The following is a 57,671-nucleotide window of genomic DNA, read 5'->3' on the forward strand; positions in this document are numbered from 1 at the left end:
AACCACCGCTGTCTGGAGCCATAAAGTAACTTCTTTCAAAAAATATAGGATCAATCTCTTCAAGTTTGACAAAATCAATTATTTCAACGGCTTTATCCTCATTTTCTTTACGTAGTTTTTCAAGTTCCTCTTCATCCAGTACTACAAATTTATTTTTAGAGTATTCATAAGCCTTCACAATGTCATCACTCTTCACTTCTTCACTGCAGCCCTCGCAAACTTTCTTATAGGAAATGGGCTTCATGCATTCCTTATGAAGCTGGCGAAGTTTAATGTCTTTATTTTCAGTTGCAGCATGAAGCTTAATAGGAATATTGACTAGACCAAAGCTAATGCTTCCTTTCCAAACTGTATGCATATATTTCCACCTGCTTTTCCTTTTCCCTTACTATGTAATCTTTTGACTCGTTTTATGTATTAGGAAGATAAAATAATCAAAAGCTAACAAAAAAGGAAAGTAGGGGAATCATATTAAACCGATGCTTTTAACTGCAAGTGAGAATATTCCTTTGGATAAGGATTGGCTTTATGAAACTAAATATGATGGATTTCGCTGTATTTTAGAATGGGAGGTTGAGCCTATTTTAAAAAGTAGAAATGAAAACATCCTCAATAAAATGTTTCCGGAAATTATACAATTTTGTTATACCATTGAAGAGCAAGTAAAACCCCATTTACCTTTAGTTCTGGATGGAGAAATCGTACATTTGATTAATAGTTACAAAAGCCATTTTACAATCGTGCAAACAAGAGGAAGAATGAGAAAAAAAGAGGCAATTGAAAGCCATCTATTACATTTCCCTTGTCATCTTGCTATTTTTGATCTTTTAATATATAAAGGCAAGGACATTACTAACAAAACACTTGCTGAACGTAAGGAGAAGCTCTCTCTTTTATTCAAAAATCTTAAACTGCCATTAAACATAAATAGCGAGGATAATAATCGTTTACAAATGATTGAGTTACATAAGGATAGTAAGCCACTATGGGAGAAAATTGTAGCTCACAATGGAGAAGGAATGGTGGCAAAGAAAGAAAAAAGCAGATGGACAAGTGACAAGCGTTCCACTGATTGGCTAAAGATAAAAAACTGGAAGATTACAACCATCATCTTAACAGTTTTTGATAAGAGTAATAATTATTTTTTTGGTGCGATTTATGATGAAGGACAATTAGTAGATGTGGTCAATTTTAGTCATGGTTTAATGGAAGAAGAGCTAGTTACTCTTCAAAAGTTTTTTTATAGCAATGGTCAAAAAATTGGGAGAAATAAGTGGCAAATTGAACCTTCTATATGTGTGGATATTGCCTCTATAGATTTTGACGGAAAAAGCTTAAGAGAGCCTAGATTCCATCGATTTAATCTTGAATGTGATCCGTTAAACTGTACGAGAAGAAAATTTTATTTACAATTATATTCACTTCCTGAAAATGTGAAGGTTACCCATCCTGATAAGCCATTATGGATTTCAAATGATATAAAAAAAGAAGACTACCTATACTATCTTCAGCGGGTTTCGTCCTATATGCTTCCTTTTTTACGAGACCGTTTACTTACTGTCATTCGTTATCCTCATGGTGCAATTTCAGATGAACTTTTTTATCAAAAGAACTGGGAGGATAACGTTCCCAATTATGTGAAGACTAAGTTCTTTGAAGATAATAGGTATGTCCTTTGTAATAATATCGAAACACTTCTATGGTTAGGGAATCAGATAGCTTTAGAATTCCATATACCATTTCAAACTATTCATTCAGAATTGCCAACAGAAATTGTGTTTGACTTAGACCCACCATCAGTGGATTATTTTTGGATGGCAGTGGATGCAGCTCTTAAAATGAAAGCTATATTTGATAATTTTTCTCTTATTTCATTTGTCAAAACATCTGGAGGCAAGGGATTACAAATATATATACCTTTACCTAAAAATTTATTTTCTTATGAAGAAACTAGGATTTTCACAAAGTTTGTCTGCGATTTCTTATGTGAACAAAATCCTGATATTTTTACTACGGAACGAATGAAAAAGAATAGAAATAACAAGTTGTACTTGGATTATGTGCAACATCATGAAGGAAAAACAATAATTGCTCCATATTCTACTAGAGGAAACGACGGTGGTTTTGTCGCTACACCCTTAAAGTGGGAGGAGGTTAACAAACAACTAAGTCCGACTTTTTTTTCGATACCAATTGTTTTGGAAAGAATTGAAAAGCACGGAAATCTATTTAACAACTTTTGGCATGTAGAAAACGGAGAAGCATTCAAAAAAGTACTAGAACAGTTAAAAAACATATTAAATATTCATAAGAGCTAAGAGAAACCTCCTATTTTTGCTTTTAAATGTTTTAGCTATTTTCAGATGGGAATATGAATAGTGAGCTCGAATCAATAGCTCAAAACATGAATGAGGAGGAATTGTTATATGGCTAACAACAACCAAAACAAACGTGGACGAAGCATGTCAGTAGAGGAAGCGGGACGTAAGGGCGGAGAAGCAACCTCTAATAATCATGATCGAGAGTTCTACGAGGAGATTGGCCGTAAAGGCGGAGAAGCAAGCAACGGCTCCGGCAACAACGGTAATAATGGAAGTAATGGCAAAATGAGTCGAGAAGAAGCAGGTCGCAAAGGCGGCGAAGCGAGTCGTCGAGGCTCCAACAACTAAATTAGAATATTAAACCTTTGAAACAGATGAACCTTAGAAGAAGTCTTTAAAAATAACTAAAATGATCACACTATAGGAGGATGATTGAAATGGCTAACAACAACCAAAACAAACGTGGACGAAGCATGTCAGTAGAGGAAGCGGGACGTAAGGGCGGAGAAGCTACCTCCAATAATCATGATCGCGGGTTTTATGAAGAGATTGGTCAAAAGGGTGGAGAAGCAACCTCTCAAAACCATGGCCAAGATTTCTACGAGGAGATTGGCCGTAAAGGCGGAGAAGCAAGCAGCGGCTCCGGCAACAATGGTAATAATGGAAGTAATGGCAAAATGAGTCGAGAAGAAGCAGGTCGCAAAGGCGGCGAAGCGAGTCGACGGGGCTCAAACAATTAACTTTCCATTTAAAATTAATAATTTACAACAAAATTAATTATGTTATACCCAAGTCTTAAATGACTTGGGTATTTTTTTAGTTATGCCTATAACAGGAACTTTATATTATGGATAGGAGCTATTTTCCTCCTTGCATTAGTAAAATCATGCATTGGAGTCTTCTTATTATTTCCTTGGAAATGATATCAGGATAACGACACATACTTGAAATATCGATGCAAACTAATTGTAAAAATGCATTTATCATTATATAGTATAAGTCGTTGGTCAACTTGTCCTTGGAAAAATTCAAGTAAGGGGAAAAGATAACTAAATGAACGATTTTCAAATAAACTATGGAATTGAAGAACTGATCAAATCTACTGTAAAAGCGGTAGATATGGAGATAGAAATTAGAAAAGATAATTCTGGAATTAATATGAGCTACAACTTTATAGGAAACTATATTGGAGTAGATATGAATAGGCTACTTATAGCCAAAAGTGAAATGCCGGCATTAATTTCTTTGGAATTATATGTGAAAATATTGACGATTCATGAATTAGGTCATGCTATTGATCGCAATGCATTAATGAGTACTTTAGACCGTACAATTGAAATATATAACATAAAGCAAACTCATACTCTAAAAGAGCTCTATAATGATGTAAATCTATTAGAGATACTTCTGGAAGAACATGAAATGAATCTCTCATTTGAGCAAACTGCTTGGTCGAATGCGGAGAAACTCAATCAAATATACAATATAGTAGAACCTATGTATTTTGAAAAAGTAAAGAAACATAGCTTGTCTACCTATACAGATTCATACCAAGCAGATCAATCCCTGTATAACCTTCTTATAGAAGAAACAAGTGAACAAATTGCATAATTATTGATGGCCATCTGTATAGTAGTTTAGCAGATGGCTTTTATTAGTATAAGAAACTGATTAGTTTCATAATAGTACATAGTTTATTTTAAATCGTCCTATCTTGCGTGCTGGTAGGTCCAAAAGGAAAACAATTATATTTTATTTCTCCCAAATTATACATTACTCAAAAAAGGTCAGGTTTCACACTGGTATTAAAGGGAATATATATAATAAATCCATATAGAAAAGAGGGAGATTTAAATGGACAAACAAGTGAAGAAAGACATGAGACAGCCGAATAGCTTTCAGGAGCAGGATCCAAGTAACTCAAACTCAGATAAACAAAGCGAAGATAAAGATATGAGACAACCAAATAGCTTTCAAGAGCAGGGTCCAAGTAACTCAAACTCAGCTGGACAAAGCGAAGATAAAGATATGAGACAACCGAATAGCTTTCAGGAGCAGGATCCAAGTAACTCAAACACAGATAAATAAAGCGAAGATATGGATATGAGGCAGCCGAATAGCTTTCAAGAGAACAGGATTTAAATCATACAATTCCTGAAAAATCTCTTCCTAAAGATAGCAAATAAAAAAAATCTCGATGAATGATACAATTAGCAGACAAAAAGACAGCAAAACAAATTAGATTTTAAAGGATATTCCATAAAAAAAATTAGGAATATCCTTTTTAATTTAGTTAATTTCATCACTAGCACTTTACCAGTAAAACACGAACTTTTGTCCATGGATGATTGGAGCGGCAGGCGGCGACTCCAGTGGGGTGAGTGAGAAAGATAAGGTATCACAAACGTGCGCGTAGAGGGCGGTGGTGGCTTATCACTCACGCCATGGAAAGCGTCCGCCTAAAGTGCAAATCAATAACATTTTACTCGTTGAAAGCATTTAGATTTCATTATTCTCTTCTCAATTGTTCGTGTTTCTATATAATAATAGGAATTATGAAATTAACGCAATTATGCATAGAAGATTGAATGTAATTACTGATTTTACAAATAATTCATCTTGTAATTAGAACATAAGTAAGAGTTAGTATAAAATAAAACATATACATAGAATACAAAAGGCGGCTGAACATAGTGAAAAAGAAAAAACATAACCTCCAGACAAATGAGAATCTGATCGTGTTTCCGGGAATGGTGGAAACCTTAATAAGTGACGGCCTTGCATTTGCTGAAGAGAATAATTATATGAAAGCAGCAGCTTGCTTCGATGAGGCTAAGAAATATGTAGAGCTGGACGACATAATTTTAAGTGTATATGTACTTACCTTGCTAGAAACTAGAAGAGCAATTGAAGCGAAGGAAATATGCGAAGGTTTGTTAGAAGAGAAATCTCCCGTATTTGAACAAATTGTTGAACTCTATTTGACAATCCTGTTAGATTTGAAGGAGTACGGAGAGTTAAATAGAGTGATAAACAGAATATTAAAGGAATATAATTTTTCAGAGGAACGGAAGATAAATTTTCATCAGCTGAGAGATTTAAGCAATAGACTTTCAAACGAAACGAATATTTTAGAAGAGGAGGATGAAGCTCCTCTTGACCCTATCGAAAAGGACAAACTTGAGTTAAAGTCATTCACACAGTTAAGTTTCACGGAACAAGAACAGATTTTGCAACAAGCTTTTTACAAAAATATTTTACAAGCAATTCCTGAGATTAAAGCTATTACAGAATGTACAGACATATCTCCAACAGTCCAAACCTTAGCTCTATTGCTATTAGGTAGTGCAGGTGTGACGGAAGAAGTTTCTATTAGCAAGTTTGGTTTATCACAAAAGGTTATTCCTTCTTCACCACCTCCACATACTGGTGTTGATCGAATGGAAGAGATAAACCAGCATATCCAAGAATATCTTCAAAAAGACCCTACTAAGCTAATGCTTACGACTGAACTTGTTCATCGTCATGCATATGCTTTATTTCCATTTGATTGGCAAGGCTATAAAGATGAAGAGATTGCTACGGCTTACATTCAGTTTGTACAAATAATGTTTGGGGAAGAAAATCTGAACACTAATCCTTTATTGGATTTTATACAGACAGTAGAAAGTTCGATTGAAAAATAAATTCTTTTTCAAATCCTTTTTTTAGTTATTCAAAATATCTTTTCATAAGAATAGGAAAACTCATTAGTTATTACTGGAATTCAGTAGTAATTAATGAGTTTTTTTTGAAAGAATTTGAAATTACATTTTATTAAGGACAAAAATTACATTGACTTTTATTACCGATTAAAATAACATACAAATTATTGCTAATATTTAATAAAATGCAATAATTTTACATATTTAAATTTAGTTTTATGGCAATTTTCTTCTGGTTTCAAACTATTAACTTAGTATTATATAAAGTTTAACTCAAAGGGAGGTCTTAAATCATAGGTTAAGTTAAAAAAAGAAAAAAGGAAGTATAAAAAAGGAGGAAAAGAATGAATAAGGGGTATATTAAAACCTTTTTTGCTGTGTTGCTTATGTTCACCCTAGTCTTTACAAGTATAGAAACAGGAAGTGCGGTGGGAACAATTTCTCCTAAAGTGGAAATGAGGGCTTCTTGGATATCTACCGTCGCAAATATTGATTTGAAGCCAGGGATGGATGAAGCTGCTTATACATCATGGGCTCGCTCTACAATAAAAGAGTTGGAGCGAAAAAATTTTAATACAATTGTTTTTCAGGTAAAGCCGTCAGCAGATGCTCTATATCCATCTGAGCTGGCGCCTTGGTCTCGTTATATAACTGGGTCTAAACAAGGGACAAACCCTGGCTATGATCCTCTGCAAATAATGCTAGATACAGCACATGAACATGGTATGGAATTACATGCTTGGATTAATCCTTATCGCGTTACAATGGCAAATCAAAAACTAGACGAATTAGCATCAAATAACATTGCTTCTCTTCATCCTGAATGGGTGGTGAAAAATGGAACTCAATATTATTTGGATCCGGGCATTCCAGGTGTTCAAAGCTACTTAATAGACGCTGTAAAAGAACTAGTTACTAAATACGATGTAGACGCTGTTCACATGGATGATTATTTCTATCCAGGCGTAAATTTTGATGATGCAGCAACTTATTTACAATATGGCGGTAATTTTGATGATATTGGCGACTGGAGACGTAATAATGTAAACGAGCTTGTTCAGAATATCAATATTAACATCAAAAATATTAAGCCGTGGGTACAGTTTGGTATTTCTCCATCAGGAATTTGGAGAAATAGCAAGGATGATCCGGAAGGTAGCGATACCAATGGGTCTGCTCACTATGATTCACTTTTTGCTGATAGTAGAGAGTGGATACAATCAGGATATATCGATTATATTACCCCACAGGTATACTGGTCTCGACAGTTAGCTATAGCGAATTATTCTGTACTTTTGGATTGGTGGAGCAGCCAGACAGAGGGCTATCCAATCAACCTTTACATTGGAATGGCAGATTATAAGGTAAATGCTAATTTTGATACTGCATGGAATAATCCATATGAATTGCCAGAGCAGATTTTGGACAACCGAGCAAACGGAAAGACGAAAGGCCAGATGCATTTTACTCTCAGAGATATTCTGGCAAACAAGATTGGATACGCTGATATAGTTGAAAATGAAATTTATCAAACGAAGTCCTTGACCCCTTCTACGGCGTGGAATGGTCCCGCAGAGCCTAAAAAACCTATATTAGTAACTGCCAAAAAACAAGGAAAATCTATACAAGTTACGATAGACAACAAAAAACGTATTGATGCTAGAAAATATGTGATCTATCGCTTTGAAGGTAATAAAGCAGGTGATTATAGTAATCCAAAGAATATAGTTGGTGTTGTATATGACAAAAATGGTTTTGCAACATTCACCGATCAAAAGATAGATACGAATAAGCAATACACTTATGGCGTAACAACTATTTCATACACCGGTGTTGAAAGTAAAAATGCCGAAGAAACAAAGATTAAAAAGTAAGCGATTAAACAAAAACCTAAAGCCTTGAAAAAGGACTTTAGGTTTTTGTTGTTTAACGAGCTAAAAGTCATTCTAATTTAGTGAAAGTGGATTAACAATAAAATATAGGAGTTAGTACTTGAAACAGACTCCTATGGTAATTGGAGTGGGTGGAGGCTTATTGGTCCTTTCTCGCACTAGCGTTCACCTAAAGAGTAATCAATCTTGTTTTATTTGAAATATTAAAACGAAAAAAATATATAAATTCAAAAATTATGTTTCATTTTAAAAATAAATATGTTATGTTATTAAATATTCAGATTTTATCGATAAAATGATATTTCATTAGATTATGAACAATTAAATTTCTTTATTATGAAAAAGAAGGTGTTTATTTGGGGAAAAGTGATATATCTACTCAGGTCGGGCAATTAATGATCGTCGGATTTAAAGGTAAGACAGTACCAGAAAGTATTATTCAACTTATACATGAGAATCGTATTGGTGGAATTATATTGTTTAGTCACAATATTGGTTCACCTAATGAACTTTTAGATTTAACCTCTACTCTTCAACTAGAGGCAAAAAAAGCAGGATACCTATATCCTCTTCTTATATGCTTGGATCAAGAGAATGGGGTAGTTCGTCGGTTGGGAAATGGTACTACAGCATTTCCGGGGGCCATGGCTATTGGGGCTACAAGAAATATTGAAAACGCTTTCAACGTTAGCTTTGCAACAGGACAAGAACTGAAGGAATTAGGGGTAAATTGGAATTTAGCGCCTGTATTAGACGTTAATAATAATCCAGATAATCCTGTTATTGGAGTTCGCTCTTTTGGTGAGGATCCTCGCTTAGTTGCTGAATTTGGGAAAAAATCGATGAAAGGATTGCAAAGAGCGGGAATAATAACGACTCTTAAGCATTTCCCTGGACATGGAGATTCGAATGTTGATTCTCATCTAGCGCTACCTGTTATCAGTCATAACAGAAAAAGGTTAAATGAAGTAGAACTAGTACCATTTATAGAATGTATTAACGAAGGAGCAGATACTATTATGTCTGCCCATGTCTATTTTCCGGCAATAGAAGATAGAGAGAATGTTCCTGCTACCTTATCCAAAAAAGTTATTAATGGTTTGCTGAGAGAGGAACTAGGATTTGATGGGGTGGTAACAACAGATTGTATGGAAATGAAGGCTATTTCAGAAACTATCGGGACTGAAAAAGGTGCCGTGGAGGCTCTTAACGCAGGTGTAGACTTGGTAATGGTCTCTCATACACTTGATGTCCAGATAAGTACGATAAAAGAAATAAAAAGAGCGTTAGCTGAAGGTGTGTTGAAAGAAGAAACTATTAAAGCTTCCCTTGACCGACTCAATAAGCTTAAGGAAAAGTATTTGTCATGGGAAACTACTCCCTTCCATGCTACATTTGCGACTTTAGGGAGCGAAAAACATAGACAGCTAGCCGAGAAAGTATTTCAAGAGAGCGTTACGATTGTAAAAAATGAAAGCTTATTACCTTTGAAAACGAATCAAAAGATATTAGTTATTAATCCTGTAAATCATTATATATACGGGGTAGAGGATACGAAAGAAATAAAAGCAACACTTAGTGATGCGATGAAGGAAATTAGTGATCATGTAGAGGGTTATGATATTTCTGAGACATTTAATATAACAGAAATGAAATTGCTCATTGAAAGGGCAAAGAAATTTGAAGTGATAGTTATTGGCACATTATCAGTTTCATCTAAGAGTTACGAAATAGATTTATATGAAAAGCTTTTAAAATTAGGCATACCAGTGGTAGGGGTAGCAATGAGAAATCCTTATGATCTTAGGTACTTTCCAAAAGTAGCAGCATACTTAGCAACCTATGAATTTACTTATCTCGCTTTGAGAACCGCTGCTAAAGCAATATTTGGAAAATCCTTGGTTAGTGGAGACCTTCCAGTTACCTTAACGGTAAATGGGACTCTTTAAGGGGGTGAGGGATACATAGTGTAAGGAGGGAAGAGTGTTTACAAAATAGTTGGTCATGTAGTAACAAAACTATTTCAAAAAAACTAGGGGGTATCACAAATGAGAGGTAAGAAAATAGTATCGTTAGCTCTAATCGCAGCTTTAGCCTTAGCAGCTTGTTCGGATGATGAAGCGAAAGGTAAAGTTGAACCAGACAGTAAAAACTTTAACAAAACAGGAATGCCAATAGTCAACGAAACTATTAAACTGGATATTTTTGCTGGTAAGTCAGCGACTACAGCTGATGATTGGAATGACGTTTTAATATTGAATGAATATGAAAAAATGACAAATATGGACATAACATGGCAACAAGTCCCTGCTGATGGGTTAGAAGAAAAGCGTAATCTCGCCTTAGCAAGTGGAACATTGCCAGATGTTTTTTATGCAGCGACGATACCCGTAGGGGATTTACAAAAATACGGTCAGCAAGGAACGTTTATCCCATTAAATGATTTAATCGAGGAGTATGCACCAAACCTAAACAAGGTATTGGAAGCCAATCCTGAAATTAAAAAAGGACTTACTTTCCCAGACGGTAAAATCTATTCCTTCCCTACTATTTATTCTCCTGAGTTTACATCTCTATTAATAGGAGCTAAACCATGGATAAAAAAAGATTGGCTTGATCAATTAGGGATGAAAAATCCTGAAACGACAGATGAACTATATGCTTATTTGAAAGCTGTAAAAGAAACAGATTTAAATGGAAATGGTAAAAACGATGAGATTCCTTTAAGTAGTGTCTCTATGACCCGTATCCTACATTGGATTTCAGGGGCGTTCGGAATACAAAACAAAGGACAACTTCATACATTGGTAGATACAGACTCAGCTGGTGAACTACGTTTCTTCTCTACTGCTCCAGAATATAAAGAAATGTTAGAGTATATGCATAAATTGTACTCAGAAGGTTTGATTGATCAAGGCATCTATTCCATTGACGTACCTAAATATTTGGCTGGTGCAGCAGAGGAATTATACGGAGCTACTCAATTCTATAATCCTGTAGAATTGTTTGGTGAGGAAATTGGTAAGGACTACGTGGTAGGTAACGCATTGGTTGGACCAGATGGAGAAAAGCTATATACAGGAGTTACGTCGCCACTAAGAGACTTAGGGAACTTTGCTATTACGAGTGAGAACAAGTATCCTGCTGAAACGGTTAGATGGTTAGATCATTTCTATAGCGATGAAGGAGCATTGATGTTCTTTATGGGTATCGAAGGAGAGACCTATGAAGAGACTGCAGATGGACCGAAGCTATTAGAAAAAATTACAAACAGTAAAGATGGCTTAACGATGACACAGGAGCTTGCAAAATATTTAATCAATCCAGGTGGAAATCACCCTGTAATGATTACAGATGACTATTTCACTGGTTCTGAAAATGCACCAGGAGATATCGAGGCTACTAAAGAGCTTGAGCCATATCTAATTGATGAAGTTTGGCCTAATTTTACTTACACAGCTGAAGAAAACGATCAAGTAAATGTCCTGAAAGCTGATATCAATAAATATGTACAGGAAATGCAGGCAAAATTCATTACTGGTGAAACTTCTCTAGATGAGTGGGATTCTTATGTGAAAACTATTGAAAAAATGGGACTAAAGGAATTCATGGAGATTCAACAAAAAGCATATGAAAGATACAAAAAGTAATAAGAATATGCAGCCTTCTAAAGTTGTCGAGGAATGTTTTTCCTCGGCAATTCTAGAACAACGGAGTGGAGAAGGGGGTAAATAAATGCAATTAAATGAAACAAAATTACAGGAGCATGTGGTGATTCCAAAAGTTAGCCGTTTTGCTAAATTCAAAAGAAATTTTATGAAAAGCTGGCAACTCTATGTTTTCTTACTTCCTGCCCTTTTATATTTTTTAATCTTTCATTATGTTCCGATGTATGGATTGCAAATAGCCTTTAAAAATTTTATGGCCAATCAAGGGATTTGGGGAAGTCCATGGGTTGGATTTGATCACTTTACAAGATTCTTTAATTCGTACTATTTTTGGAGATTAATCAAAAATACTATATTACTTAGCTTATATCAATTGCTACTTTTTCCTTTGCCAATTATTTTAGCTCTTTCGTTAAATGAACTAAAAAATGGAGCGTTTAAAAAATGGGCTCAAACACTTACATATGCTCCTCACTTTATATCTGTAGTGGTAGTAGTAGGAATGATCGTTATATTCTTAGACCCAGTAAATGGTTTAGTGAATCAAATAATAACACTATTTGGTGGAGACCAAATTCGTTTTTTAGATGATGCAGGTTGGTTTCGACATATATTTGTTTGGTCAGGAGTATGGCAAACTTTAGGTTGGAGCTCGATAATCTATTTAGCAGCCTTGGCGGGGATTAACCCTGAGCTACATGAGGCAGCGGAAGTCGACGGAGCATCTAAATTTCAACGCATATTACATATCAACTTACCAGGCATTTTCCCAACAATCATTGTATTGCTTATTTTAAATATTGGTAGCTTTATGTCAGTAGGATTTGAAAAAGTCTTACTATTGCAGAATAGCTTAAACTCTGCAACATCAGATGTCATACAGACCTATGTATATCAAGCAGGGTTATTAGAAGGTCAATATAGCTTTGCTGCAGCTATTGGTTTATTTGACTCCTTAATCAATATCGCTTTACTAATTACCTTCAATTATGTTGCAAGAAAAACTAGTAATAATAGCTTATGGTAAGGAGGGGTTCCTATGAATAAATTTAGTTTGTCAGACAAGGGTTTTGATGTGCTAAACAAAATTTTCTTAGCAGTTATTGTAATCCTAATTGTGTATCCACTTGTTTTTGTAATTAGTGCTTCTATAAGCGACCCCTTAGCGGTTAGCTCAGGGAAAATGTGGCTATGGCCGGTAGATATCACGTTCGAAGGATATCGGAAAATATTACAAAATGATTCTATTTGGCTAGGATATAGAAATACAATTTTATACACAGCAGTAGGGACTCTCCTACATTTGTTTGTACTATTACCATGTGCATACGCGCTTTCTCGAAAAGAATTAATGGGAAGCAAATATATTTTATGGTTAGTGCTATTCACTATGATGTTCAGCGGTGGCTTAATCCCGACCTATTTAGTGATTAAAACATTAGGAATGCTAGACACAATGTGGGCATTAGTAATCCCGGGAGTAGTTGGTGCTTGGTCTATTCTAGTTGCTAGAACATTCTTTCAGAGCAGTATACCTGACCAATTAGTAGAGGCTGCAAAAATAGACGGTGCCTCAGATTTTTATATGTTTATCAAGATAGTATTACCACTTTCTATGCCGATTATTGCGGTTATGGCATTATTCCATGCAGTTGGTTTATGGAACCAATATTTTAATGCATTAATATACTTGTCAGACCGTGACAAATACCCACTTCAGCTCATACTGCGGGAAATTTTAGTAGTGAATCAGGCCCAATTAGGGGAAGGTTCAGGAGAGCAAACTGAGTCTCTCATCCAGCAAGTGAGAACAGGCGGATTAATAAAATACGCCGTTATTATTATTTCCTCGTTACCACTTTTAATCGTGTATCCGTTTTTACAAAGATTCTTTGTTCAAGGTGTATTAATCGGTTCTATTAAAGAATAATAGATTGTCTTAACTTAAGTAACTTCAAACCATCCATGAAGGGAGAGAGACTACTATGAATGGTTTTGTAAATGGATACTATCAGTTTTCCTTGTGGGCGATGAGATTAGCTTACGTTAACATATTATGGTTTGTCTTCACATTAGTAGGTTTGTTCTTTTTTGGGCTGATGCCTGCTACAGCTGGCATGTTTGCAGTTGTGAGAAAATGGGTTTCGGGAGATACAGATATTAAAATATTTCAAACCTTCTGGAAATCGTATAGCAAGGAATTTTTTAAAGCAAATTTGCTTGGCTACCTCCTTGCTGGAGTAGGCTATCTCTTATATATTGAGCTCCAAATATTAAGAGCACAGGAAAATATGGTTTATTTTGTTGCAAGCTATGGGGTTATTGCGCTCTATATAGTGTTGTTGATAGTGTTGTTATATTCTTTTCCAATTTTTGTTCATTTTAATGTTAATGCTTTACAAAATATTAAATGGGCATTCGTAATAGGCGTTATTCATCCAGTACTTACAATTGCAATGATTGCTATATTGGGCTTTGTTCACTATGTAGCTTTCATGACCATCCCTGCACTACTTTTTTTCTTTGGAGGAAGTGTTACTGCCTATATCCTCACGTGGGGTGCATCTAAAACCTTTACAAAATATGAGCCCTCAAATGTCTAAATAGTGGAGGAAACAAATGAAGCTAGGATTAGAAGTCTTTTTAGACAGAGAATATAAACGCTTTACTGGAAAAAGTATTGGTCTTGTTACGAATATGACGGGAGTGAATCAAAAGCTTACTCCTACGATTGATTTGTTTTATGAACATCCGGGCATTTCTCTCAAAGCCTTATATGGTCCAGAGCACGGTATACGTGGGGATGCCAAGGAGGGGGAAGAGGTACAGTCTTCGTTCGATCCATATACTAATCTTCCTGTATACAGTCTGTACGGTAAAACCAGAAAGCCGACGAAGGAAATGCTGGAATCTATCGATGTAATAGTTTTTGACTTGCAGGATATTGGTTCGAGGTACTATACATACATTTATACAATGGCCTATGTGATGGAAGCCTGTGCAGAGCAAGGAAAACAATTTGTCGTTTTGGATCGACCAAATCCTATTTCTGGGGAGCGTTTGGAAGGAAATTTAGTAGAAGAAGATGTCCGTTCCTTTGTTGGACTATTACCGATTCCGAACAGACATGGCATGACAGTTGGAGAACTTGCACAGCTGTTTAAATACAAATTTGGCTATGATTGTGAATTAACTGTTGTACCAATGGAGGGCTGGAAGAGATCGATGTACTTCGATGATACACCTTTGTTCTGGGTCCCTCCATCTCCAAATACAACTAACATTGATATGAATATTTTATACGCTGGAACTTGTTTAATAGAAGGTACCAATTTATCTGAAGGCCGTGGAACTACGAGACCATTTGAATGGATTGGCGCTCCTTATGTTGACGGTAATAGTCTTTCAAAAGCTTTTAATGATAGAGGGGTAGAAGGAGTTATAGCAAGGCCAGTTTCTTTTAAGCCGACGTATCAAAAGTATAAGGATGTAATCTGTAGTGGCATACAGTTACATGTAGTAAATCGTAATACATTGAATTCCTGGAAAACTGGGCTATTGCTTTTAGAAACAATAGCGGAAATGTACCCAACTGACTTCTCATTCATAAAAAATGAGCAAAAGAAGTACTTTTTCGATTTATTGGCTGGAACTAAAGGTCTGAGGGACAGAGTGTGGGGAGGAACCACCGAGGTATATATAGAGAACTGTCTAGCTCTTATCGAAGGATTTCAGAAGGAAAAGAAAATATACGACTTATATAACTAGGATGATTAAAATGAAGGATTTGGCTAATTTAACTAAGCTGTCAACAGAACAGAGAAATGATAGGTCGACTAATATTGATAATATGTCTACCAAAGGCATTTTAACCTTGATTAATGATGAGGATTTAAATGTCGCTAAATGTGTTCAGGAAGTCTTGGAGGAAATTGAAAAGGCAGTAGATGTTGTATATGAATCCATGAAGTCTGGTGGAAGATTATTTTATGTTGGTGCAGGAACCAGTGGAAGGCTAGGAATATTAGATGCTGTGGAATGTCCTCCTACCTTTGGAACATCACCAAATTTAGTACAAGCTATTATGGCTGGCGGATTGAACGCTTTTGAAAAAGCTGTAGAGGGCGCTGAGGATAGCCCGGTAATGGGTAAAGAAGATTTAATAGAAAGAAACTTAGCTAGTTGTGATGTAGTAGTGGGAATAGCAGCGAGTGGCAGAACACCATATGTGATAGGAGCATTAGAGTATGCTAGTCAGATTGGAGCACAAACCATCAGTCTAACTGCAAACAAAAATTCCATTATAAGTGAATATGCAGCTATAAAAATTGAAGTAGAAACAGGACCAGAGGTAATTACTGGCTCTACTAGAATGAAGGCAGCAACTGCTCATAAGTTAATCCTAAATATGATCTCCTCTACCGTAATGATCAAGCTAGGAAAGGTTTATGAAAATTTAATGGTGGACGTTTCAGTTAGTAATGAAAAGCTAGAAGAGCGAGCGAAGGGAATCATCCAAACTATTACTCAACAGTCTTATGAAGAGACAGAGAAATATTTAGGACTAACAAATAAGGAAGTAAAACCTGCGATAGTAATGATGAAAGCGAATGTAGATTATAAAGCGGCTAAGGATTATATTGAACAAGCAAATGGATTTGTTCGAAAGGCAATTGAATTGGCCGGAACGAAATCATAAGAGGAGGGAGCATGATGAAGGAACTAAAGAAGCTAATCTTGGATGATTTTGACTGTGCCAAACTTAGTGACTATGACACTAACCGTTCTTTTGTCTCCTCCTATGATTTATCTCTAAGTAAGGATTACGTAAAACATGGTAATCATAGTTTGCAAATTAACTTTAACTTCGGAGGCTGGGTTACAGGGAATGGAGCCATGTATATTAAGTTTAAGAAGGAATTACTGACAGAGCAGAGACCTAAAAAGATAGCTATGTGGGTACATAGTGATGGGAAAACACCATGGCTCCGAGCAACTATTATAGATGGGGACAATGAGCGAAAAGTAGTAAACCTAACAGACGGTAACATTAGCTGGAGAGGTTGGAAGTACTTAGACGCAGAGATAGAGCAAAACTGGAAGCTTCCATTAAGGTTGGAGCAAATATATGCGGTAGAAACAAATATGATTTACCAAAAAGACTCCAGTATTAATGGAAAGTTCTATTTAGATCAAATTCTTTTTGTGTATGTGGATGATCAGGATCTTTCTGGACCCGTATTTAGTGACATATTACCTGAAAAAGAAAAGGTCTATTCAAATTCGTTTGTTTTTTCTGCCGTAGTGAGTGATTTTATGTCAGGAGTAGACCTGAATTCTATTATAATGAAGGTAAACAATGAATTAGTTATTCATTCCATTCAAAAGAACAAGATTTCTTATCTTTTACAAGATCTTCCTGAAGGGAACTATACTATAAGTGTTCATGCAAAGGATCTGGCAGGTAATTGGTCAGTACCACATCTAGAGAAAACTTATAGAGTAGATTTAAGTCAAGATCTTGAAAAACCTATATTATCAAATGTAACGCCAACCAATTCAGCCGTGGTGTACACAGCCACACCCCGGATAAATTTTCGACTGTTAGATGATCAAAGTGGGATTGAAGGAAAAGAAATTATCATCACTATTAACAATAGACAGCAACAAGTTATATATGATGAAGAAACTGGCTGGGGTTACGCAATTGCTAACGTTAGATTAGAAGATGGGAACCATCATTTCTCAATTTATGCAAGGGATCGAGCTGGGAATGAAATGGACCTCTTTCAGCAAGAGTTTTTTATCCAAACTCTCAATTCACCAAAGGTTGAAGACTGCTATTCAATAGCAATTATTCCCGATACACATTCACTTGAATACGGGAAGGCTGCGCTAGGACATTCTATGGAAGTCTCCTCGGACTTTGTGATACATATGGGTGACTTTGTAGATCAAGGAACAGAAGAGGAATACATACTTTTTAAAGAGTTTCTGCTGGCTAACGCAAAGAAGCCGATATTGACTCTAGCAGGCAATCATGAGGCGTTTCAAGGCAATTTAAAACTATATCGGAACTTCATGGGTTCCCCAGCCTATCATTTCAATTATGGGAATGTACTATTTATTATATTAAACAGTGCGATAGAGCAAAGTATTACACAATCTGATTCGTCCCAGTTTACTTATTTAAAGGAAGTTTTAGCATCTAACAATGAAAAGCGAATTGTCATTCTTACACATGTTCCAACTAAGGATCGATTTGGAACTGCCCATGAAATGGATAGGAAAGATACAAAGAAATTAGAAGAAATTCTAATTGAATATAAGAGACAAGTGCCCTCAAGTGACATTGTAGTTTTGTTTGGACATTTACATACGCTTGATCAGTGGGAGTATGGAGGAGTTCGTTTTATTATTACAGGTAATTCTGCGCCAAAAGGATATGTAAGTAAAAACCAAGGAAATACAATCGGTTATGGGTTGCTTCATATTAGAGCGGAAGGTTTATGTTATGAATACAAACCATATTCTTGAAGTCCTTCATCAGTAAGAAAGATGCTGTAGTGCCTTAGCTAAAAAGCCATATTTTATAAAGAAATGAGTTGATTATTATGTCATCTGCCAACGGTGGACTAGTTATGCTAAACGAAATGGTGAACACATTGCCGCCCTCTGAAAGAAAAATTGCAAAGTACATATTAAATCATCCTCAAGAGGCAATTTCTTTAACGGCAATCGAATTAGGTAAAAGAAGCTCTACAAGTGGAGCCGCAGTCATTAGGCTATGTAAATCATTAGACTTAAAAGGTTTACAAGACCTAAAGCTACGTATTGCAGGAGATTTGCAAAAGACGACAGAGCACGGGTTTAGAGATATTGAGCCCAATGAACCTATTTTATCCATTATTGACAAGATGACAAATAATAGTATCAAAACGATACGTGAAACTGCAGAAATGTTAAATACAGAAGAACTAGAAAAGGCTATTCAACTTCTTAAAGTTGCAAATACAGTGCATTTTGTTGGAGTAGGAGCCTCTAATATAATTGCGCAAGATGCCCAACAAAAGTTTTTGCGGATTAACAAGAATGCTTATGCCTTTCCAGATATTCATTTGGCGATGACCTTAGTAGCAACAGCGGAGGAAGGAGACGTTGTAGTAGCTGTTTCATTTTCTGGAGAAACAGCAGAAGTAGCTAAAGTATTGGAGCTAGCTAAACAAAAAGGCATTTCTATTATTAGTATAACCAAATATGGAAACTCAGTTATTTCTAAGATAGCGGATATAAAGCTTTATACGTCAGCAACAAGAGAGTCAACATTTCGTAGTGGCGCTACTTCCTCTCGAATTGGACAGCTTCAGGTGGTGGATATTCTATTTATGGGAGTTGCATCTCTACAATACGAGGAAACTGTTAAGTATCTTGATGCCACACGAGATGCGGTCAATTTTCTGTCGAAGGATTCCAAAAAATAATTTATTACATAGCTAACTCTCCTAGGAGTTGGCTTGTTTATTGTCAAAAAGGGGTGGAGACAAAATGTATGTAATAGGAATTGATGGTGGAGGAACGAAAACAACCGGAATTATTGCTACATATAAGGGGGAAGTAGTAGCAAAAGCAACAGTTGGTGGAACCAATATAAATAGCACAGGAAAGAAAGCTGTCCAAGCAGAATTAGTAAAGCTTGTAACTAATTTAAAAGAATCTGCACCAGATGATTTCAAACAGGTAAAACGAGTATTTGCTGGCATGGCAGGAGCAGGCAATACCTCCAATCAAGAAGCCTTGAAAATAATGCTCCTTTCCCTCTTTCCATCAGGAGTAAATATTACTATAGATCATGATGCTATTACAGCACTGTACTCCGGAACTATAGGTAGACCTGGAATAGTACAAATTGCAGGGACAGGAGCAATTACATATGGTGTTAACCAAATATTCGAAAGAGCGCGTGTAGGAGGCTGGGGCCACCTATTTGGGGATCAGGGAAGCGGCTATGCAATTGGTAGAGATGCTTTAGAGGAAGCATTTAAAGCAAGAGATGGTATTACTAAACCAACGCTCTTGTGCGAACTCCTTACGAAGCATTTTGGCAAAGATGAATTACCAGATATTATTCCAAATATTTATCAGTCTGAAAACCCTAAAAAGCTAATATCTTCGTTAACCATGTTAGTTATGGAGGCAGTACAGCAAGATGACATAACAGCCAAAAAGATTATACAAAAAAATGGAGCAGAGCTTGGTATAGCAATTTCTACAGTTGTAAGTCAATTATTCACTCAAGGAGACAAGGCCATTTCAGTTGTTTTAGTAGGAGGCTTGTTTAGTAGATATGACATTTTGAAGGAATCCATTGGGCAAACCATTAAAGAAAAAGGTGTCAGGGTGGAAATGATTTTCCCTAAAATATTGCCGGCTGGTGGAGCTGTGGTCGCTGCTCTCTTAGAAGAAAAAGTGGACATCGATGAGTTTTTTTTAGAAACATTTAATAGAACAAACTAAGTAGAAGAGGTGAAATAATGAAACTTATAGCGTGGCATGTGGAAAGGCTAGATGAACTGGTGAATTTATGGAATATAGAGCTAGGTAGTGAGTTTCCTATGCGTAAGGAGCTATTTGAACAAAATAGTTTTCATGATGAAAATGTCTGTCATGAGGCTTCGCGAATTGCTGTCGATGAGCAGGATAGAGTAATCGGATTTATTGTAGGCAAAAGGTGGCAGGAAGAATTGTCAGTCCCGATGAAAGACAAAACGGGATGGATACAAGTAATTCTTGTTCATCATGAATACCGTAACCAGGGGGTCGGATCTGCTCTATTGAGACATGCAGAGGAAGCTCTACACACAGCTGGTATGCATGAGATATTGTTAGGTAAAGATCCGTGGCATTATTTCCCTGGTGTACCTTCTCAAAGTAAGGAGACTTGGTTTGAAAAGAGGGGATATCAAGCATTCGGAAAGGAGTACGACATGCTTTGTAGGTATGAGGATGAGGACACAAAAGTATTGCCTTCCTTCGACAACGTAGAATTCTCTCTATTAAATCTTGAGGATAGAGAGCATTTCCTTGCATTTCTTCATCGTTGTTTCCCAGGTAGATGGGAGTACGAGGCTCTTCATTATTTCCAAAGAGGAGGTACTGGTCGAGAGTTTATCGTTCTCAAAAAAGAAAACAAAATTATTGGTTTTTCAAGAATAAATGATGCTTCTTCACCTATGATTGCACAAAACGTTTATTGGGCTCCTCTATTTAACCGAGAATTAGGAGGAATCGGTCCATTAGGAGTTGATTCTAGGGAACGAGGCAGTGGATATGGCATTGCGATTGTTGAGGCTGCTATAGCTTTTCTACGAAGCAGAAATATTAAAAATATTGTCATAGATTGGACTGGGCTTGTCGATTTTTATCGTAAATTAGATTATGAGGTATGGAAAGGATATACCTCATATCGAAAGCTGCTTTAATATGTTTTGATGGGCACATAAATCTCATATGGGGAGAGAGGCAATTGGAAGGACAAACAAGCTATGTAGTAGGTCTTATGTCGGGAACATCCTTGGATGGAGTAGATGCAGCACTCGTTAAAATATCGGATGCTCAGGACTATTTACAAATAGATCTAGTGAATTATTTGTCTGTCCCATACTCTAGAGAGCTAAAAGAACAGCTTGGAGAGCTTTGTATACCTGAACTGGCTAGGATAGAGAACATTAGTGCAATGAATATGTATTTAGCAGAAGTTTTTTCTGAAGTTACCTTAACTGTTATTCAACAGGCAGGATTAACGCCCAGTGATATATTACTTGTAAGTTCACATGGCCAAACGATCTTCCATCAACCTGATCCTATTAAAATTGAAGGAACGGATATAATATCTACCTTACAAATAGGTGATATAGCAGTCTTGGCCGAGCGTACGGGAATAACTGCAGTTGGGGATTTTAGAACACGTGATATGGCTGTAGGAGGAAGTGGTGCTCCATTGGTACCATACGCAGACCACATGCTTTATGCAAAAGAAAATTATGGAAGAGTCCTCGTTAATATTGGAGGCATATCTAATATAACCGTCTTATCTAAGGGTGCTATAGCAGCAAATGTTATCGCGTATGATACTGGTCCTGGAAATATGATTATTGATGCTTTCGTGTCATGGGCAACTGCAGGTAGGGAATCCTTTGACCGAGATGGAGATATTGCACGTAGGGGTATGGTGGATGAAAGGTGGCTAGATAAGCTACTTGATCACCCTTATTTCGAACAGAATTACCCTAAAAGTACGGGTAGAGAGATGTTCGGAGTGGGTTTTGCTAGGAAACTTTGGCAGGAAGCGGAGAGTTTATATATTAATCAAGTAGATAGAATAGCTACTGTCACCGCGTTAACTGCAAAAACTATAGCTAAAGAAATCTTAACTCATGGAAAAACTGCATATGTAAAAGAAGTTTTAATCAGCGGTGGAGGAAGAAATAATCAAACACTATTTAATAGTATTCAAGAATATCTTCCAAAGGATATCTCTGTAGTTGGAATTGAAGAGTATGGAATGGTTGCCGATGCTAAAGAAGCTGTCATTTTTGCTCTGTTGGGTTACCAATGCTTTAAGAAAAGAACGAACAATCTTCCATCTGCAACTGGTGCTTCAAAAGAAGTTGTGATGGGAAAAATTGCATGGTGAAAAAAGAAAAGAAGCTTTTTTCACGAAATTAGCGAATGATTTTTTCTTTGTTTATAGTTGACATACCTATCCGATTTAAAGGATTATAAAGTATGAAGGAAATAAGATAACCTTTCTTTTTTCGAAAGGTAATCGGACGAACATACTTGTATATCAATAATGTTGAAAGTCTAGTCAATTATGCTATAATATACAGGTTGTCAATATAATTAGTGAAAAACTGTCCTGTTAAGTTTCAAACTTTTAATATACAGGCTACTAAATTATTGTAATTTATTTATTGGAGGTAGAATAAATGTCAGTTAAATGGGAAAAACAAGAAGGAAATAATGGTCTTTTAACAGTTGAAGTTGCTGCTGATGTAGTAAACAACGGTTTAGATCAAGCTTTCAAAAAAGTGGTAAAGCAAATTAATGCACCTGGTTTCCGTAAAGGGAAAATGCCACGTCAAATTTTCGAAAAAATGTACGGAGTTGAATCTTTATTCCAAGATGCATTAGATTTCATTCTTCCACATGCATATGCTTCAGCAGTTGAAGAAGCTGGTATTGACCCAGTTGATCGTCCAGAAATCGACATCGTATCAATGGAAAAAGGTCAACCTTTAGTATTCACTGCTAATGTAGTAGTAAAACCAGAGGTAACACTTGGTGAATACAAAGGACTTGAAGTAACTAAAGTAGATGAAACAGTTACAGACGAAGAAATTGAAGAGCAATTAAAAGCTCAACAAGCTCGTTTAGCTGAATTAGTAGTAAAAGAAGATGCAATCGTTGAAGGCGATACTGCTGTAATCGACTTTGAAGGATTTGTAGACGGAGAAGCGTTTGAAGGTGGAGCTGGTCAAGACTACCCATTAGAAATCGGTTCTAACTCTTTCATCCCTGGCTTTGAAGGTCAACTTGTAGGAGTTAAATCTGGCGATTCAAAAGATGTAGAAGTTACATTCCCAGAAGAGTACCATGCAGCTGAATTAGCAGGGAAAGCAGCAACTTTCAAAGTTACAGTTAAAGAAGTAAAAGGAAAAGAACTTCCTGAGCTTAATGACGACCTAGCTAAAGAAATTGATGCTGAAGTAGAAGGCATTGATGCTTTACGTGCTAAACTTAAAGAAACTACTGCTGAAGAGAAAAAACAAATGTCAGCACAAAACCTACGTGATGATTTAGTAGAAGCTGCTGCAGCAAACGCTACTATCGATATCCCAGAAGCAATGATTGAAACAGAAACTGATCGTATGCTACAAGAATTTGGTCAACGTTTAGAGCAACAAGGCATGAATTTAGATCTTTACTTCCAGTTCTCTGGTCAAGACGAGGCTGCTTTACGCGGACAAATGGCAGAAGATGCTAAAAATCGTGTGAAAGTATCATTAACTCTTGAAGCAATTGCTGAGAAAGAGAATCTTCAAGCGTCTGAAGAAGATATCAACGCTGAATTAGAAAAAATGAGTGCACAATTCAATATGTCAGCTGACGATATTAAACGTGCACTTGGTGGTACAGAAGTTCTTGCAAATGACCTTCGCTTCCAAAAAACTGTGGAATTCTTAGTAGAAAACGCTAAAATTTCATAATTACACATAACGCGTTATAATATATAACAAGGTACAGCATCTGTCTGTGCCTTGTTTTATACATACATATTTTTAAAGGTATGGCGCTGTTACCGTTGTTTGTTTGTTACCCAATGTTATGTGGTATAGTAGTTTAAATTGCATATTGTTCTGCAAGAAATTCAGAGGCTCTTTTTGTAATGGTGCTTTTGTATATACCTAAGTGTTGCAATAAGACGTAACAGCGTCTGATGTAAAAAAAACTTGACCAAACTTATTATTTGATTCCGAACAAAGAATCTTGTAAGATAATGGCTTGAATAGGGGTGAATATTTTGTTCAAATTCAATGATGAAAAAGGGAACTTAAAATGTTCTTTTTGTGGCAAGCCACAGGAACAAGTTCGTAAACTTGTTGCGGGGCCTGGTGTCTACATTTGTGATGAGTGTATTGATTTATGTTCTGAAATAGTAGAAGAAGAACTTGGCACAGAGGAAGAAGTAGAGTTCAAAGAAGTTCCAAAACCAAAAGAAATTTTAGCTATTTTAGATGAATATGTAATTGGCCAAGAGCGAGCAAAAAAATCACTTGCAGTAGCTGTTTATAACCATTACAAACGTATTAACTCTAATAGCGTAATTGATGAAGTAGAATTATCTAAATCAAATATAGTTTTAATCGGACCAACTGGTAGCGGTAAAACATTACTTGCTCAAACTTTAGCTAGAATTCTCAACGTTCCATTTGCTATTGCAGATGCTACTTCTTTAACAGAAGCTGGATACGTAGGGGAAGATGTAGAGAATATCCTTTTAAAGCTTATTCAATCAGCAGACTATGATATTGAAAGAGCAGAAAAAGGCATTATTTATATAGATGAAATAGATAAAGTTGCACGTAAATCTGAAAACCCTTCTATCACTAGAGACGTTTCAGGTGAAGGGGTACAACAAGCCCTTCTTAAAATACTTGAGGGTACTGTAGCTAGTGTTCCACCACAAGGTGGACGTAAGCATCCTCATCAAGAATTTATTCAAATTGATACAACGAACATCTTGTTTATCGTTGGAGGAGCATTCGATGGAATCGAACAGATTATTAAACGCCGTTTAGGTGAAAAAGTAATTGGTTTCGGTGCAGATCCTAACAAAGTTCAAGAAGATGCAAAATCTGTGTTATCTCAGTTAATTCCAGAGGACTTATTGAAATTTGGTCTAATCCCTGAATTCATCGGTCGTTTACCTGTATTAGCAAGTCTAGAGCAGTTGGATGATAAAGCGTTAGTGCAAATCCTTACAGAGCCTAAGAACGCACTAGTTAAGCAATATCAAAAAATGATTGAGTTGGATAATGTGAAGTTAACATTTGAAGATGAAGCTTTAGTGGAAATTGCGAAGGAAGCTATTGAGCGTAAAACTGGTGCTCGTGGATTACGTTCTATCATTGAAAATACAATGCTAGATGTAATGTATGAATTACCATCACGAGAAGATATCGTAGAATGTGTGATTACTAAAGAAACAATTACAGAGCACGCACGTCCTAAACTTTTATTAGAAGATGGTTCTGAACTAAAAGATTTAGATAACGAAAAAACATCGGCTTAATAGCCATTGAAAAAGCTGGCTTCCAAACTACGTGCATAGGCGCGAGCAAGGATGTCAGCTATTTCTCTTTATAAGATGAAAACTACCTCTTTTTATCATGAGGTTTACTGTATTATTAGGATACATAAAGGATACAATATGATGGAGGTGAATTCCAAAGTGGCAGAAAAAACATATTACCCAGTTTTACCCCTTCGTGGTTTATTTATATTTCCTACTATGGTTTTACATATAGATATAGGGCGCGAGCGTTCAATTGATGCTTTAAATACAGCAATGAAACGCGAAGAAAAACTCTTTATTTCCGCACAAAGGGATTTGGGTGTAGAACATCCTAGCCAAGAGGATATATATCCTGTAGGGATTCTTGCGCATATAAAACAGGTTGTGAAGTTACCGAACGGAACGATGAGGGTATTAGTTGAGGGACTTCAGCGTGCAATTTGGGATGAATATAAAGTTACAAACAAAATGGATGAAGTAACCGTGTCAGCGTATATCGAGCCAAAAAAAGCTGATCAAGAAGATCAAGCGTTAATGCGTACTTTATTACATAATTTCGAAAAGTATACTAAGGCTTCCAAGCAAGTGTCAGAAGAAACTTACCGTTCTGTTGCAGATATTGAAGAACCAGGTAGATTAGCTGATATGATTGCGGCAGCTTTACCGCTCAAAATATCTGGCAAACAAGAGATTCTAGAAATCATGGATGTTAAAGAACGCATGGAAACCTTAATCGTGCAGCTTTATAATGAACAAGAAATTTTGAATCTTGAGAAAAAAATAAATAATCGTGTTAAAAATGCTATGGAAAGAACGCAAAAAGAGTTTTATCTTCGTGAGCAAATGAAGGCCATTCAAACCGAGCTCGGAGATAAAGAAGGTAAGACAGGTGAGGTTGCTGAATTAAAAAGGCGCATCCAAGAAGCTGGTTTACCGGAAACGACCAAAAAAAATGTGTTAAAAGAGTTGGATCGTTATGAGAAGCTTCCAACGCAAGCTCCAGAAAGTGGAGTCATTCGCAATTATATTGAGTGGATTGTTTCTATCCCTTGGTCTAAGTCTACTGAGGACCAATTAGATATTAAACGTTCTGAAGAAATTTTAGATCGTGATCATGATGGACTTGAAACAGTAAAAGAGCGTGTCTTAGAATATTTGGCTGTTCGCCAATTGACTAAATCGCTCAGAGGACCAATCCTTTGCTTGGCTGGACCTCCAGGAGTAGGGAAAACCTCTCTAGCCAAATCTATCGCTGAATCACTAGGACGTAAATTCGTACGAATCTCCCTTGGAGGAGTAAGAGATGAATCTGAAATTCGTGGACACCGCAGAACATATGTAGGTTCCATGCCAGGAAGAATTATTCAAGGGATGAAGAAGGCAGGAACGATTAATCCGCTAATTTTGCTAGATGAAATCGATAAAATGTCTAATGACTTCCGCGGAGATCCTGCAGCAGCCATGCTAGAGGTACTAGACCCTGAACAGAATAATTCCTTTAGTGATCACTATATTGAGGAAACATATGATCTTTCGAATGTACTTTTCATTGCTACTGCTAATGACTTAAGTACAATTCCTGGTCCCTTAAGAGATCGTATGGAAATTATCTCTATTGCTGGTTATACAGAAATAGAAAAGCTTTCTATTGCCAAAAATCACTTGCTGCCAAAGCAGCTTAAAGAACATGGCTTAAAGAAAACGCAGCTACTAGTTAAAGATGATGCCCTAATAGATGTTTTACGTTATTATACTCGTGAAGCTGGAGTCAGAAGCTTAGAGAGAGTACTGGCAAATATTTGTCGTAAGGCTGCTCTTCAAATCGTATCTGGAGACAAAAAACGTGTCACTGTGTCTGCAAAGAATTTGGAAGACATGATTGGTAAACGCAAGTTTCGTTATGGACAAGCTGAGTCGGAAAATCAAGTAGGCGTAGCAACAGGTCTTGCCTATACAACGGTAGGGGGAGATACACTCCAAATAGAGGTGTCTTTATCTGCCGGATCTGGTAAATTACAGCTTACTGGTAAGCTTGGTGATGTTATGAAGGAGTCTGCTCAAACTGCTTTGTCCTATGTACGATCGAAAGCCAATGATTTTGGAATTGATCCAACCTTCCATGAAAACAAGGATATCCATATTCATGTTCCGGAAGGTGCTGTTCCTAAGGATGGCCCATCAGCAGGTATTACTATTGTTACCGCGCTTGTTTCAGCATTATCTAAACGCCCAATTCTTCGGGAAGTTGGTATGACTGGTGAAGTAACTTTAAGAGGACGTGTGCTACCTATTGGTGGTTTAAAAGAAAAGACATTAAGTGCACATCGCGCAGGTCTAACGACAATTATTTGTCCAAAAGACAATGAGCGTGATATTGAAGATATACCAGAAAGTGTTCGCGAAGTATTGACGTTCCATTTTGTTTCCGATGCTGAAGAGGTGCTTCAACTGGCATTAGAGGAGGCAAAATAAATGAAAATTCATAACGTTGAACTATTAATAAGTGCTGTTAGACCAGCTCAGTATCCAGAGGGAGATTTACCGGAATTTGCTCTTGCTGGGCGCTCCAATGTAGGGAAGTCTTCCTTTATCAATAAAATGATTGGTCGTAAGAGTATGGCTCGTATTTCCTCTAAGCCAGGGAAAACACAAACGTTAAACTTTTACAAACTGGAAGAGGATTTATTGTTTGTCGATGTACCTGGCTATGGCTATGCAAAAGTATCAAAGTCAGAACGCGCAGCGTGGGGTAAAATGATTGAAACTTATTTTACCTCCCGTGAGGTTCTGAAGGCTGTCTTATTAATTGTTGATTTAAGGCATCCCCCAACAACGGATGATTGTATGATGTATGACTTTTTAAAGCATTACAATATACCTTGTATTGTTATAGCTACAAAAGCTGATAAGATTCCTAAAGGTAAATGGGATAAGCATAAGAAGATTGTCAAAGAAGAGCTGCAAATGGACAAAAATGATCCTCTAGTAATCTTCTCTTCTGAAACAGGTTTAGGCTTCGATGCAGCTTGGGCAGAAATCGAAAGCAGAATGTAATATTTTACTATCTTCCATCAGAAAGAGCTAATAAAAACGGTGGAAGTTAATGTTACAGTTTTAAGATTAAAAAAGGTTGATTAGGGAATACCATCCTTAGTTAATCTTTTTTTATGTGAATAGTTAATCTTTAATAATTTTGGACAGAATGTTTGTATTGAGTAATACTTTTTGTTATTATTAATTTATAATAATTCTAATTAAGATTTCATAGCTTGTTCACAAATGACAAATTATCTACTTGTGAACCTATGCTATAATAGGACTTATGAAATGAACGTGAAAGGGTGACATGACTCCATGCATACACTCGTGGTAGGTGTCAATTATCGTACTGCCCCAGTTGAGATTCGTGAAAAGCTTTCTTTTATCGAGGCTGAGCTTCCGAATGCGATGCAGGCATTACAGGAACAGAAGAGTATTTTAGAAAACGTCATTGTATCTACATGTAACCGTACAGAAATATACGCAACTGTAGATCAATTGCATACAGGAAGATACTATGTAAAACAATTTCTAGCGAATTGGTTCGATATCCCAATGGAGAACCTTTCTAGATATTTATTTATTCATGAAGACAATGAAGCGAATAATCACTTATTCCGTGTTACTGCTGGTATTGACTCCATGGTGCTTGGAGAGACTCAAATTCTTGGACAAGTGAAGAAAAGCTTTTTAAGCGGGCAAGAAAATGGGACAACGGGTACAATATTTAACCAATTATTTAAACAAGCTGTGACGTTTGCAAAGCGCGCTCATGCTGAGACATCTATTGGGGAAAATGCAGTATCAGTTTCTTATGCAGCAGTTGAACTAGGGAAAAAAATATTTGGTTCTTTAAACCACAAGCATGTAGTAATCCTAGGAGCAGGAAAAATGGGCGAGCTAGCTATCCAAAACCTTCACGGCAGCGGTGCTGAAAAAGTAACGGTTATTAACCGTACTTATGAAAAAGCGAAGGAGCTTGCTTCAAAATTTGAAGGCAATGCTAAACCTATGGATGAGCTTCAATGTGCATTACTTGAGGCTGATATTCTAATCAGCTCTACTGGTGCAACTGAATATGTAATTGACTATGAGCTAATGCAATTCGTAGACAGATTACGTAAAGGCAAGCCTTTGTTCATGGTCGATATTGCTGTGCCACGTGACTTAGATCCACAAATAGGTGATTTACCAAACGTGTTCTTATATGACATCGATGATTTACAAGGAATTGTCGAAGCGAACCTTGCTGAGCGTGAACGTGCAGCTGCCCAAATCAATAAAATGATTGAGACCGAAATCGAGCAATTTAATGAGTGGGTAACTACTCTTGGGGTTGTACCGATTATCTCCGCACTACGCCAAAAAGCGAATAGAATTCAAGTAGAGACAATGAGTTCTATTGAAAACAAAATGCCTAACCTTACGGATCGCGAGCGCAAGATATTAAATAAACATACGAAATCGATTGTTAACCAACTTTTGAAAGAGCCGATTCTACAAGCAAAAGAACTTTCTACATCTAAGAATCCTGCTGAACAGCTCCAATTGTTCCAACAAATCTTTGGAATTGAAGAAGATGTAAAGAAGGAAGTAGAAATTCAAGCAGAAAAAGCTAAAATTAATTTAAAACAATCGCTATTGAATCAAGAATTAAAAGAGAACTTATCGTTCAATTAATCTACAGGAGGTGTTTTTGTATCTTTATCGAAACTAGAGAGATATAAAAGCACCTTTTTTATTGTATAAAGGGAGAAATGATATGGCTGATTTGACGATGACACGGCTTCACGAGATTATGGTCGTCCTCCAATCCGTTAGCCTTGTTTTCTATTTCATCGATTACCTCAACAAAGATCGGCAAGTTCATCGCTTGGCGGTAGGACTATTATCCATCGTCTGGCTACTACAAACGGTGTTTTTAGTCATGTATATGATAGAGATGAAGCGATTTCCTATTCTATCGCTATTTGAGGGTATATATTTCTATGCATGGCTCATCATATTGCTTTCTTTGATCATGCAGCTGGTCTTTAAGTCAGATTTACCAGGATTCTTTTTAAATATTATTGGATTTATATTTATGACCATCCATACATTTGCCCCAAGCCAATTGGAGCAATCGCCTGTGGGTGATGCCCTACGTTCAGAGTTATTGTTTATTCATATTACTTTTGCATTTTTAGCTTATGCTGCATTTGCTCTTTCGTTTGTTTTTTCTGTACTATATTTGATATTGTATAGAGTATTGAAACAGAAAAAATGGACAAAGCAATTCACTAGATTGCCATCTCTGCAGCATACGGAAACTGGAATGACGACGTCAATCATTACAGGAATCCCTTTATTGTTTGTAAGTCTCGTTCTTGGGTTACAATGGGCTTATATATCTTTAAATGAGTTTTCAATATTTGATTTTAAGATTGTTAATTCCTTTATTCTATTAGTTATATATATTGTCGTTTTATTAATAAGAAGGCGCGCAAGGTTTAAAGGGACGAACTATGCGTGGATTCACGTATATGCATTTTTATTTGTTTTAATAAATTTCTTACTAGGTAGTCGATTATCACAATTCCACTTATGGTATTAAGAAAGGTAGCGAGTCAATGCGTAAAATTATTGTAGGTTCAAGAAGAAGTAAGTTAGCTTTAACACAAACAAACTGGTTCATCCAACAAATGAAGGATATGGGGGCTCCATTTGAGTTTGAAGTGAAAGAGATTGTCACTAAAGGTGACCAAATTTTAGATGTAACGCTTTCCAAGGTTGGAGGAAAAGGATTATTTGTTAAAGAAATTGAACAAGCATTATATGACAAGGAAATTGATTTTGCTGTACATAGCATGAAGGATATGCCATCAGTCTTGCCTCCAGGATTAGTAATGGGGTGTACACCAAAACGTGTAGACGAACGTGATGCTTTCATCTCCACGGGTCATGTTAAATTTAACGACCTACCAGAAGGAGCAGTTGTTGGGACAAGTAGCTTACGTAGAAGCGCTCAGCTTCTATTACTACGTCCAGATATCGAGATTAAATGGATACGAGGTAATGTGGATACTAGATTGCAAAAGCTTCAAGACGGAGAATATGATGCGATTATTTTAGCTGCAGCAGGACTTAAGCGACTTGGCTGGAGCGATGAAGTAGTAACCGAATATATTTCTGTAGAAGATTGCGTCCCAGCAGTAGGACAAGGGTCATTAGCGATTGAATGTCGTGAGGATGATTTAGAATTATTAACTGAGCTTCAAAAGCTATCAGATAAAGAGACTTGGGATGCTGTTCATGCAGAGCGTGCTTTCTTAGCTGCCATGGATGGAGGTTGTCAGGTGCCGATTGCCGGACATGCTATCATTAAAGGCGATGAAATAACATTTACAGGACTTGTAGCTGCACCAGATGCTTCTGTTGTATATAAAGAAGTAGTGTCCGGAACAAACCCAGAGTCAGTAGGCAAAGAAGCAGCACGTATTATAACGGAACAGGGAGCTTATGATTTAATCCAGAAGGTTAAGGCTGATTTAAATGTCTGAAAGTTCACCTCTACAAAATGAACATGTCATTTTTACAGGGGTGAATAGATCAGAAGAGGCAGCAGCACTAACTGCTAGTTTAGGAGGGGTACCAATTCTAGCCCCGTTTATAGCCACTAAGGAGATTATACAGACCGATGACAAAGATAAACTCTTAAACAGTAATGCTTTTAAATGGTTTATATTTACTAGTCAGGCAAGTGTCGCGGCCTTTCATCAAAAAATACTTAGAAACAATTTAGAGATTGAATATTTTCAAGTGAAAATAGCTGCTGTTGGATCTAGGACCGCATCAGCACTAGAGCAATTGGGTTTCTCGATTGACTTTATGCCGAGCGTCTTTAGTGCCGATGTATTTATTCGAGAGTTTCCTCAGGTTGCAGCACCAGAGGAGTCCTGCTTGTTCTTTCGAGGTAATCTTGCAAAGAAAACAATCGTAGATGGTTTGGTCAATCCAGTTGACGAATGGACAGTCTATGAGACAGTCACGTTGGAAGATAACGTAGAAAAGGTTAAGGAAATGCTCAATAGTGGGAAAAACTGTTCAGTTGTATTCACTAGTCCTTCTACGGTCAATGCTTTCCATCAAACGATAGGCAAGGATCTAGGCTATCATGGTTTTACGGTATGTGCTATTGGCCATGTAACGAAGAATCATTTAAAATCATTAGGTATTACTGCACAAGTAATGCCAAGAACCTATACTTTAACAGAGGTAGTTTACGCGCTAGCTCAATGGAAGGGATGAATGAAATGGCAGATTTATATTTTCGACGTCATCGCCGTTTAAGACAATCGGCTGGTATCAGATCAATGGTAAAAGAAACATACTTACATAAAGAGGATTTAATCTATCCAATTTTCGTGATGGATGGAGAAAATATTAAAAATCCCGTTAACTCTATGCCGGGAGTTTTTCAATTTTCTTTAGACCGTTTGGGAGAAGAGGTAGACGAGGTCGTTACATTAGGGATACCATCAGTTATTTTATTTGGTTTGCCTGCGACAAAGGATGCTGAAGGAACTCAAGCGTACCATGATCACGGAATTGTACAAAAGGCTATCCGCTTTATCAAGGATCGTCATCCAAACCTAGTGGTTATCGCAGATACTTGCTTATGCGAATTTACAGATCATGGTCACTGTGGAGTAGTTGATGAGCATGAAAGAATCTTAAATGACCCATCTTTGGACTTACTAGCAAAAACTGCTGTGAGTCAAGCTCAAGCAGGAGCAGATATCATCGCACCTTCTAACATGATGGATGGATTTGTTACTGCTATTCGTCAAGGATTGGACAGAGCTGGATTTCAAGATGTGCCGATTATGTCTTATGCAGTGAAATATGCATCAGCTTATTACGGTCCATTCCGTGAGGCTGCGGACGGAGCTCCTAAATTTGGAGATCGTAAAACGTATCAAATGGATTATTCTAACCGTATGGAGGCAATTCGTGAAGCAACTTCTGATATGGAAGAGGGAGCAGATTTCTTAATCGTAAAACCTGCACTAGCATATTTGGATATTATCCGCGATGTTAGAAATAACTTTGATGCTCCAATCGTTGCGTATAACGTAAGTGGAGAGTATGCAATGGTGAAGGCCGCTGCAATCAACGGCTGGATAAACGAAAAAGAAACAGTTCTAGAAACTTTAACAGGAATGAAACGTGCAGGAGCCGATATTATCTTAACGTATCATGCTAAAGATGTAGCGCGTTGGTTGGAGGAGAAATAATGTCAAAATCATATAAATTATCTAAAGAAGCATTTACAGAAGCAAAGGAACTAATGCCTGGTGGGGTTAACAGTCCTGTTCGTGCATTTAAATCCGTAGACATGGATCCAATTTTCATGGAGAGTGGAAAGGGAGCCATCTTAAAGGATATTGATGGCAATGAATACATCGACTATGTACTTTCATGGGGACCACTTATTTTAGGTCACACTGAACCGAACGTAGTAAAAGCTATTCAAGAGGTAGCTGCAACTGGGACTAGCTTTGGAGCTTCTACTTTAATCGAAAATAAGCTTGCCAAATTAGTAATGGAACGTGTTCCATCTATTGAGATGGTCCGTATGGTTTCTTCTGGTACGGAGGCAACCATGAGTGCATTGAGATTAGCACGTGGTTATACAGGACGTAACAAAATATTAAAATTCGAAGGATGTTACCACGGTCATGGAGATAGTCTACTGATTAAAGCTGGATCTGGTGTTGCTACCTTAGGTCTTCCAGACAGCCCGGGTGTACCCGAGTCTATCGCTAAAAACACAATTGCCGTTCCTTATAATGACATCGAAAGCGTTCGCTATGTGTTTGAAAACTTCGGTGACGATTTAGCAGCAGTAATTGTAGAGCCAGTGGCAGGAAACATGGGCGTTGTGCCTCCAATTGAAGGATTCCTTGAAGCATTGCGTGAGTTGACAGAGAAAAATGGAACAGTTTTAATCTTTGATGAAGTAATGACTGGTTTCCGAGTGGGCTATAACTGTGCACAAGGCTTTTTCGGTATTACACCAGATTTAACTTGTCTAGGAAAAGTAATCGGGGGAGGCCTACCAGTAGGTGCTTTCGGAGGAAAACGAGAAATCATGGAAATGATTGCACCGGCAGGCTCTGTATATCAAGCAGGTACTTTATCTGGAAATCCTTTAGCAATGACAGCAGGATATGAAACATTATCTCGCTTAAATGAAGACACGTACAAATATTTTATTAAGCTTGGAGATATGCTTGAAAAAGGATTCAGAGAATCGGCAAGCAAGTACAATATTCCACATACAGTAAATCGTGCTGGTTCTATGATTGGCTTCTTCTTTACTAACGAAAACGTTATTAACTATGACGTAGCTAAAACAGCTGACCTTGATTTATTTGCAAAATATTATCGTTTAATGGCTGAGGAAGGTATCTATTTACCACCTTCTCAATTTGAAGGGATGTTCCTATCCACTGCACATACAGAGGAACATATCAATAAAACAATCCAAGCTTTCCATACTGTTTTTGAAAAGCTAGCTAGATAACTGACAAACATACTAAAAAATTTAACTGCTCCGTAAAAGTTAGACACTAATCTAATTTTTACGGGGTATTTTTTTATTTGAAAATATATCTGCTTTACAAGGGATACGCGGTCTATTCGTGGCTGGTCTATTATGACAATACAGCAAAAATAACAAGAAATGCTCGATTTGGCACTAAGCGGTCTCGTCTGAATAAGTCCTTAGTCAAAGTTTTGGAAAGCGAAGCATAAATGAAAGGTATTTTTCATATTTTCTTACGTTGAAACATAATTTGTCCTATACGAAGGAGGATGAAAAATGGAAGTGAAAAGTTGGGAAGTAAAGGAACAGTTTTGTTTTCCGCAAAGTTTTGGTGTACCAAAGGAAGTTAAGACAATTAAGGTGACTCCACAATATTTTCAAGAGGAAATAGACGAAATGGTGCATATAAACGGTATTTATCATATTACATGTCATGTGGAGTTTGAAGAGGGAGAAGTTGAGCACCATGCAACAAGCGAATTTACAGAAATAGAGGATTTAGATTTACAAGGAGAGCTGGGATATTTTGAATATGCTGTTCCGATGAGCGTAGAAATCAGTAAGGAGAGAATACAACAGGATACGTCTCCAAGTATTAGTGTAGAAAATATAAATTGTAAAGCAGAATCGGATGGAATTGAAATTGTCTGGTTTGTGAATTGTGAATACGAAACGTCAAGACCACTGAAAACAGAAGTGGTAATGACAGATCTAATAGAAGAGGAAGAAGAACAAACAGAAGTGGTAGAGGTTTTACCATTTAATTTTACCCAGGATGAAGAGTCAAGTGAAGATACAATGCAAGTTCAATTAGAAAGTGAAGAACTAGAAGAAGTAACAGTAGAGCCGTTAAAGCCAACACAAAGAGTAGTGAGTGCTGAGCAACAATCTACAAATGAGGATGATCAACAGGATCTGCCTAAAGTTGCTATAAAACATAATGAAACGGAAAGCTCAGTCGAAGGTGAGTCAGAACTGCAATTTATATTAGATTTAGAGGACGGATATACTAAGCTTTCCTTTCCATCAAATAATGTCCTTAAACAATAAAAATCCGAGAAATGCCAAAAAGACTAGCAAGATAAAATCCCATGTAGTAGGAACGATCAATACACGAACAAGTTGAAAGCAACCGATTGGTATAATGATGCCTTTTACGTAAAAACGAGTTCTTCGTAGCCAATCTGGCAGAAGATAGGGGTTGTATCCTCTTTTCATAGTGTTTTCCTCCTTTCACAAGACTATGCTTGACGGCATATAATAATATCCTATACAATAAAAACAACTATATATGGATGCTATGAATGGGAAGAGTAAAATGACACGGTTATCTAAAGAAAGGAAACAATTTGCTGAAATGTTTCCGTTAGCCACCATTTGAAGGTAGCCCAAGAGCAGCTTTTGTGAACTAACAGTAGCAATTGCCGGTTTGAAGCCGTTATCTAATTGAGAGCGTGATGTGTTTTATTGCATCTGCGAATAAAGGTGGTACCGCGAACAAACTCCTTCGTCCTTTAGTGATGATAGGAGTTTTTTTATATTCTTTTTTAGGAGGAAACGATATGACAAACGAGACAACGATGTCTACCAAGTATGATCCGCAGTCAATTGAAAAAGGTCGCTACGAGTGGTGGTTAAAAGGCAAATTTTTTGAAGCGCATCCAGAGAGTGAAAAGGAACCATATACAATTGTGATTCCACCACCGAACGTAACTGGGAAGCTACATTTAGGTCACGCCTGGGATACTACGCTTCAAGATATTATCATTCGTATGAAGCGTATGCAAGGCTATGATGCCCTATGGTTACCAGGAATGGACCATGCAGGAATTGCTACTCAAGCAAAGGTGGAAGAAAAACTTCGCGCTGATAATATTACTAGATATGACCTTGGCCGAGAAAAATTCGTTGAAGAAACATGGAAATGGAAAGATGAATACGCAGGGCATATTCGTCAGCAATGGGCAAAGCTAGGCTTAGGCTTAGACTACTCACGTGAACGTTTTACATTAGATGAAGGCCTTTCTAACGCAGTAAAAGAAGTATTCGTTAATCTATATAACAAAGGCTTGATTTACCGTGGCGAATACATCATTAACTGGGATCCAGCTACTAAAACAGCACTTTCGGATATTGAAGTAATTCATAAGGATATACAGGGTGCATTCTATCATATGCATTACCCACTTGCAGATGGTACTGGTTCGATCGATGTTGCAACAACTCGACCAGAAACAATGCTAGGGGATACGGCTGTTGCGGTACACCCTGAGGATGACCGCTACAAGCATTTAATCGGTAAAAAGGTAAAATTACCAATCGTTGGCCGTGAAATTCCAATCGTAGCAGATGATTACGTGGATATGGAGTTTGGTAGTGGTGCAGTTAAAATTACTCCAGCTCATGACCCGAATGATTTTGAAATTGGTAACCGCCATGATTTAGAAAGAATACTAGTGATGCATGAAGATGGCTCAATGAATAAAAATGCTGGTAAATATGAAGGTATGGATCGCTTCGAATGTCGTAAGCAAATTGTGAAGGATCTTCAAGAAGCAGGAGTATTATTCAAAATCGAAGAGCATGCACATTCCGTTGGACATTCAGAGCGAAGTGGAGCTGTAGTTGAGCCATACCTTTCTACACAATGGTTCGTTAAAATGCAGCCACTTGCAAAAGAAGCTATTAAGCTTCAAGAATCAGAGGGCAAGGTAAACTTCGTACCTGATCGCTTTGAAAAAACTTATCTACGTTGGATGGAAAACATTCATGATTGGTGTATCTCCCGTCAACTTTGGTGGGGACATCGTATTCCAGCATGGTACCATAAAGAAACTGGAGAAGTTTATGTTGGGCACGAGGCTCCAGCTGATGAAGAAAATTGGAAGCAAGATGAAGACGTTTTAGATACATGGTTCTCATCTGCTCTATGGCCTTTCTCAACTCTTGGTTGGCCTGATGTAGAAAATGAGGAAATGAAAAAGTATTATCCAACCAATGCCCTTGTTACAGGTTATGATATTATATTCTTCTGGGTGTCTCGTATGATATTCCAAGGAGTAGAATTTACAGGAACTCGCCCATTTGACGATGTACTAATTCACGGTTTAGTACGTGCAGAAGATGGTCGTAAAATGTCGAAATCTCTTGGAAACGGCATTGATCCTATGGATGTAATCGAAAAGTACGGTGCAGACTCACTACGCTACTTCCTAAGCACTGGCTCATCTCCAGGGCAGGATCTACGCTTCTCAGTAGAAAAAGTAGAGGCTGTTTGGAACTTCGCCAATAAAATTTGGAATGCATCACGCTTTGCATTGATGAATATGGATGGCTTGAAATACGAAGAAATTAACTTAGAGGGCAAAAAGTCTGTAGCAGATGCTTGGATTCTTACTCGTTTAAACGAAACAATTGAACAAGTAACAAGACTTTCTGAGAAGTATGAGTTCGGTGAAGTTGGTCGTGCACTTTATAATTTCATCTGGGATGACTTCTGTGACTGGTATATCGAAATGTCTAAGCTACCGCTAAACGGGGAGGACGAGGAAGCGAAGCATATGACTCGTTCCGTTCTAGCATATGTATTAGACAATACGATGCGTTTATTACATCCATTCATGCCTTTTATCACAGAAGAAATTTGGCAAAACCTTCCTCATGAAGGGGAGTCAATTACAGTAGCTCCATGGCCGACTGTAAACGAAGAGCTTTCTGATCAAAGCCAAGCAGCAAGCATGAAATTACTTGCAGAGATTATCCGCTCGGTACGTAATATACGTTCAGAGGTACAAACTCCAATGAGCAAAAAAGTGCCTCTATACATCTCAGCGAAAGATGCCGACACGCTTGCTGTGTTAGAAGCTAATGCGAAATACTTAGAGCGTTTCTGTAACCCAGAGCCTCTAGTGATCGGTCAAGACCTAGAAGATCCAGGTCAATCGATGTCAGCGGTAGTTACAGGTGCTCTATTGTACCTTCCACTACAAGGCTTAATAGATATTGATGCTGAAAAAGCTCGTTTAGAAAAAGAATTAGAAAAATGGGCAAAAGAAGTGAAGTTAGTTCAAGGTAAGCTATCCAACGAACGCTTCGTTTCAAAAGCACCTGAGGCAGTAGTAGCAGAAGAGCGTGCCAAAGAACAAGATTACCTAGAAAAACACGCAACTGTGTTAAAACGTCTTGAGGAATTAAATAACTTGTAATTAGTAAGCGTAGCAAGCACCCTAGAGGTGTTTGCTACGCTATTTTTATGAATAAATACAAGTCGAGCTACTGGAGTAATTGAGAACCATTTTAGAAATGGGTTTTAGCACGGATAGTGTGGAAGAATCTTGCAGAGACGGAGTAGAACATTGCAGAGAAGAGGAAGAACATTGCGGAGGAGGAGTAAAACCTTGCAGAGAACGAATGAAATGTTGCACAGATGGAGCAGAAACTTGCAGAGACCGCATAGCATAGCATTCAAACACAAAAAAACACCTCGAGCTCAATGCTCAACGTGCTTTTTTAACTGTTTATCGATGTAATCCATGATTGGTATAGCAATATCCGTTTTTGTTGTTTGGAAATATGATCTTGCACCAACCGGATCTTCTATTTCATTGAAAAGCCATCCCCCATTGGGTAAAAGGAGGAAATCGATTCCTACATAATCACTTTTAATCGCTTTTGCAATTTTTACTACGTCTGCCTCTTGGCTTGCAGAAAGCTCATACTTTTCAACAGTTCCACCTAAATTAAAATTGGATTTAAAGCTATTTGGAGCACCGATCCTCTTTACAGCTCCAATGACCTCACTGCCCAGCATAAATACTCTTACATCAGTTGCATTCGTTTCTATATAGCTTTGGGCAATAATCTCTTGTGAGCCGTACTTTGTTAGAAACTCTACCGCAGCTTCTTTATTGTCCAAAAGCTCTACCTGTAAGCCGCCATGTCCCTCAATAGTTTTTAAAACGATAGGGTACTGATCGATCTCATGAATATCTTTTATTTTTTTCGTTGGTACTGTTGCAATTCCTAGCATTTGAACTAGCTGAATTGCTTTGTATTTATCATTTGCAATGACGTTGACCTCAGCCCGGTTGAACATAGGTAATCCTCGTTGTTCAAGCTTTTTGGAAAGCTCAGGATTACGAGCTCTAAAAAAGATAAAATCTACTTCTGGAAATTCTAGCTGTTGATCATCTATCACATTCAATGTATGTCCGTGATTCCTTGCAGCTTTAATAAGGCGATCGATGAAATTTTGATTTCTCTCGATTTCCTTTAATTCATATATCAACAAGCCATTCATATAACAACAGCTCCGATTTTAGATAATATATAGCTAATCATGGCATCTCCTACGTTAATGCCAGTGACATTATAAATGTTACGAATATGTGCTACTCCATTAACCTCACAAACTAGTGGTTCTTCGTCTTCACCAAAGAGCAAATCGACCCCAGCAAATTCAGCATTCAATGCAGCAGCAGCTTGAATAGCCACTTCTTTTTGTTTTTCTGTTAAAACGATTTCAGTTGCAGTCCCACCATTTGTGATATTGGCACGGAAATCAGTAGCTGATTGACGGTGCATGCAAGCCACAACTTGACCTCCCACCACATTGACGCGAATATCTCTTCCTCTACTCGTATGGATGAATTGCTGGAAGACATATTCAATCCCTTTTAGCTCTTCCACCTTTTCAAAAAATTGCTCTCTTGTTTCTATCAAATAAACTCTTTGACCAAATGAGCCATGTGCTTCTTTAATAATCATAGGTAGCTGAAGTACTTGTAAAACCTGCTCGTAATAGCCAGTGTTCAAAATAGAGAACTCAGGATAGACTTTAGGTGCTATAATCGTCAGAGGCATTGGCACGTTAGCTTTTGCCAGCGCGAGATATTGATGCGCCTTGTTATCACAAATCTCAATCACGCTTGGATCATTGAACACTGGTATGCCTTCATTCTTTAGATATTTTGCAAGCAAAATATCTTTGTCTAGAAAGACGACAAAATCAGGCCTTGTTGATAAGCTTTCATGAACATTCATCAGAAGCTCATAATTTTTTACTAAAACTGCTAGTATGCCTTTTTTTTCTGCTGCTTCTTTCAGGAGGAGAGCCTGATCGAGAAACTTATCATGAGTTAGGCTACCATTGTAAACGATCCAACAAGTTTGCATAATTAATGACCTCCACGGGTACGTGTTATAATGTGTTCACAAGAAGTTTAGCAGAAAAGTAACGAAGACGGAATAGGGTGAATGACTTGGAAATAAAAAAATTTAATAACTATAAGATAAAATGGGATATTACTAGTGAAACTATGATTAAACCTGGTCTAGAGCGTATTCAGGAAGCTTTAAATAAATTGGGAAATCCGCAGGAAAAACACAAATTAATTCATGTTGCTGGCACAAATGGGAAAGGCTCAACGATTGCCTTTATGAGAGCGATTGCAAAGGAGCACAACTTAACATATGGTAGCTTCACATCTCCTTGTTTAATCGATGTACACGATCAAATACAAATAAACGGCAATAATGTTACCGAGGATCAAATGGACAAGGCGTTTCAAAAGCTTAGACTAGCAGGAATAAGTGGTATGCTTACTGATTTTGAGCTTTTAACAGTAGTTGCATTTTTAATTTTTGAAGAACACGATTTAGATATTGTATTCCTGGAAAGCGGAATGGGTGGAAGACTTGATAGCACAAACGTAATTCAACATTCTTTAGCAGTTATACCGAGTATATCTATTGATCATACGAACTTCCTAGGTGACACTATCGAGAAAATAAGCTGGCATAAAGCAGGAATTTTAAAAGAACATGGGAAATTGATAATAGGGGAAATTCCCCAAAGTGCCAAAGAGGTAGTAGATAAAGAGGTAAAAGAGAAACAGGCGGAGCTTATTGAAATAAACAAAGATTTTAAAATGATAGGTAAAAGCTATACATATCACAACCATCAATTTAGTGATTTAATGCCACAAATGCTTGGAAGCCATCAGTTATCGAATATGGCACTGGCAATTACAGCAATATTAGAAAGTGAATTTGCTTTAGATGAGGAGAAAGTACAAAGAGCAGTTAGTATGGCAGCACTTCCTGGAAGAATGGAAAAGTGGAGTGAGAGAACGTATATGGATGGGGCACACAATAAGGCAAGCATTGACGCCTTAGTAGAGACGATCAAGCAATACTTTCCTAACGAACGTATCCATTTTATAATAGGTATATTAAAAGACAAAGATTATATGTATATTTTAAAAAGACTAGAGGAAATTGCTGCAAGTTTTGAGTTTGTAGATTTTAAACATGAAAGAGCTTTAGATGCTAATATTTTGTTTAAACACTGTACACACAGTGAGAAACGTATAACTAAAGATATAAATAATATAGACCTAATTTCAGAAAATGAAGAAGTTGTTACTATAGTCACTGGTTCTCTGTATCTAATTACCGAGTTAAAAGGAATAAACAGGTAAAATGTAATTTTAATTATTCTGTTTTCTTGTGATATAATTTTTATATAATATAACTGCGAAAAAAGTAATGGCCTAAAAGGAAGGGGGATATGGTTGATGGTATTTACTCAGAGAGCTAAAAATATAATGATCTCACTTTGGTTCATTTTTGTTCCAATTGGGACTTTTTTAGTATATATAAACTCCCCAACCAAACCTACCGAATGGGAAAATTACGGATACTATTTGCTATTAGCATTACTATCTAGCGTATTTCCATTTGTTATAGCCGGTTCTACAATTATTCTTGTATTATGGGTAAATGCTGCGATATTTATGAAGTATGGTCTATTAGCTGAACTAATTTCTATGCAGCTGAGTATGTTTCCTGTTATATACCATATGAAAATTACCCGTGAAACCTTATTTAAATACTTCTTCAATTCATTTATGTTTTTTTTACTTTCAGTAATTTGTGGATCTCTTATTTTGGGCTTAGGATTTGAAGTCGGCAGTATAGCTATAATGGATGTAATCTTATACGGCTCTCTATATGCTATCTCATATATATTGTTAAACCATGTGATTTTGTATATTAGAGAGCTTATTTGTGGGTTTAAGCCGTTTTTTCTAACGAAGGATTTTTATTGGGAAACAGCTTGCCTATTAATGACACTACCATTTGGCTTAAGCCTATATTTATTTGAAACGGCAACTGGACCAATCGCATTGTTGTTAATGGGAATACCGTTAATAACAATCACAGTAATAGTTCGATTGTATAGTGATTCTGAAAAAGTAAATAATGATCTGAACAAGGCAAGCGAGTTTGGGCACGAATTGGCGGAAAGATTAACTTCTGCTGAAATATTAGATATGTTTGTAGAGCGAGTCTCTAAAATGTTTCCTATTGATACTGCCTATATAGTTGACAATGTGATCGATAAATTTATAATTTTACGAGCAGTTGAAGATGGGGTTAAGAAAGAATTAGAATCCTCACATGAAGAAATAAAATATAGCTTTGTTGGGAATGTCTATCAAAAAGGAGAACCAATCCTCTATAATAAACAAACGGAATGGCTTCATATGAAACCTTCGTTTTTATCAATGGAGATGCAAAGCGTGATGGCTGTACCGATTTATCGAAATCAGAAAATTGAAGGTGTATTGGTTCTTGCAACAAAAAGTAAATTTGCATTTGAGCCTTACCAATTGAATATTGTTCATTTATTGTGTTCTTACTTTGCTGTTTCCTTAGAAAAAGCAAGATATGTAAGAGAAGCAGTAGCTCAAAGTGAAATATGTGAACTTACTAAGCTATATAATTATAGATATTTAGATAGACAAATTGCTACTGAAATGGAAAAAGTAGTAGCTGGGGCGTATCATTCACTGTCATTAATCATGCTGGACATCGATAAATTTAAAGCTGTTAATGATACTTATGGTCATCATAGTGGAAATCTAATCTTAAAAGAATTTGCCCAACTTATAAAAAAAGAAATAGGTGGAGAGGGCACGGTTGGGAGATATGGCGGAGAGGAATTCGTTGTTATCCTTCCAAACTACACCAAATTACAAGCTATTAACTTAGCAGAGCAGCTCCGTATGAAAATTGAGCAAACTCCTTTCATAGTAGAGCAGGGTTTAGCAGATGTAGCTAGAGAAGAGATTATCTTTATCACAGCGAGTATTGGAGTTTCAACAGCACCTGAAGATAGTGATGAGGGGAATTCCCTTATACGTAATGCCGATCGCGCTCTATACATCGGGGCAAAACAGGCGGGCCGGAATAGAGTTGCGGAGTATGTGAAATAAAAAACTCTCACAGTTAAGCAAACTGTGAGAGTTTTTTTATATTTCTCTTTCTTTCACGATTGGAGGTTCAACTTTATAAATTATTGGCTCTGGTTGTTTAAGGTTTGAAAAAGTTTCTATTATATCTTGATCATAAATTATTTGTAGTCGTGATTGTCTACTTCTTTGTCCGGCAACTCCTTCAAAGTGGCTGTTGCTTGTTATCCTTTGGGAACCACTAAAGCTACTATCACTAGCTCTACCCCTAATAGCATTCAGGACAATTCTTCTAGCTGAAATTCCTCCTTCGATTCGAATATTAGATCCTACACCAAATATCTCTAAATCTTCTTCTGTATAGAAAAATCCTTTAATTTGGCTAGGAGTATCCTGGTTTACTGAGTTGTTAGAAATTTTTATTTGCCCTTTTGCAAAAATAATTAATGAACCTTCTTTTTTATCTGCTAAAGATTTTCCGTTTATAGTGGAGTATTGTATATTTACATCTCCCTCTACGTAAAGAAGAACATTACTTTTTAGATTTGCTCCTTGAATATTTACATTTCCTTTAACGTATACCGGTCCATCTAAAGTGATAGGAGAATAGTTAGATGGATTATAGGTTGTATTATTGTTTCCAATTTGGAGATTTCCTCCTACATACAAGCCCTTTTTAAATGTTGAGTTTGAATTTTCTATTTCAAGGCTACCAATGGTTGATAACTGTTCAAACGTATTGTTTCCAGTCATTTCAAAGGTGGCATCTTCTTTTTCTACGTTCTTATATTCTACGCAAATTATAAACCATCTTGTACATTCTCTTTCAGTATAAGTAGGTATCACTTTTGAGTTTGGTTTATTAACATTAGCAATTTTTTTACTGTTCAATCCTGTAGAGAACCTTTCTCCATTGCTCAAATAGAAGTTTGCCCGTTGATCTGTTATTCCGATTGGGCTAATTACTGGCTCTCTTATAATTATTTTAGGAGAACTACCTTCACGAAAAAGTTGCTTTATATCCGTTTCTTTTTTATAACTTGAATTTGAAAAATTATTGTTAGCAATATGGCTGCTATAGGAGAGGTTCGAATTAAATGTATAAAAGTTCTTACCTAAGACAATTTTAGAGTTTGGTACTCCATCTGTTGGAATAGATTCAGGTAATATACTTGAAATCCATTGCTCTCCATTTAAGTATGCATAACCACGATCTCTAGTAATAATATTACCATCGACCTTAAAGTCGCCTTTTACAGAAACTCCTCCATGCATGTAAAGGTTCCCTTCTCCATTCTGTATGCCATCTTTAGTGTTAATATTCGTCCCTACAGCATACTTAAGAGTTTCCGGAGCAGACTCAGCACCAATTTCAATTTCTGTTGTCATAGTTTTCGTTGAATTACCTGAGATTCCATGACTTTCAAAAACAATTAATTTTCTAAGTTCATTTTCTACTGCTGGATTACCCTTTTCATAGGTAGGCTTAACTTCCTTAATACATGTTTTGTATGTTCCTGTTTTTCCTGAACTGTCTGTGATAGGAGAACCAGTCGTACATTTGTACTTATTTATAGTTGAGTTAAGTATATTAATAAAATTTGTACGAGTTAGACCATTACTCTCGTCAATTTTTTGAGTAAGCTCACTATTAATCTGCTGAGTAATACGGTCGATTCCTTTTTCAGATAAATCTTCAGATCTAACATTATCCTGGCGTATTTCATTTTTAGTTAATCCACTTATTGATAGAGACATTAAACTAAGGCCCAATATACTAAATACAATTAAAATAATGAGAGTTATAAGTAATGTATTTCCGCTCTGGTTTTTCATATATTGCATCTAATTTATCTCCTTATCATTAATTGTTCTTACCTCATTATCAAAATGGACTTCTTTATTTTTTTTTAAATCTACCAATACTAAGCGAACATTATAGATTTCTACTGCATCCTTGCCATCGTCTTGTTTATTTATATAAGATTTATTGGAAATACTAACATTTTTGTGTTGAGAGGGTATTACCTTATTTTGAATAATAAGTTTTTGGTTTTCGAAGCCATTTTTATATATTTTTCCAGATTTATTTACCATGAAATAATTTTTATTCTGATCAGGATTAGGGTAAAAAGTGATTTCCGACTCTTTAGTCGTATAAATTTCTTTTAACAATTGTGCCATTATATAGTCTGCTTCATCTCGAAGTTCATTAGTTGTTTTTATATTTTCATAATGTTCTAATCCTTTAGTTAATAAATTGAATGCAAAGATTGATAATGTTATGGTTAATACTAAGGAGACAAGTAATTCAATTAATGTAAGTCCTTTCTCATTACTTATGAATTTATTCATAGATAACGTATCCCTCCACTGAGCTGCTAGATTTATTTGTATTAGAGGTTACTTTGACTTCAATATTAAACATATTTAATTCTTTTTCTTTTAAATTTTGTGTAGTATTTAAAGTCACAGTATATTCTTTGTCATTTAATGAAATTTTATGTGCTTTCGTTTCCTTATATAGTGAGTTAGATTTTGGATCTATTTTAGGAAGGTGTTCAAATGGATCAATCTTCGTCCGTTCAAGATTAGCATCTGCTAGATATATCATTACTAACTTTTCGTTATTAACAGCCGCAATTTTATTAGAATTAATAAATATTTGAAAAAAAGAAAGGAAAATAATAGTTAATATTACTAAAGAACCCAAAACTTCTAATAATGAGAATCCTTTTTCATTTATCATGAAGTACACCCTTTTCTACAAGAAAATACAATTTTTAAACCCTTCGAACTAGTTTTATCATATAGAAATAAGCAAAATGTTTCAATTAATTTTTGCTTATAAAATATTTTTATAAAAACATTACTATTTTCCTGTGTAATTTTACTTAATTTTAAGTTAACATTTTTATTGTAACATTTTGGCGCAAATTATAAAAAAATAGAAGCAAAATATATCCTTGGAATAAATTAAGGAGTGAGATTTAATGAAAAAAACAGGTAAATTATTACTTTCTATATCTTTGGTGTTTTTTTATGTAGTTTCCTTCTCACCCGAAGTGCTTGTAATGGCAGAAAGTACTGAATCTAGCTCAACTATTGGTAATGTAGAAATAGAATCTGATAAATTTGATGAAATAAAAGATTTAATTGAAGAAGAAATTAAATTGTGGAAGGAAAATCCTATTGTTTTATCTGGTAATGGTACAGATATTTCTTTAAATCCTGACTGGTTTATTTTTGATGTAAATTCTACTGTTGAAAGATATTTGTTAGAGTCTTCTAAGCCTTGGTACACTTTTTGGAAAAAAGATCCTGTGATACATATACCACTTAGTGTAAAAATTAATCAAATCTTGAGAAATGAACTTCTTAAATATTCTCATTTAAACCAAGAGGAAACCATTTCAAACATTAAGAAACATGCAGAAAATTTGTCGAATGAGCCAATTGAAACAGTGGCACTAGATTTATCAATACTAGAATCAGAGAGACAAGCATTTACTTTGGTAGAAATGAATTTAAACTTAGTAGATCTTCCAGAAATTTTAGATGCATTAAATAATCAAATCATCCCTAGTGGACAGATATTTTCTCTGAAGGAAAAAATTCAGAAGGATAATATTACTTCTAATGAAGAAACAATCGATTTAGTGGCATCTCTATTATATAGTGTGATTTTGCAAACAAATTATGAAATTATCGAGAGACATTCACAACAAAAGATCCCTAACTACTTAGAAGCAGGTATAGAAGCAAAAGTTGATATGAACTCTGAAAAAGATTTTAAGTTTAAAAATATTAATGAAATACCTTCTATTTTGAAGATTAGTTTAAAAGACAATACATTGTTAGTAGAGTTGTTCTCTGTTCCTAATAATATAAAAGGTGAATATCAGGTGCTTGAAAAAGAAGCAGTAACACCTAGAACGATATACCGCTATTCTTCGACTATGAATGCAGGAGAAGAAACTCTTGTCCAAGAAGGTGTTCCGGGCTTAAAGGTTTCTGTTTATAGAACTGTATCAGATAAGCAAGGGCCATATGAATCTCAAGAACTGGTGAGTACAGACTATTATCCACCTACTCATAGAATTATTATGAAGGCTGTAGGTGTGCCTAATGCTAGTGATAAAGACCTTGAGGTCGATTTAAATGGCGATGGTTTACCGGATAGAGGAAATAACGATGTAAATAATACAAATAATCAAGGCGAACAGAATGATATTGAAGAATCTGAAAATATAGATTCAGATACATTACCAGAGGGTAGTTATTATGATAAGGCTGGAAATATAATAACTCCTAAATAAAGTGAGGAGACATCAAGTGAAAAATAAAACTCGAAAATTATTGGGTGATCTATTAGTAGAATCAAATGTAATTTCTGATGAACAATTACATTTTGCATTAAGTCAAAAAAGAAGAGATGAAAAGCTCGGAGACTATTTGATTACTGAAAATCTTATTACAGAACAACAATTGATAGAGGTTTTAGAATTTCAACTAGGTATTCCTCATGTAAACTTAAATCAATATTCAATAGATCCTGAACTTCTTCAGCTGGTGCCTAAGGAACTGGCAAAGAGAACCAATATAATGCCTCTCAAAAAGAATAAGAATAAACTTTTAATAGCGATGGCAGATCCTATGGATTACTTTGCTATTGAAGAAGTTCGTATGGCTACTGGCTGTCAAATTGAGACAAGCATTGCTGCTAAGGATGACTTGTTTCGAACGATAACTAAGTACTATGATCTACAAGAATCAATGGATCAAGCATTGATTGATATGACTCCGACGGAAATTGAGAATGATACACAAATTACGGATGAGGATTCTCCAATAGTACGCTTAGTAAATCAAATAATTGCCAATGGTGTAGCTCAACGTTCTAGTGATATTCATTTTGATCCTCAGGAGACTGATTTGAAGGTTAGATATCGTGTAGATGGAATGTTAAAAACAGAACGATCATTACCTAAGTACATGCAAAATGTGATACTGGCTCGTATAAAAATAATGGGAAATTTAAATATAACTGAAAATAGAGTTCCACAAGATGGTCGTATAAAAATAAACGTTAACATGAGAGCAATTGATATAAGACTTTCCACCTTGCCTACAATATACGGAGAAAAGGTAGTAATGCGTATTTTAGACATGACCAATGCTTTAAATGACCTAACAAAGCTAGGCTTCAATGAAAAAAATTTAAAATCTTTCAATAAGATGATAGATCATCCTAATGGAATAGTCCTTCTTACTGGTCCAACGGGTTCTGGTAAATCATCAACGCTATATGCAGCATTAAACAAACTAAACAATGAACAAGTAAATATTATTACTGTTGAAGACCCCGTTGAATACCAACTTGAGGGTATCAACCAAATTCAAGTACGAGAAGAAGTAAATCTAACATTTGCTGCCGGGTTGCGATCTATCCTTAGGCAAGATCCCGATATTGTAATGGTTGGAGAAATACGTGATCTTGAGACTGCTCAAATTGCTGTCAGAGCTTCTTTAACAGGACATTTAGTGTTAAGTACTCTTCATACCAATAGCGCTGTCGAATCTGTCTCGCGTTTAAAAGACATGGGAATTGAACCTTTTTTATTATCATCTTCACTGGTTGGAATTGTGGCCCAACGATTAGTAAGAAAAGTATGTCGTGATTGTGGAGAGAGCATAAGAGCAAATGAGAGAGAAAAAGAAATCTTTCAAGAAAGAGGAATCTATATTGAGGATGTTCGACGTGGTAGAGGGTGTCCTGCTTGCAACCAAACTGGCTATCGTGGAAGGCTAGCGATTCATGAGGTATTGGTTGTAGATGATTTTGTGAGAGATGTTATTCTAACTAGTAAAAGTCCAGCACAGTTACGTAAGCATATGAAAGAAACTGGATATCTAACACTGTTAGAGGATGGTTTATTGAAGGTAAAAGAGGGACTTACAACTACAGAAGAAGTTCTTCGGGTAGCTACAGTTAATTGAGGTGACAAATATGAAGTACGATATGACAAAGCTATTAGAAAGAGCATTTCAGATAAAAGCATCAGATCTTCATTTAACCGTAGGGCTACCACCAGTTTATCGTAGAAATGGAAAGCTGGAAAACTATGGCGACGCTATTTTGGATAAAAATGATACTAAAGAAATTGTTAAAGAATTATTAACTACTGAAATGCAGCATGAGCTTAACGGCAAAGGTGAACTCGATTTCAGCTATTCTTTAGTTAATTTATGCCGATTCCGAATAAATGCTTATCATCAGCAAGGGAATCTAGCGATTGCTATAAGAATGATTGAGTATCAAATTCCTACGATCGAAGAGTTAGGGATGCCAGATGTACTGTATACCTTGGCTGAGAAGCCTCAAGGACTAATATTAGTGACAGGACCTACTGGTTCAGGGAAATCTACAACATTAGCATCTATGCTAGATTATATTAATACTAATACCTCAAAACATATTATTACTTTAGAGGACCCGATTGAATATGTACATGAGCATAAAAAATCAATTATAAATCAAAGAGAAGTAGGGTCAGATACAAATAGTTTTGCAAATGGTCTTCGTGCAGCATTGAGACAGGACCCTGACGTAATATTAGTTGGAGAAATGAGAGACTTAGAAACGATTTCTACAGCAATCACTGCAGCTGAGACAGGGCATTTGGTAATGGCAACTTTACATACTAGTAGTGCACCAACTACTATTGATCGGATTATTGATGTATTTCCTCCCCATCAACAGGGACAAATTCGAGTTCAACTAGCGAATGTATTGCAAGGAATTATCTCCCAACGGCTTTTCATTAGACAGGATGAATTAGGTAGAGTGGCTGCCACTGAGGTATTAATACAGACATCATCAGTAGCTAATCTTATTAGAAATGAAAAAATACACCAAATACAAAATGTTATGCAAACTAGTAGAGCACTAGGGATGCATACACTTGAAAACTCCATCCAACAACTAGTGAGCACAGGTACAATTACCTTTGAGGTGGCTAAGCCATATATGAATGTAGGTGACTATTAATGGTCGTTTATAAATATGTTGGGAGAACCTCTAGAGGGACGATTAAAAAAGGAATTGTAGATGCTACTAATAAACAGATGGCCATTACTAGACTTCGTTCTCAGGGAATTAATCCGCGAGAAATTGAAGAATCTAAAAGTGTTCTTCATAAGGAATTATCTTTTGGTGGAAAGGTAAAAAATCAAGATTTTGTTATTTATAGCAGACAGTTTGCAACTCTAATTAGAGCTGGTGTCTCGATTTTGGAATCTACAAAGATATTAGCAGAGCAAACATCGAGTAAGCCATTAAAGAAAGGTCTGCAGGCGGTTGAGGAGGATGTGAGATCAGGTTTATCTTTTTCTGATGCAGCATCCAAAAAACCTAAAGTTTTCCCAGTACTTTTCGTCAATATGATCAGAGCCGGTGAAGCGACAGGTAATTTAGACGAAGCATTAGATAGGTTAGCTTTTTCATATGAAAAACAATTTAACTTAAAGAAGAAGGTTCAGTCTACTTTAGCCTATCCGCTTATATTGTTGTTTTTAACAATAGTCGTATCTGTGTTTTTAATGCTTACTATTGTTCCGCAATTTGTCTCGATGTTCGATGATTTGGGCGCGGATCTTCCGCTAATTACGAAAGTTGTAATGTCTTTAAGTGAATCCTTACAGTCCTCTTGGTATATATTCTTGCTTATAATTTTGCTCTTCGGAATTATTGTAAATTATTTATATCAAAATAACGAAAAGTTCAACTATGGGTTCCACTTAATTTTGTTGAAGCTACCGATATTCGGAAAGCTACTTCAAAAATCTGCAATTGCTAGAATGACCAGAACGCTTTCCTCATTGTTCAGCAGTGCTGTTCCAATTTTACATGCCTTGTCTATTGTGGAGAACGTTATTGGCAACCCTGTTGTTGCAAAAGTAGTAAGGGAATCTCGTACTAGTCTTGAACAGGGTAGTACGCTTTCAGCACCACTAGCTAAAAGCTGGATATTCCCTCCACTTGTAACACAGATGACCTCCATTGGCGAATCGACTGGTTCTTTGGATTATATGCTTGAAAAAATTGCAGACTTCTACGAGGATGATGTAGATCGGACTGTAGACACGTTAAAATCAATGATAGAACCATTAATGATTGTATTTTTAGCAGGTGTAGTTGGAACGATCGTAATGGCAATCATGGTGCCGATGTTTAGCATGTACGAGCAAATTTAGAAGGTTTTCATTTAAAGGAGGTGAAAAGTTCATGACGAACGAATCAAAAAAACATACAAGCAAAGGGGATAATAAAATGAAAAAAATGAAGCAATTATTAAAAAATCAAAAGGGTTTAACATTAGTTGAGCTTTTAGCAGTAATCGTAATTCTAGCTATTGTAGCTGCAATAGCAGTACCAGCAATCGGGAACATAATAGAGAACAGTAGATATAATGCAGTTAAAGCAGACGCAACTAATGTTTTAAGTGCTGCTCAGTTGTATTTTACAGATGAAGCTTCAGAAACAGAAGTGGATGTAACAACTTTAAAAAACCAGAATTACTTAGAGTCAGAAGGGAAAATACCAACTGCAACAAAAATTACAAAAGCTAAACCTAATACCATTACAACTACCGCTATAGATTATTCTGGCGGTAAAACAGTTACTTTTTCTACAGCTTCTTTAAAACAAATAAATGATGATGATCAAAAGGGTAGTGAAGCAGGTAATAAAACTGTACCAAAACCATGATAAAAAAACTCTAACTACAGCAGCTAAATGCTGCTGTAGTTAGTTTATCATTTAAGTCAATGAATCTTCGTTGCCTTAAATAATAAACTAATACTGGTCATACATAGGGGTGAAAAAAATGTTTAATAGATTCAAGAAAAAATCAAAGCGATATATTGCTTTTGATGTGAATGAGTACTTAATTAGAGCCATCGTAATGAATACATCAGACATTAAGCAGGCTACTATATACGAATACCCGCTAAATAGTGGAATTTTTGAAGGAGACATTTTAGTAGATGAAATGGCTCTTTATGACATATTGAAAAAGCTAGTTCAAGAGTGGGCAGTAAAGCGATATGACGTTCGCTTTTTTGTGCCAGATAGCTCAGTGATGATGAAGTCCTTCGAACACCCATCGGATGTGTCAACTGAAAAGTTAAAGTCATATGTAGAGATGGAGTTAGGGAGAACAATCCACTTACCTTTCAATCAACCATTAATTGACGTTTATGATTATTTACCAAACGATGGAGAGGCAACTCTTTTTGCTGCACCGTCTGAGGAAATAAATAAGTTAGCCGGTTTATTGGACGATTTATCACTTCACCCTACAATTGCAGATGTAAGACCACTATCATCCATTCGTTTTTTTGAGAAGACTATAGGCCTTGCTAAGGGAAAAAGTTACTTAATATCAGAATGGGCTTTAGATGGTGTTTCCATTAGTATTTACATGGATGGAAAAGTTGAGTTTTTGCGCCATCAATCAATCGACATTTCGAAGGAAAAATGGAATTTTATTTTAGATAATAACCAACAACAATTTACTTATAACGGTAATATTGAAGAGTATCGTGGACAACTTTTAGATCAAATAGCTGAATTAGACCGAATACTAAACTTCTATCGTTTTTCCTTATATAAAGGGGAAAGGGCCGTAGATGAAATTATTGTCTTTGGGTGTTCACCAGAGATGGATTATATTGTTTCTGAAATGAGGTCAAGCTTTAATACACCGATTCAAAATATAAATGACGGAAAAGTTCAAGTATTTCATGCAAACTTCTCTTCTAAAGATATTCCACTTATTGGACTGATATATAGGGAGGAACAATAATGGAAATAAATTTATTGCCTGAAAGAGAAAGAAAGAAATCTAACACTATATTGATTTTTGCCATAAGTTTCATTTTATTTATCACGATATTATTATGGTTTTTTATTCAATATATTACATTAACAAGAGATATTGAGACTTTAAGTTCTGATGAGGCGTATTCTTTAGAAGAACAGGAGGATTTGACTACTAATTTAGAAGCTGTGAAGACTTCGAGTGAAGGGGATTTGAAAGCTTCTGTTTCATTTGCTGAGAATATTTCATATCCTGTAAGTCCATTACTTATAGAGGTCAATTCTTTATTGGAGAAACATACATATCTTAGAAAATATGAGTTTTTAGAGCAACAAATCACGCTTACCTTGGATGTCGAAACAATGAGCACCATATCTAGATTGGTTACGAACCTTTCAGCAAGCGAATATTTTAACGATATAAAGGTACAAAGTGTTACTAGCTTTGACATAGATAGCTCGACAGAGGAAAACAAAGTATACTTCGAAATAATTCCAAGATATTCGGCAGAATTAACTTTAGAAATTGATTCCGTTTATTTGAAAAATGGTGGTGTAACTCCATGAATGAACTTGTAAGTAATAAAAAAAATGCTGTTATTTTGATTGGATTAGTTATAGTTCTGTTATTATTTGCGTTATATTATTTTCTACTTTCTCCTTTAAAAAGTGAAAGAGAAACTAAAGAGGTTTCTGTAAAAGTGCTTGAGGGAGAGGTTAAAGCTTTAAGAGAGGAATATAACACTTTTCAGCTAGAAGCAGACTCAGATGATAATGTTTTCAAGATGAAAGTCAAGATTCCATTAGAACGTGAATTAGATGAACTATTGCTCTCTCTAGAGGAAGTAGAACTACTGAGTGACTCTAAAATAGAGTCCATTGAATTTAATAACTATGATGGAATAATAGATGAGACACAATTAGCCCAATACCCTGTTGAAGAAATTGAAGAGGACACAGAAACTGGAGAAGAAGAGAGCGGTGAAGCTACGGATCAAGCAGATGCAATAGAAGCTTCAGAAGAAAATTTGGAGGAACCTCCGATATCTCCAGTTGCAGATACCGCATTACCAGGTAATTTAAAGCTTATTACCTTCAACGTCTCTGTTTTAACTAAAAATTATGATCAATTAGTGCTATTAATAGAAGAGATTGAAAATATGGAAAGGGTAGTTCGCGTAGATCAAATAATAATGGATGCACCAGGAGAAGAAGATTTGCTTAATGAAGAATTACCTACTGCTACATCTGCTACTATTCAATTAACTACATTTTTTCATAAAGAATAAGTAAATTTCTCTAAAGGGGTTAATTACTTTTTGTTTGTAGCAACAAGCAGTAACTCCCGGGTAAGTGGAAATACCAAAATTTTTGTTACAAGCTTTTTTCTTAAGAAGGTATGTAGAGCCGTTTCCTCATTTTAATAGATAATAAAGCATGGATTGGAAGAATATATATGTCGATATCTCAAGTGTGTATTTATATAGCTGTATATATCTTTCCGGCCCTATTTTTGTTTGGTTTAGCATGTGTCGTAATGTCCCGGCAGTCAAGGCGGCTGGAAAATAGATTGGTAGCTGCCATTTTGACAACCTACAGTATCTTTTTTTTCATCGAGTTCTTTCGGCATCTTCTCCCCATTGAATATAGCTCTCCAATATCGGGGGTTGTTTTTAGCCTTATTGGTTTGTTAATAGTGGGGTTCTCCTTTCATTTGTATATCCATGTTGCCAACATACAAAAGCGGTTACATAAGTTTGGTTATCCATTTATCTTTTATTTCCCTCTTTTATTGATGCTGGTTGTTCAAGTTCTTTTATTGGGAGAGCTTCCTTCTTTTATACATGAGCATAAAGGTATTTGGTATGTGCCTGTATTTAACGGTGTATATTACACCATGTTGACCTTTTCAGGTATCTTGAATATCTCGATGTTAGTAATTTTATTACTCGGGTTGCGTAAGGCGAAGAATATACAGCGACACAAAATGTTACATTTCTTGATAGTTTGCACGGTATTATCTCTTACAATAAAGATTGGGCTGGGATATCCAAATTTTGGAGAGTATATACCACCTTATCCGTTTCTCTACGAAGGAATCGTATTTTCTGTTTTTATCGCATTTTCCTTCCTGCATAATGATTTGTTACCGAATATATCGAGGCGTTACCGAACACTGTTCGATATTAGTCCTATTCCTATCATAATTGTAGATGGAAACTTAGATATATTAGAGATTAATAAACAAGGCAGATTCCTCCTTAATATGAGTGATAGTATAGATAAGAACTTGCTGAAATATGCTCAGACGGATCATAACAAAAATGTAGTTCGGAGGCTAATTTACGAACTTCAACAAACAGGAACGCTTCGAGATTACCCCTTAGCATTAGATAATCTATTTATGGATGGAATCTTACATTTTTCTATAGATGCTAAGTATGTAGTCACGGGTAAGGAAAGAACATACTACGCTATGCTTCGAGATGTAACTAGCGAGGTTGAAAAGGAAAAGATGATTATGCATATGGCCTACCATGATGTGCTTACGGATTTGCATAATCGGGCATTTTTTGTCACTCATATTAACAAGAGACTCATAGAGTTATCAAGAAGACCATCAATTGAGGCATATTTTATTTTGCTAGATTTAAATCATTTTAAAACGATTAATGATAGCTTTGGTCACAATATTGGGGATCAGGTGCTCCAATATACTGCGGAATTATTAAAAGATGCAGTAAGTGAAAGAGATTTAATAGCACGTTTTGGTGGCGATGAATTTGTATTATTTTTAGACAATTTTCCATCGCGTGAAGTATTTGACGCTTGGCTCTTGAGATTGCGTAGAACATTTAGCGAAAATAAATTTACATATAATAATATTCAGATTGAGATAACACCAAGTATCGGAGTATCCTTTTGCCCCGATCAAGGAGTAACTTTTGAGGATCTTTTTCACGAAGCTGACTTGAATATGTACGAAGATAAAGAAAGCTTAAAAAGCAGGAAATAGGGTGTTTGGATGGAAATAGTAATTGCAGTGTTGATTTTTGTATATGGATTGATTTTTGGCTCCTTTTACAATGTGGTTGGTCTAAGAGTACCTAAGGGTGAGTCTATTGTTCGGCCACCTTCTCATTGCACTATATGTAATAGAAATTTAACAGCAAGAGACTTAGTGCCTGTATTTTCTTATGTCTTTTTGAAGGGGAAATGTCGAGGTTGTGGAACTAAAATCCATTGGGTATACCCTGTTATTGAGCTTTCTACTGGCCTATTTTTTACCTTTGCTTATATTCAGCTTGGTTTTACATGGGAATTGCTTGTTGCTCTTTTGTTTATTTCGTTATTAATAATTATCACCGTTTCAGATATCGCGTATATGCTTATACCGGATAAAATCCTTTTGTTCTTTTTAATACCATTGGTGATTGGTAGGTTTTTTTCACCTTTAACG

At 36.2% G+C, this 57,671-nt stretch carries 49 protein-coding genes, 1 pseudogene and 1 other annotated feature (2 of these 51 only partly in view); of the genes and pseudogenes, 43 read left to right on the forward strand and 7 right to left on the reverse strand.

What is annotated here, in order from left to right; all coding sequences use genetic code 11:
* Positions 1–358, reverse strand: the 5' portion of a protein-coding gene (gene ku / locus H9650_RS06115) for a non-homologous end joining protein Ku (RefSeq protein WP_144535629.1). Its footprint begins 470 nt before the window's first position; only the first 358 of its 828 coding nucleotides appear in the window; its start codon is at positions 356–358; the stop codon falls past the left edge of the window.
* A 121-nt stretch (positions 359–479) separates the two neighbouring features.
* Here ku and H9650_RS06120 point away from each other — a divergent pair, with 121 nt between their 5' ends.
* The 30 genes and pseudogenes from H9650_RS06120 (at position 480) to H9650_RS06265 (ending at position 36,121) form a co-directional block, all read left to right on the forward strand.
* Positions 480–2,318 carry a DNA ligase D gene (locus H9650_RS06120; protein ID WP_225215944.1) on the forward strand — a complete coding sequence of 613 codons (1,839 nt, stop codon included), beginning with the start codon at positions 480–482 and terminating at the stop codon, positions 2,316–2,318.
* A 144-nt stretch (positions 2,319–2,462) separates the two neighbouring features.
* Positions 2,463–2,564: pseudogene (locus H9650_RS20875) on the forward strand (KGG domain-containing protein); the annotation flags it as partial.
* Between the two features lie 194 nt (positions 2,565–2,758).
* Complete coding sequence (locus tag H9650_RS06130; protein ID WP_144535633.1) at positions 2,759–3,061, forward strand: KGG domain-containing protein; 303 nt, start codon at positions 2,759–2,761, stop codon at positions 3,059–3,061.
* Positions 3,062–3,374: 313 nt separating this feature from the next.
* Positions 3,375–3,932, forward strand: coding sequence for an integrase (locus H9650_RS06135; protein ID WP_191696808.1), 558 nt, complete (start codon positions 3,375–3,377; stop codon positions 3,930–3,932).
* Between the two features lie 243 nt (positions 3,933–4,175).
* Positions 4,176–4,409 carry a hypothetical protein gene (locus H9650_RS06140; protein WP_151109265.1) on the forward strand — a complete coding sequence of 78 codons (234 nt, stop codon included), beginning with the start codon at positions 4,176–4,178 and terminating at the stop codon, positions 4,407–4,409.
* Positions 4,410–5,014: 605 nt separating this feature from the next.
* Positions 5,015–6,007, forward strand: a complete 993-nt coding sequence (locus tag H9650_RS06145; RefSeq protein ID WP_151109267.1) for a DUF3196 family protein — start codon at positions 5,015–5,017, stop codon at positions 6,005–6,007.
* 362 nt (positions 6,008–6,369) lie between these two features.
* Entirely contained in the window at positions 6,370–7,899 is a 1,530-nt protein-coding gene (locus H9650_RS06150) for a glycoside hydrolase family 10 protein (protein WP_191696809.1), read from the forward strand.
* Positions 7,900–8,273: 374 nt separating this feature from the next.
* Entirely contained in the window at positions 8,274–9,866 is a 1,593-nt protein-coding gene (gene nagZ / locus H9650_RS06155) for a beta-N-acetylhexosaminidase (RefSeq protein WP_151109270.1), read from the forward strand.
* A gap of 99 nt (positions 9,867–9,965) precedes the next feature.
* Complete coding sequence (locus H9650_RS06160; RefSeq protein ID WP_151109272.1) at positions 9,966–11,567, forward strand: extracellular solute-binding protein; 1,602 nt, start codon at positions 9,966–9,968, stop codon at positions 11,565–11,567.
* 85 nt (positions 11,568–11,652) lie between these two features.
* Complete coding sequence (locus tag H9650_RS06165; protein WP_186318042.1) at positions 11,653–12,612, forward strand: ABC transporter permease; 960 nt, start codon at positions 11,653–11,655, stop codon at positions 12,610–12,612.
* A gap of 12 nt (positions 12,613–12,624) precedes the next feature.
* Complete coding sequence (locus H9650_RS06170; RefSeq protein WP_144535639.1) at positions 12,625–13,515, forward strand: carbohydrate ABC transporter permease; 891 nt, start codon at positions 12,625–12,627, stop codon at positions 13,513–13,515.
* A gap of 55 nt (positions 13,516–13,570) precedes the next feature.
* Positions 13,571–14,188 (forward strand): YesL family protein, encoded by a 618-nt coding sequence (locus H9650_RS06175; RefSeq protein WP_151109274.1) that lies wholly within the window; start codon positions 13,571–13,573, stop codon positions 14,186–14,188.
* Between the two features lie 16 nt (positions 14,189–14,204).
* Positions 14,205–15,353 (forward strand): exo-beta-N-acetylmuramidase NamZ family protein, encoded by a 1,149-nt coding sequence (locus tag H9650_RS06180; RefSeq protein WP_191696810.1) that lies wholly within the window; start codon positions 14,205–14,207, stop codon positions 15,351–15,353.
* A 10-nt stretch (positions 15,354–15,363) separates the two neighbouring features.
* Positions 15,364–16,284 carry an N-acetylmuramic acid 6-phosphate etherase gene (gene murQ, locus H9650_RS06185; RefSeq protein ID WP_151113626.1) on the forward strand — a complete coding sequence of 307 codons (921 nt, stop codon included), beginning with the start codon at positions 15,364–15,366 and terminating at the stop codon, positions 16,282–16,284.
* Positions 16,285–16,298: 14 nt separating this feature from the next.
* The gene (locus tag H9650_RS06190) at positions 16,299–18,122 is read left to right on the forward strand and encodes a metallophosphoesterase family protein (protein WP_191696811.1); all 1,824 of its coding nucleotides are present in this window, start codon (positions 16,299–16,301) and stop codon (positions 18,120–18,122) included.
* 77 nt (positions 18,123–18,199) lie between these two features.
* Positions 18,200–19,066, forward strand: coding sequence for a MurR/RpiR family transcriptional regulator (locus H9650_RS06195; protein WP_222123055.1), 867 nt, complete (start codon positions 18,200–18,202; stop codon positions 19,064–19,066).
* 64 nt (positions 19,067–19,130) lie between these two features.
* Positions 19,131–20,099, forward strand: coding sequence for an N-acetylglucosamine kinase (locus tag H9650_RS06200; protein ID WP_151109278.1), 969 nt, complete (start codon positions 19,131–19,133; stop codon positions 20,097–20,099).
* Positions 20,100–20,116: 17 nt separating this feature from the next.
* Positions 20,117–21,064 (forward strand): GNAT family N-acetyltransferase, encoded by a 948-nt coding sequence (locus H9650_RS06205; RefSeq protein WP_191696812.1) that lies wholly within the window; start codon positions 20,117–20,119, stop codon positions 21,062–21,064.
* Positions 21,065–21,108: 44 nt separating this feature from the next.
* A complete protein-coding gene (locus tag H9650_RS06210; RefSeq protein WP_225215945.1) occupies positions 21,109–22,278 on the forward strand; it encodes an anhydro-N-acetylmuramic acid kinase in 1,170 nt (389 codons plus the stop codon).
* A gap of 295 nt (positions 22,279–22,573) precedes the next feature.
* Positions 22,574–23,854 carry a trigger factor gene (tig, locus tag H9650_RS06215; RefSeq protein WP_144535649.1) on the forward strand — a complete coding sequence of 427 codons (1,281 nt, stop codon included), beginning with the start codon at positions 22,574–22,576 and terminating at the stop codon, positions 23,852–23,854.
* Between the two features lie 314 nt (positions 23,855–24,168).
* Complete coding sequence (gene clpX / locus H9650_RS06220; protein WP_144535651.1) at positions 24,169–25,440, forward strand: ATP-dependent protease ATP-binding subunit ClpX; 1,272 nt, start codon at positions 24,169–24,171, stop codon at positions 25,438–25,440.
* A gap of 141 nt (positions 25,441–25,581) precedes the next feature.
* Positions 25,582–27,915 (forward strand): endopeptidase La, encoded by a 2,334-nt coding sequence (gene lon / locus H9650_RS06225; protein ID WP_151113628.1) that lies wholly within the window; start codon positions 25,582–25,584, stop codon positions 27,913–27,915.
* Positions 27,916–28,497, forward strand: a complete 582-nt coding sequence (gene yihA / locus H9650_RS06230; protein WP_144535655.1) for a ribosome biogenesis GTP-binding protein YihA/YsxC — start codon at positions 27,916–27,918, stop codon at positions 28,495–28,497.
* A gap of 300 nt (positions 28,498–28,797) precedes the next feature.
* A complete protein-coding gene (gene hemA / locus H9650_RS06235; protein WP_191696813.1) occupies positions 28,798–30,162 on the forward strand; it encodes a glutamyl-tRNA reductase in 1,365 nt (454 codons plus the stop codon).
* 82 nt (positions 30,163–30,244) lie between these two features.
* Entirely contained in the window at positions 30,245–31,075 is an 831-nt protein-coding gene (ccsA, locus tag H9650_RS06240) for a cytochrome c biogenesis protein CcsA (protein ID WP_144535659.1), read from the forward strand.
* Between the two features lie 16 nt (positions 31,076–31,091).
* Positions 31,092–32,021 (forward strand): hydroxymethylbilane synthase, encoded by a 930-nt coding sequence (gene hemC / locus H9650_RS06245; protein WP_191696814.1) that lies wholly within the window; start codon positions 31,092–31,094, stop codon positions 32,019–32,021.
* Positions 32,014–32,769, forward strand: a complete 756-nt coding sequence (locus tag H9650_RS06250) for a uroporphyrinogen-III synthase (protein WP_191696815.1) — start codon at positions 32,014–32,016, stop codon at positions 32,767–32,769. The genes hemC and H9650_RS06250 overlap by 8 nt, the downstream gene beginning before the upstream one ends.
* A gap of 5 nt (positions 32,770–32,774) precedes the next feature.
* The gene (gene hemB / locus H9650_RS06255) at positions 32,775–33,758 is read left to right on the forward strand and encodes a porphobilinogen synthase (protein ID WP_191696816.1); all 984 of its coding nucleotides are present in this window, start codon (positions 32,775–32,777) and stop codon (positions 33,756–33,758) included.
* Positions 33,758–35,050: a glutamate-1-semialdehyde 2,1-aminomutase gene (gene hemL, locus H9650_RS06260; RefSeq protein WP_191696817.1), complete on the forward strand. Its 1,293-nt coding sequence runs from the start codon at positions 33,758–33,760 to the stop codon at positions 35,048–35,050. The genes hemB and hemL overlap by 1 nt, the downstream gene beginning before the upstream one ends.
* Positions 35,051–35,347: 297 nt before the next feature.
* Positions 35,348–36,121 carry a hypothetical protein gene (locus H9650_RS06265; protein WP_154310547.1) on the forward strand — a complete coding sequence of 258 codons (774 nt, stop codon included), beginning with the start codon at positions 35,348–35,350 and terminating at the stop codon, positions 36,119–36,121.
* On the opposite strand, the gene H9650_RS06270 is transcribed toward H9650_RS06265, so the two are convergent.
* Complete coding sequence (locus tag H9650_RS06270; protein WP_144535671.1) at positions 36,098–36,289, reverse strand: hypothetical protein; 192 nt, start codon at positions 36,287–36,289, stop codon at positions 36,098–36,100. The two genes, H9650_RS06265 and H9650_RS06270, sit on opposite strands and share 24 nt — an antisense overlap.
* Positions 36,290–36,362: 73 nt before the next feature.
* Positions 36,363–36,589 (forward strand) — a binding site (T-box leader).
* Between the two features lie 44 nt (positions 36,590–36,633).
* Between H9650_RS06270 and H9650_RS06275 the strand changes: the two genes are divergently transcribed.
* Complete coding sequence (locus H9650_RS06275; protein WP_191696818.1) at positions 36,634–39,276, forward strand: valine--tRNA ligase; 2,643 nt, start codon at positions 36,634–36,636, stop codon at positions 39,274–39,276.
* Positions 39,277–39,560: 284 nt separating this feature from the next.
* Here the strand turns inward: H9650_RS06275 and H9650_RS06280 are convergent, their stop codons facing one another.
* Both H9650_RS06280 and H9650_RS06285 read right to left on the reverse strand, forming a co-directional pair.
* A complete protein-coding gene (locus H9650_RS06280; protein WP_191696819.1) occupies positions 39,561–40,370 on the reverse strand; it encodes an ATP-grasp domain-containing protein in 810 nt (269 codons plus the stop codon).
* The gene (locus tag H9650_RS06285; RefSeq protein WP_144535677.1) at positions 40,367–41,245 is read right to left on the reverse strand and encodes an ATP-grasp domain-containing protein; all 879 of its coding nucleotides are present in this window, start codon (positions 41,243–41,245) and stop codon (positions 40,367–40,369) included. Before H9650_RS06285 ends, H9650_RS06280 begins: the two co-directional genes overlap by 4 nt.
* Positions 41,246–41,331: 86 nt before the next feature.
* On the opposite strand from H9650_RS06285, the gene H9650_RS06290 reads away from it, so the two are divergent.
* Together H9650_RS06290 and H9650_RS06295 are read left to right on the forward strand one after the other, a co-directional pair.
* On the forward strand, positions 41,332–42,552 hold the full coding sequence (locus H9650_RS06290) for a bifunctional folylpolyglutamate synthase/dihydrofolate synthase (RefSeq protein WP_225215946.1): 1,221 nt from the start codon (positions 41,332–41,334) through the stop codon (positions 42,550–42,552).
* A 96-nt stretch (positions 42,553–42,648) separates the two neighbouring features.
* On the forward strand, positions 42,649–44,352 hold the full coding sequence (locus tag H9650_RS06295; protein ID WP_154310553.1) for a sensor domain-containing diguanylate cyclase: 1,704 nt from the start codon (positions 42,649–42,651) through the stop codon (positions 44,350–44,352).
* Positions 44,353–44,388: 36 nt separating this feature from the next.
* Here the strand turns inward: H9650_RS06295 and H9650_RS06300 are convergent, their stop codons facing one another.
* From H9650_RS06300 to H9650_RS06310, 3 genes are read right to left on the reverse strand one after another with little or no spacing between them, the layout of a single operon-like run.
* On the reverse strand, positions 44,389–46,173 hold the full coding sequence (locus H9650_RS06300; protein ID WP_186318044.1) for a hypothetical protein: 1,785 nt from the start codon (positions 46,171–46,173) through the stop codon (positions 44,389–44,391).
* On the reverse strand, positions 46,174–46,683 hold the full coding sequence (locus H9650_RS06305) for a PilW family protein (protein ID WP_191696820.1): 510 nt from the start codon (positions 46,681–46,683) through the stop codon (positions 46,174–46,176). It lies immediately after the preceding gene.
* Complete coding sequence (locus H9650_RS06310; RefSeq protein ID WP_144535685.1) at positions 46,676–47,077, reverse strand: type IV pilus modification PilV family protein; 402 nt, start codon at positions 47,075–47,077, stop codon at positions 46,676–46,678. The genes H9650_RS06305 and H9650_RS06310 overlap by 8 nt, the downstream gene beginning before the upstream one ends.
* Before the next feature lie 244 nt (positions 47,078–47,321).
* Here H9650_RS06310 and H9650_RS06315 point away from each other — a divergent pair, with 244 nt between their 5' ends.
* From H9650_RS06315 to H9650_RS06360, 10 genes are all read left to right on the forward strand, one after another.
* Positions 47,322–48,647 (forward strand): VanW family protein, encoded by a 1,326-nt coding sequence (locus H9650_RS06315; protein WP_191696821.1) that lies wholly within the window; start codon positions 47,322–47,324, stop codon positions 48,645–48,647.
* 16 nt (positions 48,648–48,663) lie between these two features.
* Positions 48,664–50,328 (forward strand): GspE/PulE family protein, encoded by a 1,665-nt coding sequence (locus tag H9650_RS06320; protein ID WP_191696822.1) that lies wholly within the window; start codon positions 48,664–48,666, stop codon positions 50,326–50,328.
* 10 nt (positions 50,329–50,338) lie between these two features.
* On the forward strand, positions 50,339–51,379 hold the full coding sequence (locus H9650_RS06325; protein ID WP_191696823.1) for a type IV pilus twitching motility protein PilT: 1,041 nt from the start codon (positions 50,339–50,341) through the stop codon (positions 51,377–51,379).
* On the forward strand, positions 51,379–52,584 hold the full coding sequence (locus tag H9650_RS06330; protein WP_191696824.1) for a type II secretion system F family protein: 1,206 nt from the start codon (positions 51,379–51,381) through the stop codon (positions 52,582–52,584). Before H9650_RS06325 ends, H9650_RS06330 begins: the two co-directional genes overlap by 1 nt.
* 31 nt (positions 52,585–52,615) lie before the next feature.
* The gene (locus tag H9650_RS06335) at positions 52,616–53,098 is read left to right on the forward strand and encodes a type IV pilin protein (RefSeq protein WP_225215947.1); all 483 of its coding nucleotides are present in this window, start codon (positions 52,616–52,618) and stop codon (positions 53,096–53,098) included.
* A 118-nt stretch (positions 53,099–53,216) separates the two neighbouring features.
* Positions 53,217–54,197 carry a type IV pilus biogenesis protein PilM gene (gene pilM / locus H9650_RS06340; protein ID WP_191696825.1) on the forward strand — a complete coding sequence of 327 codons (981 nt, stop codon included), beginning with the start codon at positions 53,217–53,219 and terminating at the stop codon, positions 54,195–54,197.
* Positions 54,197–54,778: a PilN domain-containing protein gene (locus tag H9650_RS06345; protein WP_191696826.1), complete on the forward strand. Its 582-nt coding sequence runs from the start codon at positions 54,197–54,199 to the stop codon at positions 54,776–54,778. The genes pilM and H9650_RS06345 overlap by 1 nt, the downstream gene beginning before the upstream one ends.
* Complete coding sequence (locus H9650_RS06350) at positions 54,775–55,500, forward strand: hypothetical protein (RefSeq protein WP_191696827.1); 726 nt, start codon at positions 54,775–54,777, stop codon at positions 55,498–55,500. Before H9650_RS06345 ends, H9650_RS06350 begins: the two co-directional genes overlap by 4 nt.
* Before the next feature lie 167 nt (positions 55,501–55,667).
* Positions 55,668–57,227: a sensor domain-containing diguanylate cyclase gene (locus H9650_RS06355; protein ID WP_191696828.1), complete on the forward strand. Its 1,560-nt coding sequence runs from the start codon at positions 55,668–55,670 to the stop codon at positions 57,225–57,227.
* Between the two features lie 9 nt (positions 57,228–57,236).
* A protein-coding gene (locus tag H9650_RS06360) for a prepilin peptidase (protein WP_144535703.1) crosses the window boundary here: on the forward strand, positions 57,237–57,671 show its 5' portion. The gene runs 321 nt beyond the window's last position; only the first 435 of its 756 coding nucleotides appear in the window; the start codon lies at positions 57,237–57,239; its stop codon lies beyond the right edge, outside the window.

The organism is Psychrobacillus faecigallinarum (assembly GCF_014836595.1).
Lineage (GTDB): Bacteria > Bacillota > Bacilli > Bacillales_A > Planococcaceae > Psychrobacillus > Psychrobacillus faecigallinarum.

What these genes read in the sequence shown, in the direction of transcription:
- H9650_RS06120 (WP_225215944.1), top strand. Translation starts at nt 480, where the DNA reads ATGCTTTTAACTGCAAGTGAGAATATTCCTTTGGATAAGGATTGGCTT.
- H9650_RS06130 (WP_144535633.1), top strand. Translation starts at nt 2,759, where the DNA reads ATGGCTAACAACAACCAAAACAAACGTGGACGAAGCATGTCAGTAGAG.
- H9650_RS06135 (WP_191696808.1), top strand. Translation starts at nt 3,375, where the DNA reads ATGAACGATTTTCAAATAAACTATGGAATTGAAGAACTGATCAAATCT.
- H9650_RS06140 (WP_151109265.1), top strand. Translation starts at nt 4,176, where the DNA reads ATGGACAAACAAGTGAAGAAAGACATGAGACAGCCGAATAGCTTTCAG.
- H9650_RS06150 (WP_191696809.1), top strand. Translation starts at nt 6,370, where the DNA reads ATGAATAAGGGGTATATTAAAACCTTTTTTGCTGTGTTGCTTATGTTC.
- H9650_RS06160 (WP_151109272.1), top strand. Translation starts at nt 9,966, where the DNA reads ATGAGAGGTAAGAAAATAGTATCGTTAGCTCTAATCGCAGCTTTAGCC.
- H9650_RS06165 (WP_186318042.1), top strand. Translation starts at nt 11,653, where the DNA reads ATGCAATTAAATGAAACAAAATTACAGGAGCATGTGGTGATTCCAAAA.
- H9650_RS06170 (WP_144535639.1), top strand. Translation starts at nt 12,625, where the DNA reads ATGAATAAATTTAGTTTGTCAGACAAGGGTTTTGATGTGCTAAACAAA.
- H9650_RS06175 (WP_151109274.1), top strand. Translation starts at nt 13,571, where the DNA reads ATGAATGGTTTTGTAAATGGATACTATCAGTTTTCCTTGTGGGCGATG.
- H9650_RS06180 (WP_191696810.1), top strand. Translation starts at nt 14,205, where the DNA reads ATGAAGCTAGGATTAGAAGTCTTTTTAGACAGAGAATATAAACGCTTT.
- murQ (WP_151113626.1), top strand. Translation starts at nt 15,364, where the DNA reads ATGAAGGATTTGGCTAATTTAACTAAGCTGTCAACAGAACAGAGAAAT.
- H9650_RS06190 (WP_191696811.1), top strand. Translation starts at nt 16,299, where the DNA reads ATGAAGGAACTAAAGAAGCTAATCTTGGATGATTTTGACTGTGCCAAA.
- H9650_RS06195 (WP_222123055.1), top strand. Translation starts at nt 18,200, where the DNA reads ATGTCATCTGCCAACGGTGGACTAGTTATGCTAAACGAAATGGTGAAC.
- H9650_RS06200 (WP_151109278.1), top strand. Translation starts at nt 19,131, where the DNA reads ATGTATGTAATAGGAATTGATGGTGGAGGAACGAAAACAACCGGAATT.
- H9650_RS06205 (WP_191696812.1), top strand. Translation starts at nt 20,117, where the DNA reads ATGAAACTTATAGCGTGGCATGTGGAAAGGCTAGATGAACTGGTGAAT.
- tig (WP_144535649.1), top strand. Translation starts at nt 22,574, where the DNA reads ATGTCAGTTAAATGGGAAAAACAAGAAGGAAATAATGGTCTTTTAACA.
- lon (WP_151113628.1), top strand. Translation starts at nt 25,582, where the DNA reads ATGGAGGTGAATTCCAAAGTGGCAGAAAAAACATATTACCCAGTTTTA.
- yihA (WP_144535655.1), top strand. Translation starts at nt 27,916, where the DNA reads ATGAAAATTCATAACGTTGAACTATTAATAAGTGCTGTTAGACCAGCT.
- hemA (WP_191696813.1), top strand. Translation starts at nt 28,798, where the DNA reads ATGCATACACTCGTGGTAGGTGTCAATTATCGTACTGCCCCAGTTGAG.
- ccsA (WP_144535659.1), top strand. Translation starts at nt 30,245, where the DNA reads ATGGCTGATTTGACGATGACACGGCTTCACGAGATTATGGTCGTCCTC.
- hemC (WP_191696814.1), top strand. Translation starts at nt 31,092, where the DNA reads ATGCGTAAAATTATTGTAGGTTCAAGAAGAAGTAAGTTAGCTTTAACA.
- H9650_RS06250 (WP_191696815.1), top strand. Translation starts at nt 32,014, where the DNA reads ATGTCTGAAAGTTCACCTCTACAAAATGAACATGTCATTTTTACAGGG.
- hemB (WP_191696816.1), top strand. Translation starts at nt 32,775, where the DNA reads ATGGCAGATTTATATTTTCGACGTCATCGCCGTTTAAGACAATCGGCT.
- hemL (WP_191696817.1), top strand. Translation starts at nt 33,758, where the DNA reads ATGTCAAAATCATATAAATTATCTAAAGAAGCATTTACAGAAGCAAAG.
- H9650_RS06265 (WP_154310547.1), top strand. Translation starts at nt 35,348, where the DNA reads ATGGAAGTGAAAAGTTGGGAAGTAAAGGAACAGTTTTGTTTTCCGCAA.
- H9650_RS06270 (WP_144535671.1), bottom strand. Translation starts at nt 36,289, where the DNA reads ATGAAAAGAGGATACAACCCCTATCTTCTGCCAGATTGGCTACGAAGA.
- H9650_RS06275 (WP_191696818.1), top strand. Translation starts at nt 36,634, where the DNA reads ATGACAAACGAGACAACGATGTCTACCAAGTATGATCCGCAGTCAATT.
- H9650_RS06280 (WP_191696819.1), bottom strand. Translation starts at nt 40,370, where the DNA reads ATGAATGGCTTGTTGATATATGAATTAAAGGAAATCGAGAGAAATCAA.
- H9650_RS06285 (WP_144535677.1), bottom strand. Translation starts at nt 41,245, where the DNA reads ATGCAAACTTGTTGGATCGTTTACAATGGTAGCCTAACTCATGATAAG.
- H9650_RS06295 (WP_154310553.1), top strand. Translation starts at nt 42,649, where the DNA reads ATGGTATTTACTCAGAGAGCTAAAAATATAATGATCTCACTTTGGTTC.
- H9650_RS06300 (WP_186318044.1), bottom strand. Translation starts at nt 46,173, where the DNA reads ATGCAATATATGAAAAACCAGAGCGGAAATACATTACTTATAACTCTC.
- H9650_RS06305 (WP_191696820.1), bottom strand. Translation starts at nt 46,683, where the DNA reads ATGAATAAATTCATAAGTAATGAGAAAGGACTTACATTAATTGAATTA.
- H9650_RS06310 (WP_144535685.1), bottom strand. Translation starts at nt 47,077, where the DNA reads ATGATAAATGAAAAAGGATTCTCATTATTAGAAGTTTTGGGTTCTTTA.
- H9650_RS06315 (WP_191696821.1), top strand. Translation starts at nt 47,322, where the DNA reads ATGAAAAAAACAGGTAAATTATTACTTTCTATATCTTTGGTGTTTTTT.
- H9650_RS06325 (WP_191696823.1), top strand. Translation starts at nt 50,339, where the DNA reads ATGAAGTACGATATGACAAAGCTATTAGAAAGAGCATTTCAGATAAAA.
- H9650_RS06330 (WP_191696824.1), top strand. Translation starts at nt 51,379, where the DNA reads ATGGTCGTTTATAAATATGTTGGGAGAACCTCTAGAGGGACGATTAAA.
- H9650_RS06335 (WP_225215947.1), top strand. Translation starts at nt 52,616, where the DNA reads ATGACGAACGAATCAAAAAAACATACAAGCAAAGGGGATAATAAAATG.
- pilM (WP_191696825.1), top strand. Translation starts at nt 53,217, where the DNA reads ATGTTTAATAGATTCAAGAAAAAATCAAAGCGATATATTGCTTTTGAT.
- H9650_RS06345 (WP_191696826.1), top strand. Translation starts at nt 54,197, where the DNA reads ATGGAAATAAATTTATTGCCTGAAAGAGAAAGAAAGAAATCTAACACT.
- H9650_RS06350 (WP_191696827.1), top strand. Translation starts at nt 54,775, where the DNA reads ATGAATGAACTTGTAAGTAATAAAAAAAATGCTGTTATTTTGATTGGA.
- H9650_RS06355 (WP_191696828.1), top strand. Translation starts at nt 55,668, where the DNA reads ATGTCGATATCTCAAGTGTGTATTTATATAGCTGTATATATCTTTCCG.